Genomic DNA, 55570 nt, shown 5'->3' with positions numbered 1-55570 from the left:
CTGAAAAAGGAAGTCGAAAAGGGCAAGGTGCGTTTCATTGGCGTGAGCGGTTATCCCATGAAGATCTTCTTGGAGATGCTCAAGCGATCCGATCTCGATGTGGTGCTGACCTACAACCACTACACGCTGCAAAACGACATGGCGTTGGCGTTGGTCGAGCCCTGTAAAGAACAAGGGGTGGGATTGATCAACGCGGCGCCGTTCTCGGCACGCTTGCTGACCAATTCTCCGCTACCCGAGTGGCACAAAGCCACGCCCGAGGTTCGCGAAGTCGCCGCGAAGGCGGCCGCTCATTGTGCCGAGCGAGGCACCGACATCGCCAAGTTAGCACTGCAGTACTCGGTCGCAAACGAAGAATTTGCAAGCTGCGTAACCGGTTCGGCAAACCCTGACCGCGTTGCCCAGTGGTGCGATTGGCTCGACGAGCCGATGGATGAAACCTTGGTGGCCGAAGTAATCGAGATCCTCAAACCGATTCACAACTGGGTCTACGTCGAAGGCCGGCCTGAAAACAACGACAGCCCCGCAGCGTAGTGCTTTATTTGTGTTGACTTTAGGGTAGTGAACGAGGCCCGTACGCTCGGCAAAGGGCAAGGACTCGTTGCCTCGTCCACTACGGTCAAATTTAGATGAAGGATTAGGGTGATCCTCGACGCTTTGTCCCGCTGCTCCCATTTCCCATCCATGCTCCCTCTGTTCCTAAAAAAGCTGTCATGAAATCCTGTATTACCATTAGTCTGGTCGAAGAAGCTCGCGGCGGCCCATTTGTGCTTTGGGACGGGCTCGAAAAATCGATCGCGTTCGCGGGAGAGTTGGGCTACGACGCGGTGGAGATTTTCGCTCCTGGAACCGAGGCGATCGATGCCGATCAATTGTCTTCGATGCTCGACAAAGCGGGCTTGAAACTTGCCGCATTAGGAACCGGGGCGGGTTGGGTCAAGCATAAACTGCAACTCGCCGACGCCGATGCTGGCAAACGTGAACAAGCCAAGAAGTTCGTTCGAGACGTCATCGATCTGGCGGGCCAATTCGGAGCTTCGGCGATCATCGGATCGATGCAAGGACGCTCCGATGCCGTGGTCGATGCTCCGACCGCACGAAAATACTTGTGCGAAGCGCTCGAAGATGGCGGCAGCCACGCCGCTCAGTACAACGTGCCGCTGATCTACGAACCGCTGAACCGCTACGAGACGAACCAGTGCTGTACGGTCGCCGATGGAGTGAAGTTGCTCGATTCACTCTCGACCCAAAACGTCACGCTGCTGTGCGATCTGTTCCACATGAACATCGAAGAAGCGGATATTGCCGAGGCCTTGATCAGCGGCGGCGACAAGGTCGGCCACATTCACTTTGTCGATAGCAACCGCCGCCCGGTGGGCTGCGGCCATATGCAGTACGGCCGCATCATCGCTGCGCTTCGCCAAATCAATTATCAGGGATACCTGTGTGCCGAAGCCTTCGCATGGCCCAATCCCGAAGAAGCGGCCCGGCAAACGATGCGAGCCTATAAATACTGGACACAGAGCTAGTCTTCTTCTTTACGAAGAATCTCGCGAATTCGGATTCCGAATTTGTCACCAATTTTGATCGTCTCGCCGATCGCAATCGGCTGGCCGCCCGCTTCAAGCGTCAGCGGCTCGTCACAATGGGTGTCGAACGTCAATAATGACCCTTGAACGAGGTCAACAATCCGGCGAAGCGGCACCTTTTGCCTGGCAAGCGTGACGCTGACATTGGTGCGAATCGCCAAAACGGCTTTGGAATGGGGTCCCGAGGTATTGATTTCCATACTTCGTTCAGGGGGCTTGGACGGTCGAAAAACGGTAAAAGGCATTCACATCTGCCCAGCTACCTATCCTTATCGACCGATTTGAGCGTCAAAGATTGCCCAGAATTCCAGCAAGGAGGGCGGAATTCGCTGAATCAAGTTAATTTTTGACGGACACCCCTCACCAGGGGGTGTAGTGGAGGTGACTGCGTAGATACATTGTTCTGTGCTGAGTCGTTGCTCCAGACCAATTCGGTGCTGGGACTGGCGTCAGCCCGAGAATTCCCTCCAACCGATCTTTGAAAAGAAAGCTTGCGAAATGTGCTTACTGGCCGTTCAGTATCGCTTGGTCCCCGAAAGTCCAATTTTGGTGGCCGCCAATCGCGAAGAATACTACAACCGCTCAAGCTTGCCGCCTTCAATCCAATCTGGCAAGCCCCGGGTGTTATGTGGGATTGACCAGAAAGCAAGTGGGACGTGGCTGGGGGTAAACCAAAACGGTGTTTTCGTCGGCTTGTGCAACCGAGCGACGTCGATGCCCCTGTTTGGTCAGCGATCACGTGGTTTGCTTGCTCTGGATCTGCTTCGTTGCACCACCGCAAACAAGGCGCTCGATAAAGCCCATGCCGAGTTTGCGAAAACCCGCTACGAAGGCTGCAATATCATTATTGCCGACGCCAGCAACGGGTATGCAATCCATGCAGACGAACGCCAAGAGGTGGTCGAGCTTCGCGATGGATTGAATATCATCGGCGCTCGCAACTTGAACGACCCCGAAGATCAACGGGTTCAGATGGCACGTCGCTTACTGACGCTACAAACGCTCGATTCGCCTGTGAAATTCTTGGCCGTCGCCAGTAAGGTTTTCGCCCGTGCCCCGGTCGGCCAAGGTCGTCCAAGCATGGTGATGCGAAATCCCGAGTACGGTACGGTCAGCAGCTCGCTAATCGCACTGGGCGTCAAACCTCGTGATGCGATCTACCAGTTCAGCAAGGGAGCACCGGACGAAGCCAAGTACGAAGACTTCTCGCCGATGCTGCGTGATATCCTCAGCCGAGGACTTCGCGAAGCTCGCACCAAAGCGAAAGCGACTTAAGCGTCCACCCTCATTGGGACTTCGCTTTCTGAATCAAACAAGACGGCTCGCTGTGAACCTGTTTCACCGCGAGCCGTTTTCGCTTTTGCATCACCCTGGAAATCGGAAGCAAGAAAATCAAGCACCTAGACGCTCTCGAGCTTCGTTTGGATCGAGGCGGCATAAGTGAGAAACGCCATGGCTTTGATAGCGTCGTCGGCTCGGGTCATTTTTCCGAACGCCCCTGCTTGAATTGCTTACCGCAAACTTAGACCATCTTCATCCTTGATGTAGCTAGCGTCGCCAGACGGTGGACCACGTTCTGGCGAACGTAGCTACCCTAACTCGCTCGCGAACGATCGTTGGGGATATCGCGGTTAGTCTGCGTCACCGAAGCGGCAATCGATCATGGTGGTGCCGTATTTGATTGACTAAGGCGAACGCCGTGGGCACCGATTGCAGCAGCGTGACGATGGCACTGGTGCTGCATTTCCACCGTTTGGCGACCAAGCTCGGCTGCCCACCACTGGCGTGAAGATCATTCAGCAGCAGCGCGACCATCGCAGGCTTGTCGATGTTGTGTTCGTTCATCCTTTTGACATTTCCGCAAAACCGTTCTCGAAACTCGGCTTCGATGTCCGGAAGCGGCGGGTCAAAAACGGACTTCGTACGGTATGCGACAGCCAGCGTGTACCGCAATCGCTCCAGTGCCACGTCGCGGTTTTGGGCTTGGCTTCGCCGCTCGGTCGCCTCGGCTACGATTCCCGTAGGCCGGTGCAATAGGAACGCACCGGAACTCGTTTTGTTACGGTGTTGGCCTCCTGGGCCACTACGCCGCTGGGTCCGAAGTTCGCAATCCTCAAGCAGTTTCTCGAGCGACAATAGGCTGGGGTGCGGCCCGGCGTTGATATCGATGGGTAACCGCTGCGATGGCTCGGGCATTTGAGCCGTTGTCGCTTGCCGATCCCGATCGGATTTAGATTTGGCCACGAACAAACTCGCTGATCCAGTAGACAAGATCGGCAGCGATCGCACGTGATGGCAAACGAATAACCCCCGAGCACGATGCCCCGATCGAATCCATCATCTGGTCCGACTTGGAAGGGGGCAACGGGCACAAGATTTGGTAGTTTGCTTCTTGCGTGATCGATTGCGAGTCGGCTTGAATTGCGGACACCGACTGGATCGCCGTCGAAATCACACCCGCCGACCCATTCTGCAAATGGATGCGGATCTCGGTCCCGTTGGTAATCTTGTCATGGTCGCGAGCGTCGATGCGAAAAACCGCGTGTCGCTGCCCCTGGGGACTGATTCGGCACCATGGTTCTCGCGAATCGGCGAGAGCGCCCACTTGGCCGGACAGCCAGATCGACGATGCGAGTCCGGTCGTTTCCGACTGCGGTGTTGGCGGCAACATCGTTCCCTCAATCGGTGCGACCACGTCGGTCTGATCAAGTCGGCCGTGGACATCGTCCAATAACATTTCAACCGACTTTTCCGCCGCTTGCAGCGTCGTCCACTGCGATGCCACTTGGGGGCGATCCAGCGCGGTTCGACGCGCGAGATTGCTTCGCAACTTGGCTAATCGCAATTCACCTTGCAGCCGTGCCTCTTCAATCAATTCGTGGTCTTTTGCCAACGTGGCGATCAATTGATTTGCCTGAACGTGTTGTCCCACCTCGGTCGCGACCGATTTGACTTGGCTGTCCGGTGGCAAAAACACGTTGACAGCGTCCGCCGAATCAACGATGCCGACCACGTGACGGTAGCGAGGAAGAGGCAATAACAAGGCTAACGCTAAAACTCCAACCAGCGATAGCACCACCGCGAAACGTCGCCACGAACGCACCTTCATCCAATCCCCCTCTCCTCGTAGAATTCCAAAGCTCCACTTTATTTGACGCAACATCATCGCAGCTGCCGCCAAAGTGATCACCAAGACGGCAACAAACCGCAAATGCACCGCTCCGGCGAGGCTAAGTATCAAAGTGGCAATCGCAACTAAAATTAAACTGCGGTAGATCAGCGAGGCCACGTGATAGATCGACAACGCGATGCCACGGACATCGTTACGCCGCGCGCGACCGTAATCATGGCCCGCAACGCGGCTGACTACCGTCGCTTGAAAACAGTCGCGTGCTTCGCGACGTAGATTGGTACTTCGCACCCAATCCATCAAGACAAAATAGCCGTCATACCGCATCAACGGATTGGCGTTAAAGAGCACCGTGCTGATCCCGCACACGATCATTAAATTCATCGCTAGCAGACGGATTGCCGGATCGTTCGCGGCGCACCAAACAAAGGTCGCAATCGCAGCGATGATCAACTCGACATAGATCCCCGCCACCATCACCGCCGCGCGACTCAGTGCAGAGGGCAACCGCCACACATCGGTCACATCACAATAGGGGGATGGGACACCGCAAAACAGAAACACGCCTACCGATTTGCTTCGCGCCCCCATCCGCCGACACATCACCGCGTGCGCCAGTTCATGAACCGTTTTGGTTGCTAGAAACGTCACTGCGATTAAGAGGGAATTGGTGGACGAGAGGAATTGCGGCAAGTTTTGCACGCCATGAATCCATTGCGGACTGCGTGAGATTGCCAACAGCAGCGCCGCGGCAATCAGCCCACTCCAAAGCACAATCGCAATGGGGGCGAACAAGACTCCGCTATATCCCGCCATCGATTTGGCGATCCCATCGATCGAGCCCAGCGGGATTTGAATTGCGAGTAGCGAAAACCGTCTCGGTGTGACACCAGATCGCGTCCGCGTCCAACCGGCGTGCTGCGCCTGTTTCCACAACATCGGATTGGCGTCACGACGGCTTAGTTGTTGCCACGCTCGCTCGGTGACTCGCGAGAACCGGCCGCTGACATCGTCGATCACAAGCCGCGCTGCGCGCTGCCCTTCATCGATCCGAATCGCATCCAGATCGCTGCGAATGCTCAATCGCGGCGTTTCGATAGCAGGCGTGCTGGACATCAGCATGTGTGGGAGAATCGGTGAACTTGAATCGCTGGGTTTGCCGGACACTATCGCAATGTTTCACTCAAGTAGCGAGTCGGCGCCGAAGCATTTCCTGCAACAGGTTGGTTTACAAACACCTTCATCCGCACCTCGGTTCCTGGGACCAATTGCCATCGCGACGGATCTGTCTCGTCTCGGCGATTGATCACTTCCGCATGCAATCGATAGCGAGCCCCCGCTAATACTTGCGGGTCAAGCGACAATACACTTCCGCGTAATGATTTTTCGAGACCACTGTGTGAATCGATCCAGTGCACGCTGATCGGCAACCCCTTGCATTGCCCCAAGGGCAACATCTCTTGCCGCACCAATGCGTGGACATGCAGACGATCCACACGTGCGACCGTGGCGATTGCCTCTCCTTTTTCGATCCATTCGCCGGGCGAACGGCTAATTTCAAGCACCGTCCCAGCCAACGGGCTGGTGATCTCGAGATTGCGAAGCTGGTCATCGAGCATCGCGACATCGGCTTCACGCATTTCAACTTCGACTTGGGCTTCGACACGTCGCTTCTTAGCCAACGCGACTTCTAATTCGCCACGTTCAACTGCCAAACGCAAACGGCGGAGATGGCTGAGCGGGATCGCGCCGCTAACATCTTTCTGAATCGATCGGTTGGAATCCAGTTCGGCTTCGGCTTCGGCCAATGCCGTTTCCGCGTACCGAAGTTCAACATCGTCCATCGCGGTACGACGCGCATGATCAAGTCGCAGCGTCGAAGCCCGATGCCGAATTTTCAGCGATCGATCATCCAACCGGGCGATGATGACATTGTTGTCGATCGGTTCATTCAGTTTGACGTTGACCGCCGCCACACGTCCCGACTCAACACTCGGCACATGCACTTCCTCGGCGAAGCGGACGACACAATCGGTGACCTCAATCGTGCTGTTTTCTGCAGCCAAACTGCTGCCCAGCATTGTCAAACTCGCCAAGAAACACAGCGAGCGTGATACGAGAGTGATGATCTTCATGCTGCGTTTTCCGTGGGTTGGGAACGGGCCGACCAATACAGTCCGATCGTGCTGCGAACCGCTTCAAATGCGTCAAAAAACAGCACTCCGATCGCGGGCTTGGTTTCACAGCGGAACAGGACTCGCACCGGCGATCCTGAAACCGGCCCCGCACCGAATAAGGCGCCGATGTCGTCACCGTTTTCAATACGAAGGACCACCGCTTTGGTGTCGGTGTCGTCCTTGACGTTGCGCATCGAAGGACCAAATTGCTGGACCACGGCGTTGTGATTGGGCGTTTCGCTGCCATCGATCAAAACGGCGGTGCGAAGCGTTTCCGATTTCAGTGCCGAACGGACCGAGGCAATTCGTGAGAGCGGAACGCGGGCGTCGACCAACCAAGCCGTGTTCTCGCCGATCACCTCGAGCAGTTTGTCGCCTCGTACGACGGGCCGACCGAGCAAACGCCGTCGGATTTGCCAACTATCGACCACGCCATCTTCGGTGGCACGCAATACCAGCGATTCTTTGACTTGTTTCAATATCTGCAACTGATCGTCAATCGCTTGCAATTCCTCGGCAACCAAACTTCGCTCGCTTTGAATTTGTTCGCGGCGATCACTGCGATGCGATGCAGTATCCACCAATGCCGTGGTGATCGCGGCTTGTTTTTGCAAAAGCACCGCATGCCGCCCCAGCAGCGTCGTGATCTGTTTTTCCAGTTCAGGATCGTGCATCCTCAGCAGAGCTTGCCCACGCTGGACTCGGTCACCGTGTGAGACATGGATTTGCTGAACGATCGCACTGCGTGACGCGAACAGCGATTGAACATTTTCGGGTCGCAAAGTCGCAGGGGTGGTGACGACCATTGGCACCGGCAGAAACGCGACGACCGCAATTAGAGTCAACATCGCGATCGCAAACCCTCGCGCCAACCAATTTCCGCTGCGGTGGCCGCGGCTTTGGTTCGCAAACGACACCAACCATTGGCCACCGGGGATTGCTTCAATACTTTTTCGATGGCGAATCGCAAGTCCCGCATGCTTCGCCAACCGCTGCAGATCATTTGCAATGCTTTGGCAATCGATTACTGAATCCGCGTTGGCCAAACCGACCAAACAGAGCGAATCGCCTGATTCCGCAGCGACCACAACGCGGGGCAGCAGTGGCGTGCTGGGTTTGTCATCAGAATCGTCTGCTTCCAACAACACATAGGTGTCGGGGGCATAAAAGGATTCCGCAGTCGAAACCATCTGTTTCGCCGCCGCACCGCGAAAATCGATCGCGTTGACGTAGCTCACCGCACTCAGTTGGGCCACGTCATTGCGGAGATAACAGAGTCCGACGCGATCAAATCCAAATAGATCCGAAGCGGCGTCGACCACTCTCGCTTCGATCTTTTCACGACTCGTTAATCCATGGATTGATGCAATCACGGCATCGACTTGCTCGCTTCGCTGTCGTCGGCGATGCAAGTCGCGAAGTTGATCGCTGCGCAAAAATTCGCCGGCAAGGTCGGCCATCTGAGCGACAAAACGCAAATATCCACGCTGCGTGGCGACGCCACATTCTTGTTCGAGAAAGACTTCGAGCAGATACGATTCACCGGTGCTGGCCGATTCACACTCAATCGGAACGACGGCGGCAGGGAAGTGCGTGGGATTCGCGGGCACGTCGGGATCCGAGGCATCCGGCGTAGCCGGAACCACGACGGGCTGGGCCGCGTCGCTGACTTCTAACAGCATACGATCATGCGCCGCGATCGAAGCCGCGGGAATCGAGCGGTCCGTGATCTCGCCGATGTGATGAACGACACTCATTCGGGGCGTCCCGGCTACCGCGGCGTCCGATCCGCCTGCAAACCCCGGTTCACTTACGTCGATTCGTTCACTTAATTCGATTCGCCAAATCACGACACCTTCGGCAGCCATCGCTCGTAGGATACGATCTGCCAACATACCAAAAAATTCAGCACGTGATCGCTCACTGCGAACCGCCAACGCGATCTCGCGAACCATCTCGGAAATCTCGCGCCGCGTTTCATCGACCAGCGATTCAGGAGCCCGATTGGAACGGGAGGCCGGTGATTTTTTGGACGACGGCGCAGCCGTATGCGGGCCGAGCGGCGAGCTCGCGGGCGAAAACACAAAAGGGGCGTCAGTCGTGGCCGAATTCACGGGATTGGCTTGGTTTGTGAACGAGGAACGTAGCGATGTCGCCCCGAGGCAACCATCGACAACAACTCAGGTAGCAAAACCAAGCGAATGGAGCAATGTGAATCGCGAAATGACTGCAATTCCTCGACGCGGCGGGCTGACACGCATGGGGCAATTTGCCCCGGATCTACCGCGAACTCATTTTGATACACTTCGTAAAACCACCTAATTCAGCCGCGAATCGCCGCTGGTACTTGATTTGCATTACCTAAATTCATCTTGAAATGGGCACGGTCATTTCGTTACGGCGTTACCGCCAAGCCCCCGAAATTTTTCCGCATCGATTCCCTTTTCCATGGAAAAACGAGAAACAATGTTTGAAGCTGATACCACGGACAATACGAGTGCTGGACACCCATCGCTGGACTCGCAGCTGGTCGAGGAAATCAAACGGCACGGCGAACCGATGCAGCGGTTGGCCAACGAGGTCGCCAAAACGCTGGTCGGACAACAGGTGCTCGTCCATCGTTTGTTGGTCGGACTTTTGACCGGTGGTCATTTGTTGATCGAAGGTGTTCCGGGGCTGGCCAAGACGACCGCCGTGGCGACGCTCTCGAAAGCGATCCATGCCAATTTCCAGCGGCTGCAATTCACCCCCGACCTGCTTCCGGCCGACTTGATTGGAACGCAAGTCTATCGGCCGGCACAACAAGAATTTGTCGTCCAAAAAGGCCCGATCTTTGCCAATTTGATTCTCGCCGACGAAATCAACCGGGCTCCGGCAAAAGTGCAAAGCGCACTGCTCGAAGCGATGCAAGATCGCCAAGTCACGATCGGCAGCGAAACATTTCCGCTGCCTGATCCGTTCCTCGTGATGGCCACACAAAACCCAGTCGAGCAAGAGGGAACGTACCCGCTGCCCGAAGCTCAGATGGACCGTTTTATGATGAAGGTCGTCGTCGATTATCCGACTCGCGACGAAGAACTCGAGATCCTCAGTCGGATGTCGCGAACACGCCGCGTGGACGAAGTCGTAGCGGTCACCACGCCCGAAGAGATTGTCCGTGCTCGCGACCTTGTCGACCAAGTCTTTGTCGATCGACGCATTGCCGAGTACATCGTCGATTTGGTGATGGCGACACGTAAATGCGAGGCCTACGGTTTGCCGATCACCCAGTGGATCCAGTTCGGTGCGTCGCCACGTGCGACGATCAACTTGACATTGGCCGCCAAAGCGAATGCATTCTTGCATCGCCGAGCCTACGTCACGCCTCAGGACGTCAAAGACATCGCGATGGATGTGCTGCGTCACCGTGTGATGATCACCTACGAAGCCGAGGCGGAAGAGAAAACAAGCGAACACATCGTACAAATGATTTTGGACGCGGTTGCGGTGCCCTAAGCCCGCCCGAATGTTCGATGCCACAAACCCCGTAGTGGATCTTGCTAAAGATCCCATGCGGACAGGATCTTCAGCTAGATCCACTACGTCAGCGATTGTTCCAACGCGGATCATGGTTGACTCGCCCACCGTTGACTTGTTTTTAAAGAGACTCACGAACCTTGATTCCTCCAGAAATCCTGAAAAAGATTCGTCGGATTCAAATCCGAACCTCCCACGTCGTGGACGATCTGCTGGCCGGCGGATGGCACTCGGCGTTCAAGGGGACCGGTATGGAGTTCGAGGAAGTCCGGCCGTATGCGATCGGCGACGACGTACGCAGCATCGATTGGAACGTCACGGCGCGGGCGGATCAGCCCTACGTCAAACTGTTTCGCGAAGAACGAGAGATGTCGGTCCAGCTGTTGGTCGATATCAGTCCGTCGCAAGGATTTGGAACGCAATCACAAACCAAGCGAGAATTGGTCGCCGAACTCGGCGCGACCTTGGCCTTTTCTGCGATCAAAAACAATGACAAAGTTGGTTTAACGCTATTTTCGGATCGCGTGGAAAAATCGATTCCACCTCGCAAAGGCACTCGCCACTGTTTGCGATTGATCCGGGACCTGCTGTATTGCCAACCCGTGGGCAGCGGAACCAGTGTGACGTCGGCGATTGAGCATCTCAACCGCACGTCGCACCGAAAAATGGTCGTCTTTCTGATCAGCGATTTCCAAGACACTCATTGCGAGAACACGTTAAAGGTCGCTCGTCGTCGTCACGAGATCATCCCCGTCGTCGTCCGCGACGAGCGGGAAATGACGATGCCCAATATCGGATTGGTCCGACTGCGTGATTTAGAAACCGGCCAATTGGTCACGATGGACACCAGCAGCGCCCGCGTGCGACGTGCCTATGCTGATTCCGTACAGCAGCATTTCGAGAACCTCGAGTCCTCCTTTCGACGCATGCGAATGCCCGCGATCTACCTTGAAACCGGACACGATTTTGTCCATCCACTGCAACAGTACTTCTATCATCGGGAGACACAGCGGTGAACGGATTGAATGCACGTGAAATCAGTGCACATGAACGCCAACCTCGTTTTTGCTTGCTTGCGGTCGCACGAGTAGCAATGTTCGCAATCGCGATGATGATCGGATTGACACCCCTCGATGCCGCCGACCATGACCGTCAAGTTGACGTCAACGCGACCGTCAATCGAACCGAGGCATTGCTGCTGGATCCGATCGAGTTGACGCTCACCGTGACAGCTCCCGTGGACGCGGAGATCACTTTTCCGCCAACGACCGAAGCATTGGGGCCATTTGATGTCGTCGCGGTCGAGGATTTGCCGTCGATACCGGTGCTGGATGACGCCGATTCGTCAACGCGACGTTGGACGCGGCGAATGAGACTGGAAACGATCGAAGTGGGCGAGCAGACGATTCCTGCGATCGAGATTCGTTATGTTCTTCGCGATGCAGCCAACTCGCAATCAGGTCTCGTTCGCAGCAAACCGATTCCGATCCAAATCAACAGCGTCTTAACGAGCGAGGATAACCCCACGACGTTTCGCCCGATGAAACCCGCGTTGCCGATTCCTTCGCAATCCGAATCGACACCGATTGGGTGGCCCGCGATCGCAGCCGGATTGATAGCCCTTGCCTTCGTTGCATTTCTGGTCAAACGGCGGATGAAAAAGCCCGTCACGCCAAAGCAGTGGGCATCGCGACGCTTGGCCTCGCTGAAGCAGCGTCACGAGGCCGGACAAATCAACGACCGATCGGCCTACCTCGAACTTGCCGAGATCGCTCGCGATTTCGTCATCGCTTGCGAAGGCATGAACCCCACCGTGATGACCACCGACGAAGTCGTTCGCTTCGTGACATCAAAATCATCGCTTGCCAGTGAACATCAAAACCGTTTGAACGCATGGTTGATGGACGTTGAACAAACCAAATTCGCACCGCATCAGTTGGCGCCGGAGGAAATCAAACCAAAGGTGCACGACGCGACGAATTTTGTGCATGAATTGCTGGACAATTCGTCCGGTTCGCCAGTCGCGTCCGGCAGCAGGGAGGACGTGTGATGTTTGAAAGTCCTTGGTTCCTATTGTTATTGGCTTTGGTACCGCTGCTTGGCTGGAGCATGTTTCGGCGACGACAATCGTGGTCGATTGGATTTAGCTCGACCCACAGCATCGCGGGGATTCGGCCAACGTGGCGTCAACGGTTGGCGTGGCTGCCTGAGTTCCTGACGCTGTTGGCGTTGGTTGCGATGATCATTGCCTTAGCGCGACCACGGGTGGGCCGCGAGCAAACCGTCATCGATTCCGAAGGGATCGCGATGGAAATGGTCGTTGACCGCAGCGGCAGCATGCAGGCGATGGATTTTAAGATCGATGGAAACCATGTCGATCGTTTGACCGCAATTAAAAACGTGGCCGCAAGCTTTGTCAAAGGAGACGAAGAGGAAGCGGATCAAAATGGAATCGCCGGCCGCGCCAGCGACTTGATTGGCTTGATCACGTTCGCCGGATTCGCTGACGCCATCACACCCCCGACGCTGGATCATGCATTCCTACTTGAACAACTCAATCGAGCCGAGATTGTGACGCAGCGCCGCGAGGATGGGACCGCGATCGGCGATGCCATCAGTTTGGCGGTCGAAAAACTGCAGTCATTGGAAACGGGCGACAAAGAATCGGTTAAAAGCAAAGTCATTATTTTGATGACCGATGGCGAGAACACCGCGGGTGAGTTTGACCCGATCCAGGCCGCCGAGCTGGCCAAGACGATGGGAATCAAAATCTACACGATCGGGGTTGGCACCAAGGGACGAGCACCGTTTCCGTCGCGGCATCCCTTTACTGGCGAATCGACCGTGCAGTGGATGAACGTCAACATCGACGAAGACACGCTGCGAAAAATCGCGGAAACCACCGGAGCCGAATACTTTAGGGCCACCGACACTCAGTCGCTCGAAGCGATCTACGAAGCGATCGATGAACTCGAGAAAACGAAGATCGAATCGCATCAATTCACGGACTACCGCGAATTGGCGGTCCAGCCGTTCACCTGGAACGCGATCACATTTCCACCGATTGCCCTTTGTGCATTTTTCTTGATCGCCGCCAGCGTGATGGTCAAGTATGTGCTGATTCGAGCGTGGGTGTAACGGAAGAACGCATGAGGATTCAAGCAATGGAAATTCAATACGGCAACCCTTTCGCACTGAATTGGCTGTGGCTAGCACTGGCGTGCGTCGTCGTGATCGTCTGGGCTGCGGTGCGAATGCGCGCGAAATTACGCCGCTTTGCGACCGCAAACTTCAGCTCACAATTGCTGCCACCGCACCATCGTTTGCGTATTGCCGTACGCACGGTGCTGTTGCTGTTGACGTTCTTGTTTCTCACGATTGCACTGGTCGACATTCGCTGGGGCAAAGTGTGGCGAGAGGTTCCTCAGAAAGGAATCGAGGTCATGTTTGTGGTCGACGTATCTCGGTCAATGCTGGCCGAAGACGCGACGCCAAACCGGCTGAGCCGAGCCAAACAACAAATCAACGACATGCTCGATGTGATGGCGGGGGACCGCGTCGGATTGGTCGTGTTTGCCGGCGAAGTACGCCAAATCGTGCCGATGACCAACCACTACGACGATTTTCGTCGCTCGCTGAAAGAGGTGGGAACGCATTCGATCCGCCGAGGTGGGTCGCGTTTAGGGGATGCGATTCGGGTGGCCAGCAAAGGATTCTTGAGCAAGACCAACGATCATAAGGCGATGGTGATTCTGACCGACGGCGAAGACCAAGAGAGTGAACCGCTGAAGGTTGCCAAACAAATTCATCAGGACCAGGGCGTTCGTATTTTCACGATTGGATTGGGCAACATGAGCGAAGGCGCGAGGATTCCTGCAGGCACCAACGGCGATTCCAACTACGTGACTTACGACGGTCAACAAGTCTGGTCGAAACTCGATGGAGCAGTTTTGCAAGCGGTGGCAACCGAAACCAACGGAGCCTTCATTCCCGCCGAAACCAAACAAGTCGACATGGCGAGTGTTTATCACCAATACGTCGCCAAAGTGGAACAGCAACAATTTGAAACCGCCAAGATCAATCAATACGAAGCCAGATTCCAGTGGTTTGTTGGTTTGGCACTGATCAGCTTCCTGTGCGAAGCCGTTATGACTTATTGGTTGCCGACATCCTCGGATGATCCAGTGCAAGCGGGGGGACAAGCAATATGAATGTGATCAAGACTTACCTGCAAATCATGTTGATCGTAGGCGTGGTGAACACGATTGCTTTTGCCGGCGAAGCCGTCCCTTCGGATGCGCAGCGTTACAACGAAGCCGTACAACAGTATACCGCTGGTGAAACCGAGCGCGCAAGCGAAACGCTACAGCAGCTCAGTGGATCGGATCACGACGAGATCGCGGCCCGGTCTCGCTACAACTTGGGAAATGTCCGCTATGCCGAAGCGTTAAAGATGCTCGAAAGCGATAAAGGTGATCCGGTAACGGCTGTCGGATTGCTCCAAGACGCAGTGAAACATTATCGCAGCGCCCTGGGAATTACACCGACGGACCAGGACGCCCGCGCGAATATCGAATTAGCCATGCAACTAATCTCGCATATTCAGCAACAGCAAAACGAGCAAAAATCGCCCGAGCAACAGCAAAAAGAACAAGAACAGCAGCAACAGGACCCGCAACAACAAAACGAGCCCGACAGCGAACAATCCGAGTCGAAACAAGATCCCTCGCCGTCCAATGATTCGGATCCACGAGACGAATCGAAGACCGAAAAGTCCGAGGGACAGCAATCACAGGATGCTGGCCAGGAAGGCGACTCGGATTCGAATTCCGAAGCTCAGCCGAGCCAGGACCAAAACCAAGGTTCGGCAGAGAACAATCCTTCACAATCCGATGTGGACGACGGCCAAAGCGAAACATCCGAATCCGCAAACCGCGCCCCAAGCCAGTCCGGCGACTCGCAATCGATGCCGCCGGATGCGGATTCGGGTGCCGACAACCCTCCGGAAAATCCTGCCTCGGATCAGTCGTCGCCCCATCAACCCCAAAACAATGTCGCATCCGATGACAACCGCGATGCGGATCCGAGTGACGCGGAACCGCAACCGACCGAGGCGGCTGAATCCGATCCTTCAAAAACCGAAGGAGAGCTTTCTGCCGTCAATGGTCAAAACGAAAACGATGCGGCGGACAAGGATGATCCCCAGAAACCAACCGCGATCGGCGTCATGACCAAGGACGAAGCCCAAAAAATGTTGCAAGCGATTCGCGATCGCGAGATGCTGCGACGCATGCAAACCGAACGTGAACAACGACGCCGACAAGTCCCTGTCGATAAGGATTGGTAAGCCATGAAAAACGTTACACCTCTTTTATTGATCGGTTTATCGCTCGCGTTTGTCTCACTATGCAGTGGCAATGCCACCGCTGGCGACGTGCGTATCGGAATCTCGGCACAGGAAACCTATGTCGGGTATCCGGTGACACTGCAGATCGAATTCAGCAATGTTGCTAAGCATGAAGCGCCCGAACTGCCCGAAGTCGATGGACTGAAGATTGAATCCACGGGGGCTCCCTCGCAAAGCACTCAAGTTTTCACCATCAACGGGCGTCGATCCATCAACGAATCGTTCACCTATTCCTACGCCATCACCCCTGAACGTGCGGGTGAGTTTGTCATTCCGCCACTGACGGTGTCTTACGATGGCCGCAAACAATTGACTGAAAGCGTTCGGTTCTCGGCGACCAAAAGCGAAGTGGGCGATTTGGCTTTCGTCGAAATCACAGGCGATCGGCCTAGTGTTTATGTGGGGGAACCGATCCAGTTGACGCTTAAAATCTGGATCAAGCCCTACCAAAACGAAGATTTCCGAGTGACGCTTTCCGAAGGCGATATGTGGAGCTTGATCAGCCGGCAAACCGATTGGGGCCCGTTCACCGATCGCATGAACGAATTGGCGGACAACAACCAGCGTCCCGGCGGCGAGCGGGTGCAACGTGAAAGTGACGATGGCACGACATCGACTTATTACTTGTATGAAATCGATGCCGAAATCTATCCGCAACACGCAGGATCGATCGATGGGTCCAACTGTCGAATTGTCATCCGCTACCCCACTGAACTAAAACGCTCACGAAGCCCGCTAGATGATTTTTTTGGCAGCGGATCTCCGATGTCAGGGTCGAGCATTTTCGATGATGCCTTCTCGTCGTTTGGCCCGCGTTTGTCAATTTCGTCGGTTCGCCCAGTGATCGTTGATGCAAACGTTTCTCCGATTGAAATCAAACCCATTCCAAATCAAGGCCGTCCTGCGAATTATCGCGGGGCCGTCGGTGACTATAAAATCTATACACAAGCCACGCCGACGACCGTAAACGCAGGCGATCCGATCACGCTGAATATTGCCATTCGCGGCGATGGCCCCATGGATCGTGTCCAACCGCCGCTGCTGAATGAACAGCAAACGCTGACCAAGAAATTCAAAGTAGCAGATGAATCGTTGGCGGGTTTTGTTGACGGAAACCAAAAGCTGTTTACCACCACGATTCGCCCGCTTTCGGAATCCGTGAGCGAGATTCCGGCGATCAAGTTCAGCTTTTTCGATCCTCGCAAAGAGAAATTTGTCACCGTTCAAAGCAAACCGATTCCCGTCGAGGTTTCCGCAGCCGAGACATTGTCTTTTGACAAAATCGTTGCCAACCCCGATTTACCCCGCAACGATGCAGAACGATCCGACGACGATCCGGTGGCCTCGGTTCCATCCATCTATCCTGCCGACGACTTCCTCGATTCGCAATCAACTCACACCACGTGGAATCCATTGGTTTTGACCGCGATTGCGCTGCCTCCGCTTGCGTTCGCGTTTTCGTTATTGTTCGCACGCCGAGGCGTCGTTGCCTCGGGCGTTCGTTCGCTGATGCCGCTAAAACATTTCGAAAACGCCTGTGCGGCCGCCACCTCGCCTCGCGAGTTAAGCTTGGTGATGCGTGAGTTCTTGGCGTCGTATTGGAAGCTCGATCAAGCCAGCGAAATGGTGGTGGTGGGACAGTTGCGGCGAAATGGAAATCGCGAACTCGCAGTGCGACTGGAGAGCTGGTTTGATCGATGTCGGCAAGCCGAGCACGGTGTTTTGTTTTCCGAGTTAGCAACCGAAGATCCTCGCAGTTTGCCAAGTTTGAAGCGTGAAGCGAGCCAGATCGCTGAAGCATGCGTGGACCGAAAAGCGAATCGGGCTGCGAAAACGATGCAGGCTCAGGCGGGCCGATCAAGCACCGTGCTGCGTTCATTGATCGGAATCGCAGTGGTGAGCTGCGGACTGACACAATCGGCGTCCGCTGAAGATGCCCCGTCATCCGGCGCTGTGTCGATGACTCGCCAGCAGCAACATGCCGTTTTGAGTGAAGCGGACGGGCTGTACCATCGCGCCGCCGAAGCGATCACGAGTGATCCCGAACAAGCGAATGCGAACTTTGCTGCTGCGGCCGCCAAGTACCAAATCGTCGTTGATTCAGGGGTCCAGAACGCCAAGCTGTCCTACAACCTTGGAAACAGCTATCGAATGAGCGGATCAAAGGGCATGGCGGTGGCCTCTTATCGGCAAGCGATTTTGCTCGATCCGGATAACCCCGTATTTGCAGCAGCACTTCGTCAAACGCTGCACGAGATCGACTCGGCCAATGACACCTCCGAAACCTCCCTCGACGCACGAAGCATCACGCGTCAATCCGTGACAATTCTCTTTTCACACGTGCCACGGTCCTGGGTGTTGTGGAGTGGCATTGCTGTTTGGGCGGTTGCCTGGTTGATGCTGGTCCAGCGAGGTTTCCCGCAACTGTGGTTCGGCGATCATCGCATCGGACGAGCTTGGCCGGTGGGATTGATTCTATGTTCGCTGGTCCTCGCAGGATCGGTAGCCGCCCACGACTGGACGCTTCGCAACCCGCAAGCGGCAACCGTGGTGGTGGCCAAGGCGAACATGCACTTATCCGACGATGCGACTTCACCGGAGGTCGGCAGACCGCTCGCCGAAGCAAGCGAAGTGATCGTGAGCAAACGCCGAGGCGACTGGGTCAAAGTCACCTCGATGGACCAACGTTCCGGATGGCTACGAAGCGACGAAGTCCGCTAGTTGGCTGGGAGTCCCCCGTAGCGAAAGTCGTCAAGACTCTCGATGTTGCGTAGTGGATCTTGCTAAAGATCCCTCCACAAACATCCACATCCATTTCGCATCAACGTTCATCAATGCGCCGCTCGCGCGTGAGCGGCCGGGTCCCGCGCACTACCCGGTGCCTTACGGCCCACGGCTCACTCTGCGATTGGCATTTCGATTGGTCAAACGACACGGAAAGCGGTCGGGATAGGCCGGAGCCCGATACATTGTCTGCCGTCATGTCACGTTCCGGATGGCTGCAAAGCAACGAAGTCCGCTAGCGATGGCGTCCCCCGTAGCGAAAGTCGCGAAGACTTTCGTCAGCCCTCGATGGATCTTGTTGATTTTGTGAGCCGCTCGCGCGTGAGCGGCCGGGTCCCGTGCATTACTCGGTGCCTTACGGCCCACGGCTCGCTCTTCGATTGACATTTCGATTGGTTAAGGAGCACGGCAAGCGGTCGGGATAGGCCGGAGCCCGATACATTGTCTGCCATGGCTGCGCGGCCACGGTTACGTTGTTTTTGACCAACAAAGGCCAGCGGCCGACACCTCCGGCGCGAATTTGTGTCGGCCGCTGGCCTAAAGAATCAAATCACGGCCGCTTGCCCCAGACTCGCTCACTTGTAACTTTTCAAAACTTTTTAGTCGACACGAGTCATCGGAGCCCTTAATTTGGTACCCATATCGATTAGGCATCGAGTTGGTACGCGCGAGAACCAACATGAGATGGACCACAAAAGCAATCTTCAAGTCACGACAATGATGAAAACGGTACTCTGCAACTTATCCGCATGGCTGTTGGTGGTCACGACATTTACGCCGCAAGAAACAAATGCCGCGCCACCGATCGCCAAGGCGAAAGACGTTGAATTTACGGTGACTTATTCAGCGGACACGCTCGCTGTCGGCGACATGCTCTATGCACAAATCTCGATCAAAAACATTACAAACACTCCTGTTCGGATTCGGAACTTCCTGCGTCTGGTCATTGTCGCAACGACGCCTCATGTGAGGGAAATAGTCGAGGGCTATGGCGAGATTCCCGGTGGCGTAACCTTCCTGGAAATTGCGCCGAACGAGAGTTTCACATTCGAGCGTTGTTTGGACTTATACGGCAACGATCATCGCGACGATGGCTCATTTGATCCATTTGATCCGACGCTGAGCGGACAAAAAATGACACTGACGGCCACCGCGATGACCACGATTCACGGCGATGTTGGGAGGGAGGGCGTCACCGACTGGAGAAACCACGCCCTGAAAGCAACCGATGAAATTACTTTTACATCGCCGTTAATGTCTCGGGAATCGTACGAGACGCTGATCAAGAACGCATCTCAAAAAGCAATTCCCAACCCTTTTGTGACGATTTTTCCTCAAAGCCTTCCCAGCAGCGCCTATCTATTTGCATGCCCCAGAAATGACTTGCGTGTTTGCAACGCTTTGATGGACACATTGCCGGTCGCCGCTAGCTCACGACGCGCAGCGATGATCTTTTTAGCGGTTAATGAGTTCGCCCAAACAAAACGCATCAACGTCGAGTACAAGGCATTGATGCAAATTACTGCTGCACTTCAAAATTGCCCTGAAGTGGAGCGTAGTTTTTGGTTATCGACGATCATTCATGAACTTGAATCCGAAACTCTCCAGCTCCAAAAGGGTGTGCCAAAGGAAAAAGCGGAGTTGTTTCGCAAACACTTTGACAAAAGCCCGAGTTCATAACTTCGCAGCAAACGCGATCGAGGTTCATTCTTGCGTTTGACACCTTGATTGGCGCACCGACTAAAAACGATTTTTGAGTTCATTGATGTCGCTTTCGTATAAGCTAATTTGTTTCATTCTAAGCTTCATGACACTGCACACGACGTTCGGTGGCTCACTGGATGACGTGATGATGGACGTTGCATTGTCGGAATCATCCGTCGTTGATGGTGACGTGGTTTTTGCCAAGATCACGCTGACCAACTCGGGATCGTCCGCGGTCGAATTTCAGACGATTGATCCACTACGTCATCTCGACGTGACGAGTCGTGAATTGATCGCGGCGCCTTATGCAATTGTCGGACATCGAGCCATTCCCGACGGTGAACTTCAGAGAAACGATGTCACACGACTCAATCCAAAGGAAGGCTTGTCTTTCCTGGTCATGGTCCGAATCTTGGCTGAAGAATTCTTACACGGGAAGAGGGAGCCTCAAGCAATCCACTTGGAATTTACTGCCCGACTTTTGCGTACTCCCGACGAATTGTCCAAGGACAAAGATCCCCATCTGGGAGAGGTGCGTGCAAAGATTGTTGGGCAAATCGTGAGTGTTCCGATGGTTGCCGCGCTGCTTCGCAATCATCGGTTCCTTGCATTCAATCCCGAATGGGTCATGGGCGATATTCACGGTGGATTAACCGTCGAGAGACTTCGTTTCTCGTCACAACGGTTCATCCCGCATCCAGGTATGTTGAATAGTCCTGCCTTTCCGCTGAAGAACTTGGCACGGTGGCAAGAATTTCGCGATGAGCTTTTAATCCCAGACTCCGTTCTGTATCGACTTGCATCGAACTCATTAGCCTACGACGCTATTCGTCAAAACGCGAAACTCAGCGATGCGGAATGCTTCCAGAGGATTCGGAACCTTATCCAAGAGTCTCCGCCAATGGAACGATGGTGGATGCTCGATCAAATACACCAAGACCCTAAGCTAAAACACAGACGTGATTTAGTTGCAAAAATTGAAGCGGTGCTTGACGCATATCCGCTGGACAATATCCAGGGAGCTGAACCGCAACCCATCAGAAAGCTGCCCTCTCAATCACTGCAAGTCGATATCGAATTGTCAGAACATCAGATCATTGATGGAGACCTATTGTTCCTTGAATTGAACTTTACCAATCAAAGCGATGGTAAAATTTACATCCATTACTTCTGGCTTGAAAAGAGTCTGGAGGTGCGGTTCCCCAGCAGTGCGGACCGACGTTCGATGGTCATAAGCGACTTGCTGTGGGATGACGGCTACTCGTTGGGCGAAACGTATCAGCACATTCTTGTCCAGCCGAGGGCAACGTGGCAAAAGACTGCACTGATTCGTTTGCCCTCACTTTTTCCTCAACTGGCGAATGCGTTTAAGGGTTCACCGCGTTTGCTTGAAGTCGAGATTTCACTGCGACTCTATTCGTCAGCGGCAGAGTTCCCCAGAAGAGAGGTTTTACAATCGCTTGGTGAAATCACGGGGAAGCGACTTTCACTGCCGCTTTATGGAAATATCCTACGTGACAAGAATCCCAACCCGCAAGCGATTCAGCAAATTCACGGTATTCAGCGATTCGTTTACGCAGGGGGCCATGCGTTTGGAGACAATTACAAACTACAGCAAACGGTTCCACTTTTCCGCAAGGCCGAGTTTCCACTCAAGCCGTTACCCATGTGGAAATATCTTCGAGAAAATTCGATACGTGATGATACAGTGCTGGCGAGGCTGATTGATACTTCAATCGACTACGAAAGGATTACCGATGAAAATGAAGATTGGAGAACTCAACACGCCCAAATTTTGGAATTGATCAAAGACTCGCCCCGAATCGAAAAGAAATGGTTGTACTATTTCCTCTCGCACGACCTGTCGGCTCGGATGGATCTTAACGTGACCGAGCACATCGAGTTCTATCAGTTGCAACGCGAAACCGAAGCATCATTAGTTCCAGCGCCGTCCGCGACCCAGTCGGAACCGGCTGGAGACCTGAGTGAATAAGGACCGCCGGAAAAAGATGTTGCGTTTGAAGTAGGGGCGGTTCCCACCGACCGTTCTTAATAGCCCAGTCGAGTCGTGCGGTTGGAATCCATAGTCGCGGTAGCGACGTCAGCACCTAGCCCACGGCGTGAGCCGTGGGTAAATCGAAGCCTAAGACGTGCGAGTCGCGATAGCGACGGCAGGATCGGACGGTCTGGTTCTGCGGGCTGACGCCCGCAGCTAGGTGCTTTCGTCGCTATCGCGACTGCCCCCCGGTTACCTTGCCGACAAACTACGAAACCGCTCTACGAGTGGCGACGCAACACGCACGAAACTCTCTAACAGTTTCGCTACGTTATGTTGTTTTTGACCGACAAAGGCCAGCGGCCGATACACCCGGCGCGAATTTGTGTCGGCCGCTGGCCTGTTGGCGACAGGTCGCCTTTTAAAACCGTTGGCTCACGCCAACGGCAGTTCACGTTCCGGCCTCCGGCCTAAAGAATCAAATCACGGCCGCTTGCCCCAGGCTCGATCACCTGTAACTTTTCAAAACTTTTTAGTCGACACGAGTCATCGGAGCCCTTAATTTGGTTCTGATGTCGATTAGGCATCGAGTTGGTACGCGTGAGAACCAACATGAGATGGACCACGAATGCGATCTTCAAGACAAGACAATGATGAAAACGGTACTCTGCAACTTATCCGCATGGCTGTTGGTGGTCACGACATTTTCGTCGCAACAGACAAATGCCGCGCCACCGATCGCCAAGGCGAAAGACGTTGAATTTACGGTGACTTATTCAGCGGACACGCTCGCTGCCGGCGACATGCTCTATGCACAAATCTCGATCAAAAACATTACAAGTACTCCTGTTCGGATTCGGAATTTCCTGCGTCTGGTCATTGTCGCAACGACGCCTCATGTGAGGGAACTAGTCGAGAGCTATGGCGAAATTCCCGGTGGCGTAACCTTCCTGGAAATTGCGCCGAATGAGAGTTTCACATTCGAGCGTTGTTTGGACTTATACGGCAACGATCATCGCGACGATGGATCATTTGATCCATTTGATCCGACGCTGAGCGGACAAAAAATGACACTGACGGCCACTGCTTCGACCACGATTCACGGCGACATTGGGAGGGAGGGCGTCACCGACTGGAGAGACCACGCCCTGAAAGCAACCGATGAAATCACCTTTACATCGCCGTTAATGTCTCGGGAATCCTACGAGACGCTGATCAAGAACGCATCAAGTGAGGGCACACGCGAAACTTTTGTCACTAACTTTTCTCCGAAAGTCTCCGGAAGCGCTCGTCTATACTCGAACCCTCGCGACGACTCACGTGTTTGTAAATTAGTAAGCGAAACCTTACCTGCGGATTCCAGTTCGCGTCGGGCTGCAATGATTACTTTGGCGGTTAATGAGTTCGCCAAAACAAAGCGCATCAACGTCGAGTTCAATGCATTGCGACTAATCGCGACTGCACTTCAAAATTGCTCTGAAGTGGAGCGTGCGTTTTGGATGTCGACGATCAATCACGAACTCGAATCCGAGACGCTGCAGCTTCGAATGGGTGTGCCAAAGGAAAAAGCGGAGTTGTTTCGCAAACACTTTGACAAAAGCCCGAGTTCATAACTTCGTAGCAAACGCGATCGAGGTTCAAACCGAGAGTGTGTCGCCCGCTGGGCTATGTTTCCCCACCTCCGCTAGCCGGTGACTCACGCCACCGGCAGAGGGCGTGTCGGCCTCCGGACTGTAATCATTGTTACTAAATCAGCAGTCACTAACAGCAGTCACTAAGTCAGGTGAGGGGGCGACCGCGCAACATTGCGTGTAAGTGGCCTCGACTTGCTCGGTCGGCCCTCACCCGAGCATCGCTGAAGGCTCTGCTCGACCTCTCCCAAACTGCGTTTGGGAGAGGTGACAGTACGCTCGCGCCACGCCGGATTTTGTTTCTGCAACCTCGGATGTTGGGCAGAGGTGACAGAAAACATCCGTGAGAAACCGTGCTGCTGGTCCGTCCCAGCAAACCCGGCAAACGGTAAAATCAACGAATAACATCGCCTCCGGGGTTACGCATTTCGTTCAGCAGCAACACAAGCCAGCCAATCTTTCTATGATTGAGATACCCGAAATAATGACGCTCGCCGTATTTCGTGAGTTGGCGGACCTTGGCGAGCGGGTTGGCGAGCGAGAGCAGTACCACGACGCAATGGCTGCGGATCGCGAGACGCCTTCTCGGATGGCATGAACCACATCCACACATTGTGCGCGTCGACGCGGGTCCACTTCGAGATGTATGGCACGGATGGTCTTGAACCAATGACAGACACCGAACCGCATGAATTGAAAGCCACAGAACTGCGACTGCTTGGTCACTTCTATCAAAATGACTTTCGCCTCGTACTGCATAAAGGCCCAGCTTCTGTTGACATCGGCCCTCCGCTGTCCACGTGGAGATCAATGGCAATCATGATGGCACTGATTGGTCTGATCTACGCTGGTTTCATCTGGATCGCAATCGCCAGCGACGCCGGCGAGAAGTTTGGCCCCATGATTTGGGTGCTGCTATTGATGATCGGCATTCTTGCAATAGCAGGCCCCGTAGTCGGACATCAACTCCGGCTACGTTACTTGCGGTCTCGGTGCCCCCTTGTGTCGTATTGTTTTGCAAACTCCACCGTTTCGATCCTTGGCGGCCAATCTGTTTTCGACCGCGACGAAATTTACGCACTCATCGGTCTGACGCTTCGGGATTCGCACGGCGAATCGAAGTCGGAACTTCAATTGATGGTCCATCGTGATCACTCTTTTGTGCCGCACTTGATCACGACGGATCTTTCTGGATCGGCCCAGGCAAGTTACGGCCAAATCTTGCGAGAGTTCCGAATCGCAACGGGAGTGCGGACGATGATCGCGGAGCCTGAAGGGCTGCTGAACCGCGGTCCCATCCAGCTTACCGAACTGACGTGAAGCGACGGCCCCTACTAGACGGCCCCTACAATGCGCACGAAGGCCCCACCGGCGAACCACTATCCACTCTGAAAGAAACTCAAAATCCCATGACCACTCCACAACAGATGCGTGACAAGAACATTGCGTTGCTAAACCAGCGAGGATTCAAGCCTGCAACCTGGATGCCGCTTCCAGCCGCTGTTGGCGACGTTTCCGAGGAAACCGGATTCGCCGGAGGAACGTTACGGCCGGAGATGGAGATCGCAACACGGTTGCTCTGCCATTGCGCCGTATTCGCTTGGGGCTCCGCGCCTTCCGAATTCGAGCAACGCGTGACTCAGTTCATTACCAACAATGAACTTCGCAGATCGATGACCGATAGCGAACTGCACATCATTGATTTGTCGATGGACGATGCACGCGCGGATTACGCCCATCTGGTTGGATGGAGGCTAGAAAACATGTGGTCACTTGCTTGGATTCTCGGCGTCGCGGAGGAACCTTCTGCGACAAATGGCCAATTATCTGAAGAGACAAGCGGTGCATTGCTGTCGCTATTTCTTCCCGGTTTCACCGCCACAGCCGAATCGCTACTGAGCCAAGGACAAACTCAATCCGTCGAGACTGTGATTGAAATGGAGGACCGCTTCTACCTGGCACATAACGCAGTTCGCAGCGGCCAGTTGGGCAAGGCGGGCATGTTGCCCGACGACTTTGATCCCGTTGCCGATGGTGGAGCTATTCACGAACGAAGGCACAGTCTGACATGGTCACTGGCGCCGGAAGCCGAATGGGATGAAACCGACCTGAGCACGTAACGTTTACCGAACATCAAATGTGACGGGACGCTTGCCGCAATCCTTTAGCATACGTGCGCAGAAAACGGATCGTGATTGGAATCGTCTCTCAACAATCCATTTTCGACGCGTCTCGCTTCCCCCCAATCCGACTCGACGATCATCCGTCGAGTACGTTTGAGGCATTCGCCGATGGCGGTTCGATGACAACATCGGCAACGATTGCTTTCGCTGCGGCATCCGCCAGTCGCGAATGCGCTACACGCTAGCGTCGAATTAGCTTGGCACGAAACTCTTTGCGTGAGCTTCGCGTTTAGCGAGTTCCAAGTCGTGCTCGGTCATGATGCGTGCGAGTTCTTCGAGATCCGTTGCGGCCTCCCAACCCAGTTTTTCTTTTGCTTTGCTGGGATCACCAAGCAACAACTCCACTTCCGCAGGCCGGAAGTAACGGGGGTCGATTTCAACGAAATCTTCGTAATCCAAATCGAGCTGCTGGAACACCAATCGGGCAAAATCGCGAACCGTCTCGGTGCGGCCTGTCGCGAGCACGAAATCATCAGGCTCATCATGCTGCAAAATTCGCCACATGCCTTCGACATAATCTTTGGCATAACCCCAGTCACGCTTGGCATCGAGGTTGCCGAGATACAATTTCTTTTGCATGCCGACTTTAATGCGCCCCGCGGCTCGCGTGATCTTTCGTGTTACAAACGTTTCACCACGACGCTCAGATTCATGATTGAACAGAATCCCGTTGCTGGCGAACATATCGTAGCTCTGTCGATAGTTCACGGTTTGATGAAAGGCAAACACCTTTGCACATGCGTAGGGTGATTGAGGATTGAAGGGTGTCAGTTCGGTTTGCGGCGTTTGCAAAACATCGCCGTACATTTCACTGCTACTGGCTTGATAAACCCGAACCTGCTTCTTTTTGTTCAACAAACGAGCGGCCTCGAGAACGTTCAATGCTCCGACGCCTACCGTTTGCAGCGTGTACACCGGTTGGTCAAACGAGACGCGAACGTGGCTCTGAGCCCCCAAGTTGTAAATTTCGTCAGGTTCAATTTCCAGCACCAAATTCGTCAACGCTTGACCGTCGGTCAAGTCACCGTAATGCAAACGAAGTCGCGAATCTTCGTGAACGTCTTGGTAGATGTGCTCAATTCGCTCTGTCGAAAAGGTGCTACTACGGCGTACCAGCCCGTGCACGGTGTAACCTTTTTCGAGCAGCAGTTCCGCAAGGTAGCTGCCGTCTTGACCGGTAATTCCGGTGATCAATGCGTTTTTGGTCATGTCTGTATCGGAGATTAGTTGGGTTACGAAATAGGGGTGACGTGATGGAGTGTTATTGGATTGAAGTGAGAAATTAGACCGAACGCATTTGTCCCGATTCCACTTCGTTCAAAAAGTGATCGTACGTTGTTTTCAGTCCTTGAGCGAGTTCGATTTTGTGCTTCCAGCCCAAGGCGTTCAGCCGCGAAACATCACTGCATTTGACCGGAGTGCCGTCCGGCTTGGAGGAATCAGTCTTGATTTCCCCCTGATAGCCAACGGTATTTGCCACAAGCTGCGCCAGTTCAAGGATCGATAGATCGACCCCGGTTCCTACATTCGCCCAGTCGGGTGGGTTTTGTTGTGTCATCAAAAATGCCAGCGCATCGGCCAGATCATCAACATACAGAAACTCGCGTCGAGGCGTTCCGGTACCCCAAATCGTGACGCTCTGAAGACCTTGTTGTGCCGCTTCATGAAATCTTCGCAGCAACGCGGGCAAGACATGGCTGTGCTGAGGATGGTAATTGTCACCGGGGCCGTACAAATTCGTCGGCATCGCGCTGTGAAACATCACGCCATGCTGGCGGCGATAAAATTGACACAGTTTTAAACCGGAAATTTTGGCCAACGCGTACGCTTCATTGGTCTTTTCAAGCGGGCCTGTCAGCAGAGCGTCTTCTCGAATCGGCTGCGGACAATCGCGTGGGTAAATGCACGTGCTGCCGAGAAACAGGAACCGCTTGACCCCGGCCGCATAAGCCGCGTTGATCGCAAAGGTCGACATCAGCAGATTGTCGCCCAAGAATTCGACGGGATAAGTGTCGTTTGCTAGCACTCCACCGACACGTGCGGCCGCAAAAATCACGGCATCGGGACGTTCTTGAGCGAAGAAATCCTCAACTGAACTCTGGTTCGTCAAGTCGAGCGAATCACGTGTCGCGGTCAAAACTTGACAATTTTTTTCACTCGCCAACCGTCGGCACACCGCTGAACCAACCATGCCACGATGGCCCGCAACGTAGATTTTCCCGTTGATTTCAGTCATGTCGCGAAAAGGTGTCTCGAGAAGCGGAGTGGATGGCAGGGCAATTTAGCGTACTGATAGCAACTTTGCACCTTTGAGCCAACACGAACTTAAGTTCGCAAAATAGTACATAAAAACCACTCCTACGGGTTGGGGGGAGTGGCGACTTCTCGTCTTTTTGTAGCGATCGTAAGAGCATTGTGAACTGAGCCGATTGGATCGCCGATGCTAGTCTACAACGGCCGTAGAGAATTGCCATGGTTGGCAATCGTAGTGGAAACGCCCGTCCTTGTTCACTTCTCCCGCTAATTCAAGATGAGATCGGGATGCGTAAAGACGTCAAAAGGTCATTGGTTTTCTGGCCTCTCCTCACCTCAGTGATCGTTGTCATGGTCTCGTGGCTCGGAACCACCTCGTGGTTTAGCGAGTTTACCACGCCAGCGAGAACGCTGGTATCGTCCCCGCCGACCGCGGCAAACGCGGCAGCCCGCGGCGCCGCGATCAACGCCCCAACGTCGCCGATTGCCAAGCCGGTTTCGCGTGCAGTGGCAGCAGAGACCGATCCGAATATCAACGTCCTGGACACCCCACTTGCTCCTCCCGCCGTCGACGTTACGGTGGTCGAACGCGTCGAGCATGGATCACGTGGGATGCGTTTGCCGTTGCGGCTGGAACGCGAAATGATCTCACCAACCGCCTCGATCGCTACCAGCGAGCTGCCAACCGAATTGCCCGAGGAAGAACTCTCCTCTCCCCCCGCGTCCGCAACTGCGGAACTTTTGAACGAGCCGTTGAATGAGCAGTTGAGCGTCGCGGCGGCAAATAAGTTTGATACGTTCGCGTTCGAGCCCGCGCACGACGATTCCTCGATGCAGGGCAACCTCGCACTGGGCGTAACCAACACCGTCATCATTGACGCCAACGCCAAACTCGACGCCGATGCGATTGGCGACACAGACCCCCATCCACAAGCGTCCGAGATCACCACCGGGAATGCGACGCGATTGGTTGCACCGGTTCGCGAAGAACAGCAAGAGTTGGCGGGCCATGATGCCACCATCGCGACCAATCTGCCTAAACACGAATTGTCGCTGGCAGAATCGTATGGTCAAATCGCCACGCTGGGTCCCAAAGTCGATTACTCGCGTGTCCGTGGCAACGAAGTCGCTTTAAACGTTGCGGCTCCGCCGGTTGCCGCTGCGGCCGACATCACATCCAATCCGACGCCGCGCGAATCCATCCTGCCAAAGTCGGTGTCCGTGTTGGCGAAAATCAGCCCGCGCGCAGCACTGGACCCTCGTGCGCCCGATGTAATCTCAAAAACGCACGCCGCCGATGAAACCGCTTCCTCGCAAGCGTCCACATCGGTATTCCAAGCGGACCGACGCTCTCACCAACTCAGCCCAGCCGGTTGGCCGGTGACGATCAGCTTGGATCATCAGCTCGAACTACTAGCGGAATATTCCAAGGCTGATTCCGAAGCCTCCGATGCTGCGATGACATTACGTCAGCAAGAACTAGCCGCGGTGTCGAAGTGGACCCATCGTGTTCAAAACACCCTACGCGAACTGCGAACGCTACCGCGACTCGGTGCGCCGCGTGCGGGTGATCTGATCGATTCACTCGACCGATTACGAGCCGAGGGACGCGAGACAGCGGAATCGATGGCAACCCGCGAAATCCAAATTCGATTCCTGTACGCTTGTTTCGCAATCGAGCGACGCGTGGCGGTATGGAACCCAATCTGGGAATTGACGCATCGAGGCGACACGCAAACACTCGCATCGCGAAGTATTTTGGAATCCGATGTCGATGCGGGCGCATTCGTCGTCGCTGTGCGGCTAATCCTTGATGAAACCGGCGATGCCGAGGGTTGGAGCCGGTTCCTGTTGCTCGATGAGATCGAAAATGCGGCGACGGGAACTTCGAACGAGGACCGTGCGATGTTGGCCAAACGTTTCTTGGCGAGACTGCGTTGGCACGGATTGCACCCCGAGCATCGTGAATGGCTCGGCAATGACGCGATCGAGCAACTCGCTGTTGCCGTTCGCCCATGGACTCGTGGCGCCGTCGATTACGCGAGCTTGTTGAATCAAATCGAGCATCAAGAATCGAACGAGATCGACACGGTCTCGCTCGAAATTGCCGAAGCGGTACAGACGCTCCGGCACGCCGACAATCCAGTGGCGGTCGATGTGGCCGCCGCCATCGACACCTACTATCGCAATGCAAATGTGCGTATGGCGATCAGTCAACCGATGTTGCAACGCATGTTGCCGACGATCGCTCCGCAAACCATTCCGGTTCGCACTCAGATGTTAGGCAGCCGTGTACGGGGAACAAGCCACGTCCAGAGCAAACTCAGTATCGAACTGCTGCCCTCACCGAATCATTGGCAAATTGATCTGCAGACGACCGGAAACGTGCAAACCCGGTCGGTGGGATTCAGCGGTCCTGTTGCGTTGCGTACTCACGGCGACGCGGACTTCCAAGCAACGACGCCCATTGAAATCACCCCAGACGGCGTCCAGCTTGGCGATTCATGGGTCGATGTGCGAGGTGAAAACCGATTGCAAGGTGTTGAATCCGATTATGACAATTGGCCTTTGATCGGAGCTCTCGTCCGCACGATCGCAGAATCACGCTACGAATCGCTTGAATCGATCTCGAACCGGCTCTCGAAAGAAAAAGTTCGCGACCAAGTGGGTGGCGAAATTGATCAACGCGTCGACAAACAGATCAACGACTCGGCTCGGAATCTTTCCAAGATGGTACTTGGGCCATTAGGAGCACTGCGACTCGACCCGCAGGTCGCGGATATGCAAACCACCACGGATCGACTGCTGGCTCGCTATCGGTTGGCCGGTGACTGGCAGCTCGGTGCCCACACCCCACGTCCACGTGCATTACGAGACAGCCTGATGAGCGTTCAGGTGCATCAATCGGCGATGAACAACACGCTCGAGCAATTAGTGCCGCGAGATCGCCCACGATTAATCTCGGAAATGATTCACGAAGGCATGCTGCTGTTCGGCAAGGAAGCTCAGACGATCCCCGAAGACATTCCGGACGACGTCATGATCCAGTTCGCCAAGACACGCCCAATCACAGTCGAGATTGAAGATGGCAAACTCTGGCTGACGCTCCGCATCGTGCGACTGACCCGAGGCGAAACGTTTGACTTGCGACGCTTTGTTGTGCGTGCGGCGTATGTCCCCAAGGTCGATGGGCTGCATGCAACCCTGGTTCGCGATGGTCACTTGAGCATCAGCGGGCCGAGTCTATCGATGCGAGAGCGGTTACCAATCCGCGCCATCTTTAACAAAGTCCTTTCACCCAATCACGGATTCCCGCTGACCACCGAAGCGTTGGCTCAACATCCGGCCATCGATGGATTGCAGATCAGCCAATTGGAACTGCGTGAAGGCTGGATCGCGATGTCCATCAGCGACGCGGACGCGGCAAGAATCGCAACCCGTCCTCGCTAAGTGATGCGTTGGAGCTTGATTTTAGGGTAGCGGAATCGCGTCAGCGATTAGCGTGATCTAGAACGCGAAATCCAATTCGACTTCGCGGGTCCGTACGGCTTGGATGAACTCGGGCAAACTCGGCAGCATCTCACGAGCGGTGCAGATATCGTCGCTGTTCATCCAGCGGTATTCCGCAACCTCGGCAGGGTTCGGCACGGGTGTCACCTCGGAATCAAGATGGGCCAACCACCATGCCAGCGTGGTTCCCCAGGGGGTAACACTTCGCCAAACCAAACGGACAGGCGACACATCAATCGTCAGTTCTTCTTGCATTTCGCGAACCAATGCGAACTCTTCGCTCTCTCCCTTTTCGATCGTGCCCCCCGGCAAGCAGAGTTTTCCCGGTGCCGTGACTGTCAAGGAGCGGCGAATGATCAATAATTTTTCGTCGCGGAAGATCACTCCCACGACACCTCTCTTTTTTCCGATTCTTTGCTTGAAGTGACTCATACCGTGCTTTTACCCAAGATTGGCTTGAGCCACAATCGGAGATCCTCCGATGACCGTGTCGATCGCGTGTTGATTTTCGCGTTCAGCCGCTGATTGGATGTAATTCCTCTGCCACAAAAATGCATCAGTTTTTTGAACCCCATTCGCACCCGCTACGATTTCGATTTTTCCAATCAACCAGCCCAGGAAGCGATCCGTATCATCGACCGCTTGCGTGAAGCTGGCTTCACTGCCTACCTGGCTGGCGGCAGCGTCCGCGATGCGCTGCTAGGCAAATCGCCCAAGGACTATGACGTCGCCACCGACGCCACCCCCGAAGCGATCCGCGACGTGTTTGGCAAAAAACAGACGCTGGCATTCGGAGCAAGCTTTGGGGTAATGGGAGTGCTACCAGATCGACGCCCCCCTGGGCCCGCAGAATCGCGGCAACAAAACGTCGATAAAGTCGAACCGACCGAAGTGGCAACCTTCCGCAGCGACGGGGTTTACCTCGATGGACGACGTCCCGATAGCGTTCACTTTGGCAACGCCGAAGCCGATGCGATGCGGCGTGACTTTACCATCAATGGATTGTTCTATGATCCAGCCAATTCCGAAATCATCGACTATGTTTCCGGCCGCCACGATCTAGAACGCTCGCTGCTGAGAACGATTGGCGATCCGCGTCAACGATTCGCCGAAGACAAATTAAGGATGTTGCGGGCGGTTCGCTTCGCCACCACGATCGGTTTCCAAATCGACCCTGCAACCGCCTTGGCCATCGGTGAAAAAGCGAGCGAAATCGAAGTCGTCAGCGGTGAACGAATCGGGGTAGAAATGCGACGCTGCCTCGCTTCGGAGCATATCCTTGAGGGTCTCGATCACCTTTCCGATCTGGCGCTGACGCCCTATGTGCTGCCCGAACTTGCAAAGATGGATCGAGATCGCGTCCGCCAATTGTTTGCGATTCAGCGGCGTCGTGAATTTCCCTCGGCGATCGCAATGTTATTGTTGGCTAGCAAGACAGCCAACGCCGATCTGAAAGCAATTACCGAGCGCTGGAAGCTTTCGAACGAGGAGGTGCGGATTGTGACAGCGGTTCTGCGAAACGCACCGAAGCTAGCGATTGCACACAAGATCGCGTGGTCCAAGATCCAGCCGATTCTGATTGATCGTGATGCCAGGTATGTGTTGGATGTTGCGGTTGAAATTGCGAGCGCGGATGGGCTCGGGGAAGCCGGAATTCGGCGAGTCAAAGATGCTTTGAAGCAGCCGAACGAGGTGCTTGACCCGGCACCACTACTGAATGGTAGCGATCTGGCGAAGCTAGAAATTCCGGCTGGGCCAGTGTACGCAAAGATACTGAGACATCTACGCCAACGACAACTTGATGGCGAACTGAGCACGCGAGAACAAGCCATTGCCGAGGTTCGAGCGACGCGGTGGTAACGAGGTTGTCGTGCGTACACCGCAAGTTTCCTGCGTACACCGCAAGCTGCGGAGTGCCGCTACATGCCGAGTGCCGATAAATCATGCTGCTGCATGTCATTGTCGCGGTCGATTTTGGGACGCGTTAGAGGAACAAAAACGCGAATCAGCGTTGCGAATTGGCTGTGTCCACAGCAGGAATACGGGAAAGTGGATTAATTGTGACATGCCCAAGCTCGGCAGGATCGACCATGCTGTTTTGCTGGCTTTACGAAAATCCGCCTCGTTAGGGACGGTCGTTTTCGCATTTCGGCGTACTCGGCCGGCAACCATGTTCAGGCAAATTTTTATGCCATTTTGCCCCTTTGCAGCGATTTCCGGAGGGACTTTGGGCTATACGCAGCTGTTTAATACGGTAAATTGATCCTTGGTTGGTTGGTTGATCGTGCAGCTCGTAGCCGGATTTAGGCCGGGGCGTGCAGTTTCGTCCGTCCCACTTGGTAGGTCTCCAAATAGGCCGCAGTCTTTTATGCCCGCAACTTCCAACGGCGGGCGGTCAATCCTTGCACAGGAGTTTAGCGTTGGGAAGGAAATTGTATTGTGGAAACTTGAGCTTTGGTGTCTCAAGTTCTGACCTGGAAAACTTGTTTTCTGAGTTTGGCACGGTTGAAAGCGCCCAGGTCATCACGGATCGCGATAGCGGCCGGAGCAAAGGCTTTGGTTTTGTTGAGATGAGCAGCGATGCTGAAGCTCAAGCGGCTATCACTGGACTGCACGAGAAGGAACATGAAGGTCGTTCATTGACAGTCAATGAAGCTCGTCCACGTGAAGATCGTGGCGGCGGTGGCGGCGGACGCGGTGGTTATGGTGGTGGCGGCGGCGGTGGTCGCGGCGGTTACGGTGGCGGCGGCGGCGGCGGTGGTGGTCGCGGCGGGTACGGTGGCGGCGGCGGTGGCCGACGCAGTGGTGGCGGCGGCGGTGGCCGCGGCGATCGCTACTAAGTATCGACCGGTTATCTGATTGAACTCGTGCCCTGCTTGCCAGAGCACATAGTCAAAAATCGAATTCTCAAACGGCTTGCCTAGGATCTCCTAAGCAAGCCGTTTTTCTATGCGCTCATGATCTGCGGCAAAGACCAGTGATCTGCGGCAAAGACCGCAGCGTCATTTCCAAACGCAACTCAATCCCGATGCGATCCTTAACGATCCACCGCAGTGACTTCGATCGTGTGCGTCACCGGATCGAAGGCATCCTGGATGGCATCCGCCAACGAAGCTCGCTCGGCTTCGGTTTTTGCTACCGCCGCAGCAAAGTCCGACTTGCCCTCACTACCATGAAACACCTTTTTGACTTGGTGCGTTTCGAAGGCCTGTTTTGCTGCGACAGCCTTGTCTACTTTTGCAAACGCCTCGGAAAACGGATTGATCATAAAATCGTTCGCCAAATTCACTCCCTTTTGCAAATCGGCGGCAGAATAGACCCGTGATTGATCTCCCCAGCTCACACGATACTCCGCCGCCGTGGTCCCGCGAACCGTCAACAGGAAGCGATTGAGATCTTCGTTAAAGGGAACCAGCGTCATCCCCGAGCGGATCGAGTTGTCGTGATCCACCTCGCCAGCGGCACAGAACGGATAACGCGTGCTTTGCAGAGTCGCGTTCCCCTCAGAAGAGGAAACGAGTTGATGCCCCCTGCTGGTCGTCACCTTTCCATTTTCGAGATCCCATTGAATCTCGGCGATTTGGCCATCCAGCCCCAAAGCCTTCAAGAATGCGTAAGCCATAATCGTCTGGCCCGCCCAGCCCGGATGAATACCATCGTTGCCCGCAACGTTATAAGGCGATTGGTCGGTCGCATTGTGTTGCCCCGGAGCAAACACTTGGGCTTGAAACATCGGCCAAAAAATATCAGCAAAGCGAACGTCGTGTTTCTCTGCCACAATCATGGCAATATCTCGCAGTGCACACAAATGAATGTTGTGGTCTTCCAAGTCACCTGCTTTGGATTTAACCCAACTTGCGATCTTTCCTGCACATCCGGGAGAACCGACCACGACGCGAACATCGTTCTCTTTGAACCGGCGGACGATCGCCGAATAATGATCCTCGTACCATCGCCCGTTATTCACATCAAACGGTCGGTAACGAGAATCGTTCATCCCATAGGCAAGCGTGGCGATCGTGGGCTTGAACGTTAAACAATCTTGATCCATCCGGCGAAGGAAACCATCGGTCTTCTCACCGCTCCAGCCATATTGACGCACGGTGATTTCTAATTGCGGCACACACACCGTCAAATACGTCTCGATCATCCTCGAGTACATCTTTTGTTCGGTTATCGAATCACCACAAATCGCCAAGCGGTCGCCTTGCTTTAGTAGCAGAGGACCAGCCGCAGGGGCTTTGCGAGGATTGAAGGCAGCAAACGCCTCGTGATCGGGTTTCGTTTCGTAGGCATACGGCCCCGACGGAATTCGCAGCGTGCCAAGCGGCGATGCGGTTTGTGCAGGTACTGTGGAGCTGCTGAAACAGACGATGCAAACGAACAGAACAGGGTAGGTCAATCGGTTCATGGTAAGTCGTGAGGTTATCGAAAATTCGGAGGGAAAAAATTCGGAGGGACAGAGCAGGGAGGGGGGCAAAACAAACAGGTCATCGCACGTCGCTGCATCCCCCCTTTCATCTCGTCTCAGCGCATTACGCGTCGACGAAATGGTTTGCGGGGCAATGCGGGCGCTGAGATAGCTACCAACAATAAACTAGCAGCGACCGGAATCGGAGCGACAAAGAAGCCACACAGCGCGACAAGGCAAAGCCAAAAGGCGGGGTAACTGGTGATCGAACCCAAATAGTGTTTTAGCGGCCACAACAGGATCAGGATGGCGATCGCGGCCAGCAACGAAATCACATTTGTGATGATCGACTTCAAGTAGGTTTCATTCGGATCGGCCGGAACCACCGGTGACAATACCGATTGAGTGTCCACTCGCTGAATTTGTTGCAGCTGGTAGCCCTTTAGGTTCGCACGGTTGGAAAACAGAAATGGAATATCAATGGATCCGCTGGAGTAGCGTTTGACATGCACCAACATCTCTGCGTTCAGTTTTTCCCAACTCGCCAAACCGGGAAGCACTTCACCCGCAAGGAACGATCGTTCCGCGGGCGTGTCTTGAAGCGACGACACCTTCACCGAGGGATTGGCTGCCTCCGCTGCCTTTCCTGTCGAGTTTTCGTTTCCAGGTTTTGGTGTCAAAATCCACTCCACCGGGAATCCCGCCTCGGCAGCCAAATCTTCGTACCTTGCGATCATGGGACGGATCCATGTGGTCGATTCGGCCGTGGGTCGTTCGGCAAGAATATCACTGGAATCGTTGATCATCTGCACAATCGATGCTGCAAGTGATAACCCGCGACGCTGAACCATCACCGCGCGCGCCTGGTCTGGCGTCAAGCTTTGCAACTGGCCTTCATGATCGACGAGCGATTCAATTAACGTCGGTCGCCCCCCATCCTGAGAATCCGATAGTGCGTAGGTCGAAACCCAAGCCTCGGTGACCGGGATCGCTAACATCGTCGCAGCGTAATCGCCGCGGCGCGCCCCCGACAGCGGCACATCAAACATCACCTCAACGCTCTGAGCAAGTCGAGAAAGAGACAGCGGCAATCGTATGACGTTGCGATGATTCGGTGGCGACGCAGCCGCAGCCAAGCGGTCCTTGGAAGCCCCCTCCCCTGAAACGCGGTCCTCGGAAACGCGGTCCCCTGATGGATTGTCAAGCGTAACCTCGTTCTTCCCTGTGACCACCGTCGGCGTGACGGCTTGATTCGCAGTCCACGCCCCCAGACACGTGGCGCCTTCGGGCAACGCAATCTCGACGGCATCCAAAGATCCGGGGACCAGATCGAATCGCGACATTACCACGATTCGTTGGTGACCGGGAAACACGCGTGTGTCGGCGGCGATGACATTGGCGATCCGATTTTGCTGCTGCAGCGGAGCCAGCTCAATCGACCAACCATTGGCGGCGACCGCGTAGGTCGCCCGCGGCCCACTGAGATCCAAATCTTTTTGCCGCGTAATCTCTGCCCAGAACGGCGGCAATTCTGCGGCGCGCACCGAACTGGATCGCCAACGAATCGGTTCGTTCGTTAACCGACTCGGTACCGATACATGAACCGATCGACTGCCTTCGCCGAGAATTTGAATCGAAGGCACACTGACGCGGGATTTGTCAGACGTTGCCAATGTTCCTTGAATTGAAATGACGCGACTTTCTCGTACTTGTTCTTCACACGAGACTCGGATCAATTGATTCGATACGTCATTGGCGGGTTGGCGAGACCAGCGTGCTGCGGATGAAACGTCGAGCGATTCACACCACCGCGTCGGGACTTGGATATCGATGAAATCAGGAAGTTTGCCAGGCCCAAATCGTGTTAACGATTGCATGCTCCATCGCCCTTCGCTCCACGACAACGTAATCAATTGACTCGCATCAAAACGGGTCGGACGAACCGAGGATCGCAGCACCATCAAGGGGATCTTCATGGCGTCACCGACCATCGCCGAGTCGAATTCGTAACCCACCACCGGCACCCACCCCTTTGCCAAATGGGCGAGATCTCCGGTCGTGTTCCGCTCAATAAACTCTTTCGGAGGCCGCGTGGCGATTCGCACGTCGAGCGACTGGTCACGGGTCACAAAGTAACGATCGGTTGTCTCAGCGTTCGGACTTAGCGTCAAACGAGGCAAAGTAAATTTACCGTTGGACGGCAGATTCGAAACGGCGATCACTTCCACCACGCTCGTCGTTCGATCGGATAGGTCACCCAGCATGACCTCGGTAAACGATTTCGAGACCAACGGGCGGGCATCGCTGGGTTGTCCATCAATATTCAATTGCCGCAGTGACACTGCGGCGGGCAATTTTAGAATCCAGCGACGTGCTTGTTTGCCGTTGTGAACGATTTCAGCGCGATAGCGAATTTCTAACGCATCGACGGCAATGTGAACTTGGTGGGTTTGGGCAATCGTCGGGCGAGGATCGGGGATATTGATCAATTGGAAGGAGGGCAATTGACCAAACGCGACAAAGGTGCGATCCGGTTTGCTGCCGCGATACCCCGACCAAACGGCTAAGAATTGGTCGTCGGTCAATGCGTCCAGCGGTTCGCGGGTGACCGGCAAGACGCGGATCCCCGGATCGCTGTTGATGCCAACCCACGCGGGCTCGCTATCGCCGGACATCGTCGGCACCACATCGGGAATGACCATCGACACGGCATCCTCGAACGATTCCGCTTTGCTGATCCGTGACGGCAGCGTCCACAGCAATTGGATCGGCCCCGGTGAATCCAGCAGTGCGGCCAGCGTGACTTGTCGCCGCGTCGGGCTCAGCAAATCGGTTTGCCGGATTTCCCAAGATGTCGATACCACCGTCGGCATCAACGAATCACGTATCAACAGTGACACGGTGTCTCCGGCCGACACCGCGTAGGTCGGTTCGACTTGACATTCGACCGTTGTATGTGACTTTCCCGCGTGCAGCCAATAGCGTCGTCGCAGCGGCAGCGAACTGGTGGTCGCAGTCCCTTTGGTAAATTCGATTTCGATCGCCAATTTGTCGATCGGTCCCAATTCGGCAGTCCATATTTGTAGTTGTCGCTGCGAGATCACCTGCCCGGTTGAACCTAAGATTCGAACACGATCGAGCGTCCCACTGCCTTCGACGGTCAAACGTGACGACGAAACCGGTGGCAGCTTGACGGTCAATTGCCCCTTGTTTTCACTGGCCATCCAATCCGGAATCAACGTCACTCGCAGACGAAACCGGTCGCCTAACGGCACACTGGCAACGACTTCGTCTTCGGACGTGGCCGCGAACTGCACAATGCGATCTTGTTCATCCTGAACCAACTCGATTCGCCGAATCGTTTGCGAAGCAAAGGGCAGAATCACTCGATCCGAGGCGTGATCGGTATGGATGATGTAGTCCGCATCAAGTAACAACGCACCAGGGCGGAGCGAGTCCTCGTCCGATTCGATTCGCAACCGGTAACTGGCCGATTGAAACCGGGCATCCTCGGGCTGCGATCGAGACGACAGCGCCAACAATGACGCTTTCAGCTCGCGAGGAATGTAAAGTTTGTCACCGACAAGATTTCCTTCTTTGTCCACAGGGACCAACAAATCAACGTTCGGCACCATCGGCGGATTCGATTGCGAGCGACCCGTCGTTGCATTTGCATCGTCCGCGGGGCTCCCCGATTCTTGAGCGGATGCCGCGGCACATGCCAAGCTAAGCAGAGCCATGATCACAATCACACTGGGTGTCGTCACGGAAAACTCCGCAGCCTGCTCTTGCGATCTTTGAGATTCGAACTGTTGCTCTTCTTGCTGCAGACGTCGCTCCCGACGTTGTTCGGCAAATACTTTCCAACGTAACGTACTGACGAGCAATGAGCCCATGATCGCGGGGATCAAAAACCAACCAATTGTGATCCAGTGCCAGGGCCACCACCAGCCTGCCATCATGGCCAACAACAGTACGATCATCAGGTTCAGGTAAAGCGAACGTCGAGCTACCATCCAACAAAAGGCAAACACTAACATCGCTACCAACCAACCGATCGCTAATGCATTGTTGCGGCGCACCAACAACACCTCTTCTCCTGCGGTCAAGGCGAGCGTCGACGGAGACGCCATCGCAGGGGTTTCGGCCAACAGCACGCCCGGCAAAAAGGAGTCCGACGAGGCGCGCACCTGCGATCGTGCTCGCATCACCACCGCATCGACATTGATCGAAGGCATCGTACACTGCCGCCACCAATGCCGATAAACTTGTTGACGACTCCAGATCAACCTCAGCTGCTGGCTTTTGATTGGCTGCACCGGCTGGATTACTACCGGACGACGATCAAGATCAATGGACTCGAGCGTGGTGCCATTCTGCTCGACGGAAACCAAACGTAAATCATCGTCATAGTCAATTTCAACAGGCTTCGACGCTGTCACCTGCAGAATCGCTTCCACGCGGTCGGTTCCATGGCTTGACGCAACTAAGGTCACGTCTTGATTCCAGACGATGTTGATGTTGGGGTTGGCTTGCGTTTTGGCGATCGTCAGCGATGGTTGATCCACCGCATCATACCGCAACCGGGTTTTAATTGCGTTTGCAGGATTTCGAGGAGCCGAATCGAGATCCGTCCGCGACGGAACCGGATCCGACGACACGTCCTCACCTTCGTCGGAATTGGCGGTTTGTGAATCGTCGTTCTCTCGGCGTCCATCGATCAGTTCATCAAGCCGGAAATTCGCATCGATCGGAACACGCAATACCGAGTCATCACTCTGTTTGACGATCATACCTTCGCCAACCAAGACTTCCGAGGTCTGTGACGTCGCATTGGGAATCACAGGAAGCCGGATCGACATGTCGCCGGACAGCGGATAACGCCGGCGGCCCACAAGTCGTTTACCACGCAGATTCCACTGCGTAACATCAATCGTGTAGACGCCATCCGAATCAGGACGTTCCAACAGCACATTGGAAGCGGGCAAACTAATCGCCGAACCTCCGTCGGATTGTCGCAAGCTCCATGACAATGCAGGGCGATCGTGATCGGGGCCTGTTTGCACCGTAATCGTTTGCGGCGAAGGGTTCGTGCTCGACATTTCAATGACGAGATCCTCAAGCACTTCGTTGCCGGATAGTCGAATCGCCATCGCCGTGGAAACATCAAACGCAACACTCGGTGGTTGCAACACAAGGGTCGGGGTGCGGCCCGTGGCACACCGCAAATACATCGCGTTCTTGTTTGATGAATCAAGAAAATCGCGGAACGGTTGGTCGATTTCACTGCGTTTGATTCGTTGGCTCAGCAACGACATCTGACTTGACCAATCCAAATTTCCCGGAGGCGTGACGGCAGCAATAAATTCGCCCTGGACATCGACAAAGCGAAGAAACCAACTTCGTGGAACAATGATTTGCGGATCAGCTTGAATGATCCGCGATTGCCCCATTGCCTGGATTTGTAATTCCGAATCAAACACGTCGCTTGCTTCGGGCCAAATTGTAAATTGGGAGGTGGCGGCATTGATTGCAGGCGTTTCAATCACACGCCCCGACCCCGTCAAAGTGATCGATTGCAAGGACCATCCGCGTTGCAATTCAATTCGGATCGGCTCGACACGCTGAGGGTCCATTCGCACCCGCATTCGCGTCGTCGCGGTAATCAATCCGTCTGCCAAAGTCAGATTCATGACCGTCGACGAATCACGCAGTGGCGACGCTTTGGCGATCCGCACACTCGACCAAGCCGGCAACCCTTTTGTGGCCGGACCGGAGTCGTCGGTCGGTCCCGATTGGACCGTCACGTCGTCCGACTTGGGTTCGCCTGCGGCCGAAAATCGTTTGATCACGGACTCGTCAAGGGTAAACGGAGGCCCCGATGCCGAGATTTGCCGTGTTTCTTCGTCTTCGGGAGTTTCCGTCGACATGCTCCAACCATCCGGCAATTGCCACTGAATCACTCGTAGCGGATTGGACATCGTCAAATCCACTTTGCTGATCACTTCCGAAACGATGATTCCGCTGACCAGAAAATGGGGTTGCGGCAAGGCACACCAACCGTCACTTTCCTGCCACACCGCTTGCCCCTTGATCGTGATCGAAGTCGGAGTGTCCGACAGCGGTAATGAGCCTGCAGCTGGGGAAATGTCGATGCGGTTCACTCCCTCGGCAATCTCGGTCGTGCTAAACGGCGTTTCCATCGCGTTGATCGCAATCGAGGTGATTGCACTATCGCCGACAATCATCGAAGGCAAACGGTCGGGCACATGCAGTTGAAGGATCGCTTGATGGGTCCAAACCACTCGCGTCGTATCGATCGCATATTGCGTGTATTGGTTTCGCACTAATAAATCGCGAGGATTCTCACGCGAACCTTCCCGCGTCGTGACTAAACGAACTCGCGATAGTCCCCCTGCGTCGATGATGTAATAACGCGAATCAACACCGCGCGCACTCAATTCCAACTCGGGCGGCGGGCTCGGCGATAAACGGACCACGCCATCAAGCGAATCGACCGCGATGCCCTTAGGAACTTGCAGCACAATACGCGTTTGCGGTGAAGCCGGCAGACGCAAATCAAACTGTTTCACCAGCCCCTGCGTCGAACTTTTTAAGCTCCATGAAAACGCCAGCGACGTGTCACCGTCGACCACCGCCATCAAATCCCCGTCCGGCAATGATTCGAGCCGGGGGATCGCCGAAGCGTTGTTGACATTTCCAGTTCGAGCCGACGAATGGATCGCCAAATTCACTTTGCCCAATCGGCGCCGCACGATGCCCTGTTCATCGCACTGGATATCAAGCACCGATCGCTCGCTAACCAACGTATTGCCGTCCAACTCGATCACGTACAACGCATGTCGCACTCGGCTGGCATTATCGTCGGGCACCAAACTGCTTGCTAAATCGATCGCTTCTTTGAGTCGCAGTACCGAAATTGGCTGAAAACTATCGGGAACAAGCTCGGTAAGCTGCGAATGAAACAATGCGATCGGTCTCAATCGAGTGCCGTCGGGTAATTGGTCCGGCAACACCGCCAATGGGTTCTCGGCCCGAGCCGGTTCGTCTTCGCCCGCCGCGTTGGTTTCGCCCGCCACGTTGGTTTTGCTCGTCGCGTTGGTTTCGGTGTCAGCGGAATCCGAGCCAGTCATCGGCTGATCCGCATCGCCGGATTCACTTGGGGGAACACTTTCGCCAATCGTGTCGCCACTCTCCTCGCCATCGGTGTCACCCGTCGCCGCGACCTTCGTCTCTGCGGAATCCAGCTCGCTTGCCGAGTCGGACTCAGTCACGTCGGCCGCGGTATTCGGCGCATCTTGGGCGATCACATCTTGGGCGATCGACGTCAGCGACATTGCCAACGCCCCGACCAGGATCAGGGTGCAAAGCAAAACGCTGCGTGTCACGGCGTCACCTTGTTCACGCTTGAAGCGGGAGCCATCGATCGGGTCGCGGACAGCGTGCCACGGCTGGCGCCGGAATTTTCTTTATGCATCTGGGTCGATCCTTCGATCCGACGCGACCGTGGACGAGAATCCAGTGCGCTGCTGTGATCACGCGATTGGACCATCGTCCGGATCGCAGACATCACCACCACCAACACCAGTGCAATCATCCCCAATTGTCCCGCCAACACCGCGGCATCGGGGGCGACCACCAACATTCCGGCAAACATCACCGCCGCAGCAACCGCGAACAATGGATGCCGAGTTTGCGGCACAAACGACAACAGCACCGCAATCAATAACACAATCGAACCGGTCACCCCCCACAGAATCGTGCGTGAAACCACGACCGCGCGAAAGGAACGGACGTCCGAACCTACGTACAAATAGCGATTACCGCGTGGGACTTCGACCAGATCGGTGCCGCCCACCCACCCGGCCAACGAACGAGAGGTCTGCGTTGATTCACGGTACAGACGCCAGCGATCAAAACGCCATGCCATCGAACGGCCAAGCGTCGGCGAAGCCCAGATCACGTGCGAATCCTGAGGAGCGACGATTTCCCAATACACGCGTCCCACCCCGATCGGCAGATCGAGTGCCGGACCGATGCTTTCGACCATCATCGACGCGTCCATTGGCAACCAGACTCGCAGATCGACCAAATGTGACTTTCCGTCCGATGGTAACGAGATCACCAACGTGCTGTTTTCGCGACGCACTCGAGTGACATTACCATCGACCAATGCTTCGGTGGAAACGCTGTAATCACCCGCTGGCAATCCGAGACGCAGCTCGGGACTGCCTTCGACATTGGCCAGCAATTGTTCCATCCGGGTTGCATAGCCAGTCGCCGTTCGCAACACCGCGCGAGAGACAAACACATCTTCGGTGTCGGTTTGTCGTGATCGAAGACGCAAACGCAGCGGTTCTCGCGGCAATGCTTCTAAGATCATCGTCGATTTGTCGCGATCGCGAATAGGGGAACGCGACAATGTGTTTTCATCAGAAGTCGATGTCTCGAGCGTCACGCCGGCTCGGTTGCCCAAACGATCAGCCGAGATGATTTCGGTCGTCGTATCGCCTTGCATCATCACCCGCATGGTGCCACGAAACGTCGTTTCCACGCCAAAGGGACGTGGGATCGAGACCGTTTCAATGTGGTCCGCCGATGCCACATCACGGATCGGACGTAATTGTTCCCAGCGAATCGACATCGATCCGCTGCCAAGTTGGTCCGAGATCAGTTCGTAGCGGTCGTCGCCTCGCGGTTCCAAAACTGCGGGTTGATTGTTGACCTTGACGGTCCAGCGGGTCGCCATCGTGACCGAGTTAGCCGATGCATCGGAGGCGTCGGAATTTGATGCGTCGGACTTCAATGCAACGCCGCCGGATGCCTCAGACGCGGTTACCAGCTTCGCAGCAACCGAATCAGTCGACTCGTTCGCGTCCGCTGCGGGCAGCAGCTCACTGGATGAGATTTGGATTGGAAGACGACCTTCTAAATCCAAGCTTGAATTGACGATCCAATCGAGTGTCGTGTGCAAACTGCGACCTTCGATTTCAATCGTGGCATCTCCGGCCAACGAGATCGTCGGTGATTGCTGGACCACATGGCCGACCAATTTTCCCGCAGCGTCGGGCGGAATGATGCGGTAATTCGAACGTGGTGTTTCCACCGGCGTCGCGTTCTCGGTACTAATCACACGATCGACGTTTTGCGAATCTTGCAAATCAACGACAAATGACAATCGGCCTTGATTGGCCACCGCGACTGTCGCTGATTGGACCAACATCGTGTCTTCGATATCGGTAATTCGCGGTAACTGAAACGTCACCCCCTCGTCACCGCTGCCAAGAATCGCCGAGCCCTCCAGCGGCGAATTGACCGCGTCACTGATCGGCAAGTCGTGTTCGGCGACAATTCGAATCGGTGATGGATCGCTGCTGGAGACCGATTCGAGGTAGATTTCGTGCAGATTCCCGTTCAACCCCGATTCAATTTGCTCCGATGTTTCTTCGTTTTCAATCGAACGCAATCGCCACGATCCCATATCGATTTTTAGTAGCGTCCCCTCTGCGGCACGACCACTCGACAGAATGCGATACTTGATCCGAGCGATCGAATCGTGCAGCGAGATTTCGGATTCGGTCGACAACCGCAATTGACGGCGTGTGGTCGCTAACCAGATCGGCAAATCAAAGGAAGCGCGGTCGTAACGAAACAAATACGAGCGTCCAGATTCTTCGGTCGGTTGGGCCAAGATGCTTTGCACCCACGGTCGTGACCGCCATCGCAATCGATAATCGTCACCCGTCGATATTTGGATCTCGCCTCGTTGACGAAGCGCTCCGATGACTTCAGGCGCCCGGAACATCAGCGGTGTCGATGCGTTCGGATCACTCGCAGAGAACTGGATGTCAAGGTTCAGATCGATCCGCTGTTGACGCTCGGTTTCGGGAATCACGATGTCAAGTAACGTGCCTTCGCCGTTGGTGGACGGGCCGGTCGGTGATACTGGGCTGGTGATTTCAACCGATTGACCGTTTGAGCCCAGCGTGGGCGTGTCTAACAAGACGGCATTTTCGGGTAATCGCAGCTTCAACGCGTTGATCGTTCCCCGCACGCTGCGGATGATCATTTGGCATGACGCGATCGGTTGGTCTTGCGGCGTGTCCCACTGAACCACAATTCGACTGTTGTCGATTTCCAAAAGCGGCGATCCATCGGACGCCCGATCGCGTTTTCCCCACCGCAGCGTAAACACGCCACCACCGCTTTCGATCACAAACTCAGCTAAATTGGCCGCCGAACGCTCGGTCTGTAACACCTCGTCACCGCGGCCAACAATCTCGCCCGTAAACTGTTCGTCATCCGTCGTGATTCGAACGATCGACGGAACATCGGGTAATTGGAATTGCAACGAATGGTTCGGCCCCGGTTCTACCCTCGCCGCGACGTTCATCGTGACCACCGCTTCACGACGCCGGTTGGTTTTGACCATCAACACGTGTCCCGAATCGCTACCCGAGACCGTCATGCGGTATTCGTCTAATCCGCTGACATCGGGCGGTCCCAATAGAAAAAAGTTCCGCATCCGCAGCGGAATGGCGACCATACGCCCCGCCGTGGAATCGATCGTCAACCGAATCACGATTTTCAGTTCCGCACGGCCTGGGGAAGTGGCCCCGGTGATCCCTTGCGACGCAGCACCGGTGATCTCGAGCGATTGAAAATCAAACACCTGGCTGCGAGAGTCGACTCCCGCTTCCAAATTTTGCAGACGCTCGATTTCTTCGAACGTCGTTCCTGGCATCAACACGGGGACTCCCGATTGATCAAGGAACAAGAATCCTTTGACTCGCAACTGACTGCTGCCGCTCGCCGATTCCGTGTCGCTACTGGACTGAAGAATCCCGCGAGGCGGCTCGGAGCCTGGCCCCTGGGCAAGAAGAGTTTGGCTGAGCCCAACAAACGCAACGACAATCATCGCGAGAGCCGCGAGACGCCCTGAATGCAATCGTCGTCCGTGATGACTACTGAATACCGAAAAATGACGTCGGCTCTGGACTCGATTCTTCGTTACGTTCCAACGCACGTCCGATCGTCGCGCTGCGAAATCGCAACACGCGCAAACGAAGCCGTTTCGAAGTGGAATCGGTGGCATCACAGAGAAGTGCTAGACAAGAGGGTTGCCGGGAACGATTGAAGAAAAGGAAAATTGGATCGCCGTGGCGATTAAGCCACACGCATGTCTCCAAAACGGTACGAGGCGTTTAGCCCAGGATGCTTTGTCTCGACGTTATACCCTATAGTCTACGCAAGCTCCGTAACCGGCAAAAGGAATTGAGCCCGCGATCCTTCGCATATTGACGTTGAAAAGGTGAAAACAGCTTACAACGCCACTAATCGTTGCAATCGCACCCCTCGTTCCGAGGCATCGGACCACCCAAAGAGAAGTTTCTCTCTGAGCCTTCGTTAAATCTTGATTTTCGACTTTCCGAACGGATTCAAACGTGACTGAACCCCTGCAAAACGCCACGCCCACGTCCGTAACGCTTGCCACAGCCGCGCTTTCTGAAGTCGCCAGCATCCTTTCACGCCATTCGATCACACGCGTCTTCCTTGTCATCGATCCGATTGCATCGGCGGCAAGTGGTGCGGATGCCGTGCTGGATCCTATCTTGGATCGTTGTGTTGTCACAAAGTTTTCAAAATTTCAATTGAATCCCAAACTCGAAGACGTCCAGCGAGGAATATCGCTGTTTCGCGACGCCGATCCTGAAATCGTGATCGCCTTGGGCGGCGGAACGGCGATCGATCTCGGAAAAATGATCGGAACGTTGGCCGTCCAGCCCGACGACGCACGGGAAATCGTGCTGGGACACCGTTGGATTGTCGGCGACGGGCCGCCGTTAATCGCGATTCCCACGACGGCGGGCACCGGCAGCGAGGCGACCCATTTTGCGGTGGTCTACGTCGACGGCAAAAAATATTCGCTCGCGGACCCCACGCTGCTCCCTGATTATGCCATCGTCGATCCTTTGCTCACGCACAGCTTGCCCGCTGGAATCACTGCCGCGACCGGACTTGACGCGCTTTGCCAAGCGATCGAATCAATCTGGGCTGTCGGTGCGACGCACGAATCGATCGACAACGCAACGCGGGCCGCGCGACTCGCCATCGATCATCTCGTTTCCGCCGTCCAGAACCCGACGCCCGAATCTCGTATGGCAATGTGCCAAGCATCCCACTTGGCTGGCAAAGCGATCAACGTCAGCAAGACAACCGCGTCCCATGCACTTTCGTATCCGCTGACGTCGCAACACGGTCTGCCTCACGGTTTCGCCGTCGCACTCACCCTCGGCCCCATGTTGGCATTCAATTCCCAAGTGAGCGAATCTGATTGTGTCGACCCTCGTGGCGTCGATCATGTACGCCGCCGAATCCACACGATCGTCAATTTGCTGGGCACCACCAACGTCACGTCAGCTTGCGATAAAATCAGATCGATCGTTGCCGAATCCGGTTGCCCCGCATCACTAGCGGAAGCGGGGATCACCCGCCCATCGCAATGGGAACCCATCATTGCGGGCGTCAACGCCGAGCGAATGTCCAATAACCCAAGGCGGACGACGCCCGAGTCGCTAAGGCAATTGCTGAGTGAATCGAACACTTAATTCACGCATGCGCTGCAGCGACTCCGCGTGGCGTCACGCAAACGTGTCAACCGCAGCCACCGGGCGGCGGGCATCCAATGCCATCGACTTTGGGTAGCGGCACGGCGCGAGCCGTCGGGTTGCAGCGTGAAAAACATTCGATTTCGACCGGGCGGCTTGCGCCGCACCGCTTTCTAAAACCACCCGCTTTCTAAAACCACCCTTTGAGTGCGAATGTAGATAGCACTGTCTTTACCGCCCGCCACTCGCGCCGAGCCGCCGCTGTATCGAGCGGTGAAGTTTCTTCGCCAACTGGCCTGTAAAACAACATGCAATCTTCATGCAATAGACACGCGGTTCGCACCCAACGTCCGCGACGATGCCGTCCATGAACATCCGCACTGAAAAAATCCGCCTCGTCGTCTTTGATTGGGCCGGCACCACCGTCGACTTCGGTTCACGTGCCCCCACGGCAGCATTCACGAACGTGTTTGCTTCGCGAAATATCGCAGTCAGCAACGAACAAGCCTGTGCGCCGATGGGGCTCAATAAACGTGACCATTTGGTCGCGATGTTGACGGAACCCGCAATCGCTGCGGCATGGCAAAAGGCTCATGGCGCCCCATGGTCCGAAAACGATGTCGATGATCTGTATCACGCGTTTGTTCCCATGCAATTAAACGCGATCGAGCAGCATGCCGGCCTTGTGCCCGGTTTGACCGATGTGATCGAAGAACTGAGGCATCGCAGGGTAAAAATTGGTGGAACGACCGGCTACTTTCGCGCTGCGGCCGATGCGGTGGCTCGACGAGCCGCCGAGTCAGGGTTCGCCCCCGACGCGAACGTTTGCGCCGATGATGTCAGCGAAGGTCGCCCTGCACCGCTGATGATCTTTCGTGTGATGCGAGACCTCGACATCGACTCGCCGCAAGAAGTCGTCAAAATCGGCGACACGATTGCAGACATCAAAGCAGGATTGGCCGCGGGGTGCTGGTCGATCGGAGTCTGCGATAGCAGCAGTTTAATGGGACTTTCCCATGCCGATTACGCCAAGTTGTCCGAGCCGGAACGATCGCAGCGACTCGAACAAACTGCGCAGACATTCCGCAGTGCCGGAGCTCATGCCGTAATACAATCGATCACTGACTTGCCCGCATTGATGGATCAAATCAATCGCAGCGATAATTCCGCGCCCCACGTGCTGGTGTGAGCCCTAACCCGCAACGCTTCCACCATTGACGATTGCCCGAGCGACCGACCAGACTAGGTGTCAGCGAAGTAGCGACGCGATCGACGAACGAGTTAGCGCTGTCTTTCGCAGCTGACTCACCCCCAAACCGTACCCTCGTCCCCCATTTGCATCGCTTACCATGACATCGATCACGGGGGACGCCGGTTCATGCGACCCTCGTGATGGCAAAACAAGAACAAGATCGAGAAGACCTGCTTCGCGACGGTCGTCAAATGGCGATTCGCGGCGAGACGACCATGAACGACACCGTGGTCACAATCGGTTTCCGTGACGCGGGTCAAATGAGCCTGTATTGCGGTCCCGACCCTGTGTTTCAGTTCAACGCGGGACAACAGCTTCGCCGCGTCTTTTTCGAGGGTGAACGCTATGCCGCCGATGCCCGGCATCTAGTGCGACTGGATCGAGCCACGCGTGGTGGCAAGGTTCAGTTCGTCGCAAAACACGTGTCCGAGGACCGCTACGCTGCGATCATCAAATCACTCGACCGATGGATCGGCGATTTGCGTTTCGTCGTCACGCAAGGGCATGCGGAATGGAGAGTGGCGGACCAGCAAGAAGCGGCGTTTCACCAACAACTGTCTCGGTGGCTTGACGCGATGCCGCAGCCCATCGAAATCGCGGATTCACCCAACGTTTAGCGGGTCTTGATTGTTTTTCGCCACAGGAATCAACTACACTGGTGCTGCGTTAAAGCCTTTTTTTGAGGGCGGCGGGACTTACGCGGAAGCTTCGGAGCGTTCGAAAAATGCCTCCAAAGTCTTGACGACTTGTGTGACGCCCCCCAATCTGAAGCTCTGACAAAGCACTCGCTTCCATCTTGGCCAAAAATTTCCCTTTCCGCCAACAGCTCTTTTGTTCGCATCCCTCGATTCAGACCGGGTACATGATGATCACCACTCGCATCGCTGCGTTCCTTTGCATCGCCTTCGCCACCACCTATTCGCTCGCGGCGGATCGACTTGTTTTCGAGCCTCCTGCAGGGACCGCCAATGGTCACCATATCGTGTTGATCTCGGGTGACGAAGAATATCGCACCGAGGAATCGTGTCCCATGCTTGGCAAAATCCTCAGCCAGCGACACGGCTTTAAATGTACTGTCCTGTTTGCGATTGATAAGAAAACGGGCGTAATCAATCCCAACGATAATTCCAACATCCCTGGACTCGAAACACTTGCCGATGCGGATTTGATGATCATCGGAACACGTTGGCGCGTGCTTCCGGATGATCAAATGGCACCGATCTTGGATTATCTCAACGCCGGAAAACCACTGATCGGGTTTCGCACCTCGACTCACGCATTCAAGAGTGGCAAGTTTGGCGGATATAACTGGGCCAATTTTGGTATCAACGTGATCGGCGAGAATTGGCACAGCCATCATGGACATCACAAGGTCCAAGGGGGCCGCGCCGTGGTCGTCCCTGAAAATGCCGACCATCCCATCTTGAACTCGGTCTCGGATATCTACACCGCCTCGGATATCTACGGCGTGGTGCACTTAGACCAAAAAGCGGCGACAGTGTTGTTGCGTGGTGCGGTCATCGCGGCGCTCGATCCCGACGCACCGATCGTCGAAGGCCCAATCAATGATCCCATGATGCCGTTGGCGTGGCTGAAAAGCTATCCATCGCCATCGGGTGAAACCGAAGGCAAAGTCTTTGCAACCACCGCCGGTGCCGCCGTCGACTTGTTGAGCGAGGATTTGCGTCGTTTGTTCGTCAACGCCAGCTACTTCTTGACCGACCAAGAGGTTCCCGAAAAAGCGGACGTCGGCTTTGTCGATCCCTTTGATCCCTCGTTCTATGGTTTTCAGCCCGAAAACTATTTCCTCGAACGAGGACTGAAACCCGAAGACTTTGAACTTGGCAAATCCGCGAAATCGGTTCAGTAACTGGATCGGCCACGCCATCGCTGAAATGCTTGCTTAACATCAAAGAGCATCCGGCTCCGCCGTGTTGCGGCCATCTGGGCCGGGTGCGAATATCGAAGCAAGAATCGATGCGAACATCATTGCATCGATGCGTGTCACAGCGGTGTCGACACCCTCGCAGCGGAAAAGGGAGGATTTCCGTCCACAAGGGGGTAAAACCTGAGCGGTCTGGATCCCATCCCCTCTACGCCGGTGGGGTTCCCGAGTATGGTTCGTGTCTGATCGCCGCCCTCTACCCAAATTTGAGTATCGTCTTGGATTCGTCCGCAAAAACTGCCGCCCCGTCGCTGTTAGATTTGCGGTTTGGATTTTTCTGTGCAATCGCTGCACACACGCTGTGGGGGCTGTTCCCGATTTACTGGCGTCAACTTGGCCACGTCGATGCAACCGAGTTGGTTTGGCATCGCATTGTGTGGTCGTTTCTGATGCTCTGCCTGATCATCCCATTCGTCCTTCGCAAAGGGAATCTGGGAGGATACCAAGCGTTTGTAACCGCGGTTCGAACGCCCAAGGTTTGGGCAATCTATTCGCTTGCCGCTGTGATGATTGCGATCAATTGGTTGGCATTCCTGTGGGCGGTCCAAAACAACCGCGTGCTCGAAGCATCGCTGGGTTATTACATCAACCCGCTGATGAATGTCATGTTAGGGGTGATCGTGCTCGGCGAGAAACTTGGGCGAATCCAGTGGCTGGCCGTCGCGGTTGCCGCGGTCGGCGTTTTGGTGATGTCGATTGCTGGCGGCAGCGTTCCCTGGGTCTCCTTGGCGATGGCCAGTTCGTTCGCCTTCTATGGACTGATTAAAAAGAAAACTCAGTTGCCCGCGATCGTCGGATTGTGGTTCGAGATGGCAGTATTGTTTTTGCCCGCGTTCTTTATGATCGCATCCCGAGCGACCACGGGCGACAGTGCCATGATCGCATCCAATATGACGGTGAAGCTGATGTTGATCGGCGGTGGCTTGGTGACCATCACGCCGCTGATGTTGTTTGCTGCGGCAGTTCGCCGGGTGAATTTGTCGACGATCGGGATTTTGCAGTACATCGGCCCGACCTTGCAATTTATCGTGGGCGCGTTCGTGTTTGGCGAACCACTCGATGGATGGCGAATCATCGGTTTCGGCTTCGTCTGGATCGGACTCGTTATCTTCTTGGTCAGCCCAACGTTGCGAATGCGGTTGGCCAGCAAGCAGGTTTCACTCAGCCGAAACTAGCATCTCCGTAGCGGAAAAACGTCAAGCGTGTCGTTCCGCCCCGCTGCCGGCAGCACGCAAATAGCAAACAGGCAAGCAAATTCGCGTTTTAATTCTGCGAATCGCAGCTCCATACCACGCTTGACTGTCACCCCCGCCACGTCCGCTATTGGATGCACGATCGCTGTCGAAGGCTCTAGCGTTGCACTTCCTGCGACCCCTCCGTTTTGAAATCGGCTGTCGTTGTTCGCCTCGTTGGGACGATCTGTTTGCTATACGCCAAGGTTGGGCATCCGTCAAACACCAACCGATCCAAGTCGCTTCGTTCCTCTAATCCATGTCACTCGCGTCACCCCGCCCTCCCAAAAACAAACGCGGTGGCACGAGACAGCCAGGGCTTTGATTGTCATGACAAGATATCGCCACCGCTACTTCTTTTTCGGTTTACTACTTGTGTTGCTCGGTGTTCAGTTCCGAATGGTCGATTCATTTGTCCTCAATGAATCCACCACGCGTACGCTGGCTCGGTTCAGCGAAACAACCACCGCGACCAACACAACCACTCTCGATTCGATCCTGCTGCGGGTTCACCCCAAGCCGATGAAGCGAGTCCAACCACCGCGTTGGTTGGGTCTTTCGATGATTGCGTTTGGTGCCGTGATCACGCTGCATGCGTTTGCAATGCCCAAAGAGAATTGAATCTAGACACCCGATTCAATTTGAAAGATTTCCGAGACCTGTTGCGTTTTGCCCCGTTCGTTCCCGGCCAGCATGGAAGCCGTTATCCGAGGAACCGTTTCATTTCCTGAAACTGTTACCACTGCGATATTCTGTCATGCTGCTTTTACCGCTCTTGCTGCTGTGGGCCCGTACGCCAATGTATTTTTCGCGTTACCTGATGGCATGCCTGATCCCGACGACAACGCTGATCGCGGTCTTGACTCCGTTATTCGTCGTCACGCTCGATGGCAGTGTTTCGGCCGCTGACCGGTTTGGCGACGATTCGCAACAAAACGCAACAGGTCAAAACCGCAGTGACTTTGATGGCGTTGGGCCTCTCGCGGAGGGTGCGGCGCGGGACAACGATTCTCGTAATCCCAAACTGACACACCACAATTCGCTGCGTCATCAATTGCGCGAAGGCTCGGTGATTCCTCAGGTCACAGGCCAAATCTCGATGTCCGGTCGCCGCTGGCTCTTCACCCCCAGCGACGAAAACAATCCTGAAACTCATTCGCCCGATAACCGGCTGCGAGAATCGGAAACCCACATCCGTGAATCCGTTGAAAACGGAGCCCATTCGCGTGTGTTTACCACTTCGATCGAAACGTATGAACGCGAATCAACAGCGGCCCGCTCTCAGTCGCAGTACCCATCACTCGAAATCGTCGAAAACCTAGTCTTGCAGCGGGTCGTCAATGCAATTCGCGCCGATGCAAACGATAGCCAGTGGACGATCACCGCACGCGTCACCGAATTTTTTGACGAGAATCGGCTGATCCTGATCACGGCCCAGCGATCGGCCCAGTAGCGATCGGCCAGTAGTGATCGGCCCAGTAGCGATCGGCCCAGTAGCGGTCGGCCCAGTAGCGGTCGGCCTAAAAAACGCATTCTCTCGCAATGTGCCAGGGACTTCTCCCCGGCATGACTTAATATTTCCGCCCCCGCCGGATTAACGCGCGTCCTGCAGTCCGACCACGATCACCAGTCCAATGAACGCCATAACGGCAACTGCGGCGAGTGCAAGCAGCGTTCCTCCGATCATCCACACCATCTTTCCGGTGTCCGTTCCTCGTTTGGGCGAGACCGAGACCAAAGCATTAGTTAAAAACTGAGCCGCGATCGAACCGTACAGCAGCGGAGTGAAAAACAAACCTGCGATACCTCGCAGCCCTCGGCTGACATTTCCTTCGATGAAATAGCTGCCAAACGAACTCACGACAACCACAACGGCCAAGAACCCCAACGCAATCGTCGTTAGCGACAATGTCGCCCGCGGCCACCCCTCTTGGCAACTATAGATTCGTCCCAGTGGCGGGATCAGCAGCATGCATGCCAACGCGCATCCCAGCAACGGCGACGATCCGGTGACAAAGTAGCCGGCTACCAACACAATGCCGCTAAGCACGCAGACACCCACCCAAGTCGAACTGCGGATCTGGTGTTCGGATAACGCCAAACGACCAAACTTGCTCGTCCGTAGAACAAGATTAAACAGCGGGCTGGCGACCCACGTCATCAAGGCAAACGCGATGTAGGCGATCAACAGTGGTTGCAGCCACGGTGACCATTCGGGATG

At 55.1% G+C, this 55570-nt stretch carries 38 protein-coding genes; 26 read left to right on the top strand and 12 right to left on the bottom strand.

All coding sequences use genetic code 11. From position 1 onward, the window contains the following. Both ABX962_RS00455 and ABX962_RS00450 read left to right on the top strand, forming a co-directional pair. Window positions 1–534: aldo/keto reductase (locus tag ABX962_RS00455; protein ID WP_372715565.1), on the top strand; the 534-nt coding region annotated here is incomplete at its 5' end. 179 nt (window positions 535–713) lie between these two features. Next, window positions 714–1529 carry a TIM barrel protein gene (locus ABX962_RS00450; RefSeq protein ID WP_372715564.1) on the top strand — a complete coding sequence of 272 codons (816 nt, stop codon included), beginning with the start codon at window positions 714–716 and terminating at the stop codon, window positions 1527–1529. Here ABX962_RS00450 and ABX962_RS00445 read toward each other — a convergent pair. After that, the gene (locus ABX962_RS00445) at window positions 1526–1789 is read right to left on the bottom strand and encodes a FliM/FliN family flagellar motor C-terminal domain-containing protein (RefSeq protein WP_339936531.1); all 264 of its coding nucleotides are present in this window, start codon (window positions 1787–1789) and stop codon (window positions 1526–1528) included. The genes ABX962_RS00450 and ABX962_RS00445 overlap by 4 nt on opposite strands. Before the next feature lie 298 nt (window positions 1790–2087). Here ABX962_RS00445 and ABX962_RS00440 point away from each other — a divergent pair, with 298 nt between their 5' ends. Next, window positions 2088–2864 carry an NRDE family protein gene (locus tag ABX962_RS00440; RefSeq protein ID WP_008696001.1) on the top strand — a complete coding sequence of 259 codons (777 nt, stop codon included), beginning with the start codon at window positions 2088–2090 and terminating at the stop codon, window positions 2862–2864. Window positions 2865–3230: 366 nt separating this feature from the next. On the opposite strand, the gene ABX962_RS00435 is transcribed toward ABX962_RS00440, so the two are convergent. Genes ABX962_RS00435 through ABX962_RS00420 form a run of 4 tightly spaced genes read right to left on the bottom strand, consistent with a single transcriptional unit; the run spans window position 3231 to window position 9010 of the window. Next, complete coding sequence (locus tag ABX962_RS00435; protein WP_372715562.1) at window positions 3231–3833, bottom strand: peptide chain release factor-like protein; 603 nt, start codon at window positions 3831–3833, stop codon at window positions 3231–3233. Continuing rightward, window positions 3820–5835: a hypothetical protein gene (locus ABX962_RS00430; RefSeq protein ID WP_372715560.1), complete on the bottom strand. Its 2016-nt coding sequence runs from the start codon at window positions 5833–5835 to the stop codon at window positions 3820–3822. Before ABX962_RS00430 ends, ABX962_RS00435 begins: the two co-directional genes overlap by 14 nt. Before the next feature lie 50 nt (window positions 5836–5885). Then, a complete protein-coding gene (locus ABX962_RS00425; protein ID WP_372715558.1) occupies window positions 5886–6854 on the bottom strand; it encodes an HlyD family efflux transporter periplasmic adaptor subunit in 969 nt (322 codons plus the stop codon). Continuing rightward, a complete protein-coding gene (locus tag ABX962_RS00420) occupies window positions 6851–9010 on the bottom strand; it encodes an HlyD family efflux transporter periplasmic adaptor subunit (protein ID WP_372715557.1) in 2160 nt (719 codons plus the stop codon). The genes ABX962_RS00425 and ABX962_RS00420 overlap by 4 nt, the downstream gene beginning before the upstream one ends. A 445-nt stretch (window positions 9011–9455) precedes the next feature. Between ABX962_RS00420 and ABX962_RS00415 the strand changes: the two genes are divergently transcribed. The 13 genes from ABX962_RS00415 (at window position 9456) to ABX962_RS00355 (ending at window position 26054) form a co-directional block, all read left to right on the top strand. Next, entirely contained in the window at window positions 9456–10391 is a 936-nt protein-coding gene (locus ABX962_RS00415) for a MoxR family ATPase (protein WP_345328523.1), read from the top strand. Window positions 10392–10552: 161 nt separating this feature from the next. Continuing rightward, window positions 10553–11428 carry a DUF58 domain-containing protein gene (locus ABX962_RS00410; protein ID WP_372715555.1) on the top strand — a complete coding sequence of 292 codons (876 nt, stop codon included), beginning with the start codon at window positions 10553–10555 and terminating at the stop codon, window positions 11426–11428. Between the two features lie 77 nt (window positions 11429–11505). After that, a complete protein-coding gene (locus tag ABX962_RS00405) occupies window positions 11506–12462 on the top strand; it encodes a hypothetical protein (RefSeq protein WP_372715553.1) in 957 nt (318 codons plus the stop codon). Then, window positions 12462–13550 carry a VWA domain-containing protein gene (locus tag ABX962_RS00400; RefSeq protein WP_372715551.1) on the top strand — a complete coding sequence of 363 codons (1089 nt, stop codon included), beginning with the start codon at window positions 12462–12464 and terminating at the stop codon, window positions 13548–13550. Before ABX962_RS00405 ends, ABX962_RS00400 begins: the two co-directional genes overlap by 1 nt. 26 nt (window positions 13551–13576) lie before the next feature. Further along, complete coding sequence (locus ABX962_RS00395) at window positions 13577–14623, top strand: VWA domain-containing protein (RefSeq protein ID WP_372715549.1); 1047 nt, start codon at window positions 13577–13579, stop codon at window positions 14621–14623. Continuing rightward, window positions 14620–15759 carry a hypothetical protein gene (locus ABX962_RS00390; RefSeq protein ID WP_372715547.1) on the top strand — a complete coding sequence of 380 codons (1140 nt, stop codon included), beginning with the start codon at window positions 14620–14622 and terminating at the stop codon, window positions 15757–15759. Before ABX962_RS00395 ends, ABX962_RS00390 begins: the two co-directional genes overlap by 4 nt. A gap of 3 nt (window positions 15760–15762) precedes the next feature. Continuing rightward, entirely contained in the window at window positions 15763–18540 is a 2778-nt protein-coding gene (locus tag ABX962_RS00385) for a BatD family protein (protein ID WP_372715545.1), read from the top strand. Window positions 18541–19320: 780 nt separating this feature from the next. Further along, window positions 19321–20283 carry a hypothetical protein gene (locus ABX962_RS00380; protein ID WP_372715543.1) on the top strand — a complete coding sequence of 321 codons (963 nt, stop codon included), beginning with the start codon at window positions 19321–19323 and terminating at the stop codon, window positions 20281–20283. Window positions 20284–20410: 127 nt separating this feature from the next. Beyond that, window positions 20411–22300 (top strand): hypothetical protein, encoded by a 1890-nt coding sequence (locus tag ABX962_RS00375; protein ID WP_372715541.1) that lies wholly within the window; start codon window positions 20411–20413, stop codon window positions 22298–22300. A 620-nt stretch (window positions 22301–22920) separates the two neighbouring features. Next, complete coding sequence (locus ABX962_RS00370; protein ID WP_372715539.1) at window positions 22921–23916, top strand: hypothetical protein; 996 nt, start codon at window positions 22921–22923, stop codon at window positions 23914–23916. Window positions 23917–24397: 481 nt separating this feature from the next. Beyond that, on the top strand, window positions 24398–24532 hold the full coding sequence (locus ABX962_RS00365) for a hypothetical protein (protein WP_372715537.1): 135 nt from the start codon (window positions 24398–24400) through the stop codon (window positions 24530–24532). A gap of 71 nt (window positions 24533–24603) precedes the next feature. Next, complete coding sequence (locus tag ABX962_RS00360; protein WP_372715535.1) at window positions 24604–25254, top strand: hypothetical protein; 651 nt, start codon at window positions 24604–24606, stop codon at window positions 25252–25254. 89 nt (window positions 25255–25343) lie between these two features. Further along, window positions 25344–26054, top strand: a complete 711-nt coding sequence (locus ABX962_RS00355) for a DUF4272 domain-containing protein (RefSeq protein ID WP_372715533.1) — start codon at window positions 25344–25346, stop codon at window positions 26052–26054. A gap of 255 nt (window positions 26055–26309) precedes the next feature. On the opposite strand, the gene gmd is transcribed toward ABX962_RS00355, so the two are convergent. Both gmd and ABX962_RS00345 read right to left on the bottom strand, forming a co-directional pair. Continuing rightward, the gene (gmd, locus tag ABX962_RS00350; RefSeq protein ID WP_339945509.1) at window positions 26310–27326 is read right to left on the bottom strand and encodes a GDP-mannose 4,6-dehydratase; all 1017 of its coding nucleotides are present in this window, start codon (window positions 27324–27326) and stop codon (window positions 26310–26312) included. Window positions 27327–27399: 73 nt separating this feature from the next. Beyond that, the gene (locus tag ABX962_RS00345; protein ID WP_372715531.1) at window positions 27400–28353 is read right to left on the bottom strand and encodes a GDP-L-fucose synthase family protein; all 954 of its coding nucleotides are present in this window, start codon (window positions 28351–28353) and stop codon (window positions 27400–27402) included. Window positions 28354–28721: 368 nt separating this feature from the next. On the opposite strand from ABX962_RS00345, the gene ABX962_RS00340 reads away from it, so the two are divergent. Further along, on the top strand, window positions 28722–31820 hold the full coding sequence (locus tag ABX962_RS00340; protein ID WP_372715529.1) for a hypothetical protein: 3099 nt from the start codon (window positions 28722–28724) through the stop codon (window positions 31818–31820). Between the two features lie 57 nt (window positions 31821–31877). Here the strand turns inward: ABX962_RS00340 and ABX962_RS00335 are convergent, their stop codons facing one another. Then, window positions 31878–32312 carry an NUDIX domain-containing protein gene (locus tag ABX962_RS00335; protein WP_339945504.1) on the bottom strand — a complete coding sequence of 145 codons (435 nt, stop codon included), beginning with the start codon at window positions 32310–32312 and terminating at the stop codon, window positions 31878–31880. A 132-nt stretch (window positions 32313–32444) separates the two neighbouring features. Between ABX962_RS00335 and ABX962_RS00330 the strand changes: the two genes are divergently transcribed. Next, a complete protein-coding gene (locus ABX962_RS00330; RefSeq protein ID WP_372715527.1) occupies window positions 32445–33740 on the top strand; it encodes a CCA tRNA nucleotidyltransferase in 1296 nt (431 codons plus the stop codon). Window positions 33741–34282: 542 nt separating this feature from the next. Continuing rightward, the gene (locus ABX962_RS00325; RefSeq protein WP_372715525.1) at window positions 34283–34720 is read left to right on the top strand and encodes an RNA recognition motif domain-containing protein; all 438 of its coding nucleotides are present in this window, start codon (window positions 34283–34285) and stop codon (window positions 34718–34720) included. Window positions 34721–34917: 197 nt separating this feature from the next. On the opposite strand, the gene ABX962_RS00320 is transcribed toward ABX962_RS00325, so the two are convergent. The 3 genes from ABX962_RS00320 to ABX962_RS00310 form a co-directional block, all read right to left on the bottom strand. Further along, entirely contained in the window at window positions 34918–36291 is a 1374-nt protein-coding gene (locus tag ABX962_RS00320) for an SGNH/GDSL hydrolase family protein (protein ID WP_372715523.1), read from the bottom strand. 116 nt (window positions 36292–36407) lie between these two features. Further along, window positions 36408–43700 (bottom strand): hypothetical protein, encoded by a 7293-nt coding sequence (locus ABX962_RS00315; protein WP_372715521.1) that lies wholly within the window; start codon window positions 43698–43700, stop codon window positions 36408–36410. After that, window positions 43697–47230: a hypothetical protein gene (locus ABX962_RS00310; RefSeq protein WP_372715519.1), complete on the bottom strand. Its 3534-nt coding sequence runs from the start codon at window positions 47228–47230 to the stop codon at window positions 43697–43699. Before ABX962_RS00310 ends, ABX962_RS00315 begins: the two co-directional genes overlap by 4 nt. A gap of 526 nt (window positions 47231–47756) precedes the next feature. On the opposite strand from ABX962_RS00310, the gene ABX962_RS00305 reads away from it, so the two are divergent. From ABX962_RS00305 to ABX962_RS00275, 7 genes are all read left to right on the top strand, one after another. Then, window positions 47757–48920: a phosphonoacetaldehyde reductase gene (locus ABX962_RS00305; protein WP_372715517.1), complete on the top strand. Its 1164-nt coding sequence runs from the start codon at window positions 47757–47759 to the stop codon at window positions 48918–48920. A 367-nt stretch (window positions 48921–49287) separates the two neighbouring features. Next, on the top strand, window positions 49288–50109 hold the full coding sequence (gene phnX / locus ABX962_RS00300; protein ID WP_372715515.1) for a phosphonoacetaldehyde hydrolase: 822 nt from the start codon (window positions 49288–49290) through the stop codon (window positions 50107–50109). 203 nt (window positions 50110–50312) lie between these two features. After that, window positions 50313–50789 (top strand): hypothetical protein, encoded by a 477-nt coding sequence (locus ABX962_RS00295; protein WP_372715513.1) that lies wholly within the window; start codon window positions 50313–50315, stop codon window positions 50787–50789. 248 nt (window positions 50790–51037) lie between these two features. Next, complete coding sequence (locus tag ABX962_RS00290; RefSeq protein ID WP_372715567.1) at window positions 51038–52042, top strand: ThuA domain-containing protein; 1005 nt, start codon at window positions 51038–51040, stop codon at window positions 52040–52042. 293 nt (window positions 52043–52335) lie between these two features. Further along, window positions 52336–53292, top strand: a complete 957-nt coding sequence (gene rarD, locus ABX962_RS00285; RefSeq protein ID WP_372715511.1) for an EamA family transporter RarD — start codon at window positions 52336–52338, stop codon at window positions 53290–53292. 387 nt (window positions 53293–53679) lie between these two features. After that, window positions 53680–53970 carry a hypothetical protein gene (locus ABX962_RS00280; protein WP_339945488.1) on the top strand — a complete coding sequence of 97 codons (291 nt, stop codon included), beginning with the start codon at window positions 53680–53682 and terminating at the stop codon, window positions 53968–53970. A gap of 136 nt (window positions 53971–54106) precedes the next feature. Continuing rightward, on the top strand, window positions 54107–54802 hold the full coding sequence (locus ABX962_RS00275; protein WP_372715508.1) for a hypothetical protein: 696 nt from the start codon (window positions 54107–54109) through the stop codon (window positions 54800–54802). A gap of 141 nt (window positions 54803–54943) precedes the next feature. Here the strand turns inward: ABX962_RS00275 and ABX962_RS00270 are convergent. Continuing rightward, window positions 54944–55570: hypothetical protein (locus ABX962_RS00270; protein WP_372715506.1), on the bottom strand; the 627-nt coding region annotated here is incomplete at its 5' end.

The organism is Novipirellula sp. (assembly GCF_041583735.1).
GTDB lineage: Bacteria > Planctomycetota > Planctomycetia > Pirellulales > Pirellulaceae > Novipirellula.
The sequence above is the reverse complement of the archived record's forward strand: the minus strand, read 5'-3'. Positions and strand labels throughout refer to the sequence as shown.

Coding starts and splice junctions, on each gene's coding strand:
- ABX962_RS00450 (WP_372715564.1), top strand. CDS start 714: ATGAAATCCTGTATTACCATTAGTCTGGTCGAAGAAGCTCGCGGCGGC.
- ABX962_RS00345 (WP_372715531.1), bottom strand. CDS start 28,353: ATGACTGAAATCAACGGGAAAATCTACGTTGCGGGCCATCGTGGCATG.
- ABX962_RS00380 (WP_372715543.1), top strand. CDS start 19,321: ATGATGAAAACGGTACTCTGCAACTTATCCGCATGGCTGTTGGTGGTC.
- gmd (WP_339945509.1), bottom strand. CDS start 27,326: ATGACCAAAAACGCATTGATCACCGGAATTACCGGTCAAGACGGCAGC.
- ABX962_RS00395 (WP_372715549.1), top strand. CDS start 13,577: ATGGAAATTCAATACGGCAACCCTTTCGCACTGAATTGGCTGTGGCTA.
- ABX962_RS00400 (WP_372715551.1), top strand. CDS start 12,462: ATGTTTGAAAGTCCTTGGTTCCTATTGTTATTGGCTTTGGTACCGCTG.
- ABX962_RS00310 (WP_372715519.1), bottom strand. CDS start 47,230: ATGATTGTCGTTGCGTTTGTTGGGCTCAGCCAAACTCTTCTTGCCCAG.
- ABX962_RS00430 (WP_372715560.1), bottom strand. CDS start 5,835: ATGTCCAGCACGCCTGCTATCGAAACGCCGCGATTGAGCATTCGCAGC.
- ABX962_RS00385 (WP_372715545.1), top strand. CDS start 15,763: ATGAAAAACGTTACACCTCTTTTATTGATCGGTTTATCGCTCGCGTTT.
- ABX962_RS00295 (WP_372715513.1), top strand. CDS start 50,313: ATGGCAAAACAAGAACAAGATCGAGAAGACCTGCTTCGCGACGGTCGT.
- ABX962_RS00375 (WP_372715541.1), top strand. CDS start 20,411: ATGACACTGCACACGACGTTCGGTGGCTCACTGGATGACGTGATGATG.
- ABX962_RS00355 (WP_372715533.1), top strand. CDS start 25,344: ATGACCACTCCACAACAGATGCGTGACAAGAACATTGCGTTGCTAAAC.
- phnX (WP_372715515.1), top strand. CDS start 49,288: ATGAACATCCGCACTGAAAAAATCCGCCTCGTCGTCTTTGATTGGGCC.
- ABX962_RS00425 (WP_372715558.1), bottom strand. CDS start 6,854: ATGAAGATCATCACTCTCGTATCACGCTCGCTGTGTTTCTTGGCGAGT.
- ABX962_RS00275 (WP_372715508.1), top strand. CDS start 54,107: ATGCTGCTTTTACCGCTCTTGCTGCTGTGGGCCCGTACGCCAATGTAT.
- ABX962_RS00405 (WP_372715553.1), top strand. CDS start 11,506: ATGTTCGCAATCGCGATGATGATCGGATTGACACCCCTCGATGCCGCC.
- ABX962_RS00440 (WP_008696001.1), top strand. CDS start 2,088: ATGTGCTTACTGGCCGTTCAGTATCGCTTGGTCCCCGAAAGTCCAATT.
- ABX962_RS00370 (WP_372715539.1), top strand. CDS start 22,921: ATGGACCACGAATGCGATCTTCAAGACAAGACAATGATGAAAACGGTA.
- ABX962_RS00445 (WP_339936531.1), bottom strand. CDS start 1,789: ATGGAAATCAATACCTCGGGACCCCATTCCAAAGCCGTTTTGGCGATT.
- ABX962_RS00290 (WP_372715567.1), top strand. CDS start 51,038: ATGATCACCACTCGCATCGCTGCGTTCCTTTGCATCGCCTTCGCCACC.
- ABX962_RS00365 (WP_372715537.1), top strand. CDS start 24,398: ATGATTGAGATACCCGAAATAATGACGCTCGCCGTATTTCGTGAGTTG.
- ABX962_RS00335 (WP_339945504.1), bottom strand. CDS start 32,312: ATGAGTCACTTCAAGCAAAGAATCGGAAAAAAGAGAGGTGTCGTGGGA.
- ABX962_RS00320 (WP_372715523.1), bottom strand. CDS start 36,291: ATGAACCGATTGACCTACCCTGTTCTGTTCGTTTGCATCGTCTGTTTC.
- ABX962_RS00415 (WP_345328523.1), top strand. CDS start 9,456: ATGCAGCGGTTGGCCAACGAGGTCGCCAAAACGCTGGTCGGACAACAG.
- ABX962_RS00340 (WP_372715529.1), top strand. CDS start 28,722: ATGGTCTCGTGGCTCGGAACCACCTCGTGGTTTAGCGAGTTTACCACG.
- ABX962_RS00360 (WP_372715535.1), top strand. CDS start 24,604: ATGACAGACACCGAACCGCATGAATTGAAAGCCACAGAACTGCGACTG.
- ABX962_RS00390 (WP_372715547.1), top strand. CDS start 14,620: ATGAATGTGATCAAGACTTACCTGCAAATCATGTTGATCGTAGGCGTG.
- ABX962_RS00280 (WP_339945488.1), top strand. CDS start 53,680: ATGACAAGATATCGCCACCGCTACTTCTTTTTCGGTTTACTACTTGTG.